General features: G+C 58.8%; 41 protein-coding genes, 1 tRNA gene and 1 rRNA gene (2 of these 43 cut by a window edge). 33 read left to right on the top strand and 10 right to left on the bottom strand.

Annotation, left to right across the window (positions count from 1 at the left end; genetic code table 11):
- From guaB to VMT30_01035, 6 genes are all read left to right on the top strand, one after another.
- Positions 1–1,000, top strand: partial view of an IMP dehydrogenase gene (gene guaB, locus VMT30_01060; GenBank protein ID HVQ43539.1) — the 3' portion only. Its footprint begins 461 nt before the window's first position; only the last 1,000 of its 1,461 coding nucleotides appear in the window; its start codon lies off the left edge, out of view; the stop codon is at positions 998–1,000.
- A 25-nt stretch (positions 1,001–1,025) separates the two neighbouring features.
- Positions 1,026–2,087 (top strand): LCP family protein, encoded by a 1,062-nt coding sequence (locus VMT30_01055; protein HVQ43538.1) that lies wholly within the window; start codon positions 1,026–1,028, stop codon positions 2,085–2,087.
- Between the two features lie 129 nt (positions 2,088–2,216).
- Complete coding sequence (locus VMT30_01050) at positions 2,217–3,569, top strand: trehalase family glycosidase (GenBank protein HVQ43537.1); 1,353 nt, start codon at positions 2,217–2,219, stop codon at positions 3,567–3,569.
- A 53-nt stretch (positions 3,570–3,622) separates the two neighbouring features.
- Positions 3,623–5,260 (top strand): alpha-amylase family glycosyl hydrolase, encoded by a 1,638-nt coding sequence (locus tag VMT30_01045; protein ID HVQ43536.1) that lies wholly within the window; start codon positions 3,623–3,625, stop codon positions 5,258–5,260.
- Positions 5,260–6,069, top strand: coding sequence for an ROK family protein (locus VMT30_01040; protein HVQ43535.1), 810 nt, complete (start codon positions 5,260–5,262; stop codon positions 6,067–6,069). Before VMT30_01045 ends, VMT30_01040 begins: the two co-directional genes overlap by 1 nt.
- A gap of 61 nt (positions 6,070–6,130) precedes the next feature.
- Positions 6,131–7,798, top strand: a complete 1,668-nt coding sequence (locus tag VMT30_01035; GenBank protein ID HVQ43534.1) for a DUF3152 domain-containing protein — start codon at positions 6,131–6,133, stop codon at positions 7,796–7,798.
- A 15-nt stretch (positions 7,799–7,813) separates the two neighbouring features.
- Here VMT30_01035 and VMT30_01030 read toward each other — a convergent pair whose 3' ends face one another.
- Positions 7,814–9,388 (bottom strand): GspE/PulE family protein, encoded by a 1,575-nt coding sequence (locus VMT30_01030; GenBank protein ID HVQ43533.1) that lies wholly within the window; start codon positions 9,386–9,388, stop codon positions 7,814–7,816.
- Positions 9,389–9,421: 33 nt separating this feature from the next.
- A complete protein-coding gene (locus VMT30_01025; protein ID HVQ43532.1) occupies positions 9,422–11,290 on the bottom strand; it encodes a hypothetical protein in 1,869 nt (622 codons plus the stop codon).
- Positions 11,291–11,350: 60 nt separating this feature from the next.
- Here VMT30_01025 and VMT30_01020 point away from each other — a divergent pair, with 60 nt between their 5' ends.
- On the top strand, positions 11,351–12,082 hold the full coding sequence (locus VMT30_01020) for a glycosyltransferase family 2 protein (GenBank protein ID HVQ43531.1): 732 nt from the start codon (positions 11,351–11,353) through the stop codon (positions 12,080–12,082).
- Here the strand turns inward: VMT30_01020 and VMT30_01015 are convergent.
- Positions 12,066–13,463 (bottom strand): phospholipid carrier-dependent glycosyltransferase, encoded by a 1,398-nt coding sequence (locus VMT30_01015; protein HVQ43530.1) that lies wholly within the window; start codon positions 13,461–13,463, stop codon positions 12,066–12,068. The genes VMT30_01020 and VMT30_01015 overlap by 17 nt on opposite strands.
- Before the next feature lie 20 nt (positions 13,464–13,483).
- Positions 13,484–14,179, bottom strand: a complete 696-nt coding sequence (locus VMT30_01010; GenBank protein HVQ43529.1) for a CHAP domain-containing protein — start codon at positions 14,177–14,179, stop codon at positions 13,484–13,486.
- Between the two features lie 144 nt (positions 14,180–14,323).
- Between VMT30_01010 and VMT30_01005 the strand changes: the two genes are divergently transcribed.
- Positions 14,324–15,223, top strand: coding sequence for a hypothetical protein (locus tag VMT30_01005; GenBank protein HVQ43528.1), 900 nt, complete (start codon positions 14,324–14,326; stop codon positions 15,221–15,223).
- Positions 15,224–15,420: 197 nt separating this feature from the next.
- On the opposite strand, the gene smpB is transcribed toward VMT30_01005, so the two are convergent.
- Positions 15,421–15,861: an SsrA-binding protein SmpB gene (smpB, locus tag VMT30_01000; protein ID HVQ43527.1), complete on the bottom strand. Its 441-nt coding sequence runs from the start codon at positions 15,859–15,861 to the stop codon at positions 15,421–15,423.
- A 58-nt stretch (positions 15,862–15,919) separates the two neighbouring features.
- On the opposite strand from smpB, the gene argS reads away from it, so the two are divergent.
- Positions 15,920–17,614, top strand: coding sequence for an arginine--tRNA ligase (argS, locus tag VMT30_00995; GenBank protein ID HVQ43526.1), 1,695 nt, complete (start codon positions 15,920–15,922; stop codon positions 17,612–17,614).
- Between the two features lie 3 nt (positions 17,615–17,617).
- On the opposite strand, the gene VMT30_00990 is transcribed toward argS, so the two are convergent.
- Positions 17,618–19,663, bottom strand: coding sequence for a hypothetical protein (locus VMT30_00990; GenBank protein HVQ43525.1), 2,046 nt, complete (start codon positions 19,661–19,663; stop codon positions 17,618–17,620).
- 76 nt (positions 19,664–19,739) lie between these two features.
- On the opposite strand from VMT30_00990, the gene VMT30_00985 reads away from it, so the two are divergent.
- The 12 genes from VMT30_00985 to VMT30_00930 all read left to right on the top strand — a co-directional run bounded on the left by VMT30_00985 (position 19,740) and on the right by VMT30_00930 (position 33,351).
- Positions 19,740–22,634 (top strand): ATP-dependent DNA helicase, encoded by a 2,895-nt coding sequence (locus VMT30_00985; GenBank protein ID HVQ43524.1) that lies wholly within the window; start codon positions 19,740–19,742, stop codon positions 22,632–22,634.
- Entirely contained in the window at positions 22,634–23,128 is a 495-nt protein-coding gene (locus tag VMT30_00980; protein ID HVQ43523.1) for a hypothetical protein, read from the top strand. The genes VMT30_00985 and VMT30_00980 overlap by 1 nt, the downstream gene beginning before the upstream one ends.
- 66 nt (positions 23,129–23,194) lie before the next feature.
- Positions 23,195–23,270 (top strand) — tRNA-Pro (locus tag VMT30_00975).
- A gap of 358 nt (positions 23,271–23,628) precedes the next feature.
- A complete protein-coding gene (locus tag VMT30_00970) occupies positions 23,629–23,790 on the top strand; it encodes a hypothetical protein (GenBank protein HVQ43522.1) in 162 nt (53 codons plus the stop codon).
- Positions 23,784–24,218, top strand: coding sequence for a hypothetical protein (locus VMT30_00965; GenBank protein HVQ43521.1), 435 nt, complete (start codon positions 23,784–23,786; stop codon positions 24,216–24,218). Before VMT30_00970 ends, VMT30_00965 begins: the two co-directional genes overlap by 7 nt.
- A gap of 232 nt (positions 24,219–24,450) precedes the next feature.
- Positions 24,451–24,888, top strand: coding sequence for a MarR family winged helix-turn-helix transcriptional regulator (locus VMT30_00960; GenBank protein HVQ43520.1), 438 nt, complete (start codon positions 24,451–24,453; stop codon positions 24,886–24,888).
- Positions 24,889–24,937: 49 nt separating this feature from the next.
- Entirely contained in the window at positions 24,938–26,218 is a 1,281-nt protein-coding gene (rmuC, locus tag VMT30_00955) for a DNA recombination protein RmuC (GenBank protein ID HVQ43519.1), read from the top strand.
- Between the two features lie 55 nt (positions 26,219–26,273).
- Positions 26,274–27,275 carry a tryptophan--tRNA ligase gene (gene trpS, locus VMT30_00950; GenBank protein ID HVQ43518.1) on the top strand — a complete coding sequence of 334 codons (1,002 nt, stop codon included), beginning with the start codon at positions 26,274–26,276 and terminating at the stop codon, positions 27,273–27,275.
- A gap of 884 nt (positions 27,276–28,159) precedes the next feature.
- Positions 28,160–28,534 carry a hypothetical protein gene (locus VMT30_00945; protein ID HVQ43517.1) on the top strand — a complete coding sequence of 125 codons (375 nt, stop codon included), beginning with the start codon at positions 28,160–28,162 and terminating at the stop codon, positions 28,532–28,534.
- Positions 28,535–28,548: 14 nt separating this feature from the next.
- Positions 28,549–29,556, top strand: coding sequence for a phenylalanine--tRNA ligase subunit alpha (pheS, locus tag VMT30_00940; protein HVQ43516.1), 1,008 nt, complete (start codon positions 28,549–28,551; stop codon positions 29,554–29,556).
- Complete coding sequence (gene pheT / locus VMT30_00935) at positions 29,553–31,865, top strand: phenylalanine--tRNA ligase subunit beta (protein HVQ43515.1); 2,313 nt, start codon at positions 29,553–29,555, stop codon at positions 31,863–31,865. Before pheS ends, pheT begins: the two co-directional genes overlap by 4 nt.
- A 52-nt stretch (positions 31,866–31,917) precedes the next feature.
- Positions 31,918–33,351 carry a peptidoglycan binding domain-containing protein gene (locus tag VMT30_00930; protein ID HVQ43514.1) on the top strand — a complete coding sequence of 478 codons (1,434 nt, stop codon included), beginning with the start codon at positions 31,918–31,920 and terminating at the stop codon, positions 33,349–33,351.
- A gap of 24 nt (positions 33,352–33,375) precedes the next feature.
- Here the strand turns inward: VMT30_00930 and VMT30_00925 are convergent, their stop codons facing one another.
- Positions 33,376–33,987, bottom strand: a complete 612-nt coding sequence (locus VMT30_00925) for a hypothetical protein (protein HVQ43513.1) — start codon at positions 33,985–33,987, stop codon at positions 33,376–33,378.
- A 90-nt stretch (positions 33,988–34,077) separates the two neighbouring features.
- Here VMT30_00925 and VMT30_00920 point away from each other — a divergent pair, with 90 nt between their 5' ends.
- Positions 34,078–34,512: a hypothetical protein gene (locus VMT30_00920; GenBank protein HVQ43512.1), complete on the top strand. Its 435-nt coding sequence runs from the start codon at positions 34,078–34,080 to the stop codon at positions 34,510–34,512.
- Between the two features lie 24 nt (positions 34,513–34,536).
- On the top strand, positions 34,537–40,155 hold the full coding sequence (locus tag VMT30_00915; GenBank protein ID HVQ43511.1) for a hypothetical protein: 5,619 nt from the start codon (positions 34,537–34,539) through the stop codon (positions 40,153–40,155).
- A gap of 32 nt (positions 40,156–40,187) precedes the next feature.
- On the opposite strand, the gene VMT30_00910 is transcribed toward VMT30_00915, so the two are convergent.
- Positions 40,188–40,760: a hypothetical protein gene (locus VMT30_00910; protein HVQ43510.1), complete on the bottom strand. Its 573-nt coding sequence runs from the start codon at positions 40,758–40,760 to the stop codon at positions 40,188–40,190.
- Positions 40,760–42,268, bottom strand: a complete 1,509-nt coding sequence (locus tag VMT30_00905) for a PKD domain-containing protein (protein ID HVQ43509.1) — start codon at positions 42,266–42,268, stop codon at positions 40,760–40,762. The genes VMT30_00910 and VMT30_00905 overlap by 1 nt, the downstream gene beginning before the upstream one ends.
- 143 nt (positions 42,269–42,411) lie before the next feature.
- On the opposite strand from VMT30_00905, the gene gyrB reads away from it, so the two are divergent.
- From gyrB to VMT30_00855, 10 genes are all read left to right on the top strand, one after another.
- Positions 42,412–44,526 (top strand): DNA topoisomerase (ATP-hydrolyzing) subunit B, encoded by a 2,115-nt coding sequence (gene gyrB / locus VMT30_00900; protein HVQ43508.1) that lies wholly within the window; start codon positions 42,412–42,414, stop codon positions 44,524–44,526.
- Between the two features lie 10 nt (positions 44,527–44,536).
- Positions 44,537–47,071, top strand: a complete 2,535-nt coding sequence (gene gyrA / locus VMT30_00895) for a DNA gyrase subunit A (protein HVQ43507.1) — start codon at positions 44,537–44,539, stop codon at positions 47,069–47,071.
- Positions 47,072–47,419: 348 nt separating this feature from the next.
- Positions 47,420–48,319: a hypothetical protein gene (locus VMT30_00890; protein HVQ43506.1), complete on the top strand. Its 900-nt coding sequence runs from the start codon at positions 47,420–47,422 to the stop codon at positions 48,317–48,319.
- Positions 48,316–48,984 carry a hypothetical protein gene (locus VMT30_00885; GenBank protein HVQ43505.1) on the top strand — a complete coding sequence of 223 codons (669 nt, stop codon included), beginning with the start codon at positions 48,316–48,318 and terminating at the stop codon, positions 48,982–48,984. The genes VMT30_00890 and VMT30_00885 overlap by 4 nt, the downstream gene beginning before the upstream one ends.
- A 4-nt stretch (positions 48,985–48,988) precedes the next feature.
- Positions 48,989–49,501, top strand: a complete 513-nt coding sequence (locus VMT30_00880; protein HVQ43504.1) for a hypothetical protein — start codon at positions 48,989–48,991, stop codon at positions 49,499–49,501.
- 64 nt (positions 49,502–49,565) lie between these two features.
- Entirely contained in the window at positions 49,566–50,156 is a 591-nt protein-coding gene (locus VMT30_00875) for a hypothetical protein (protein HVQ43503.1), read from the top strand.
- Positions 50,157–50,318: 162 nt separating this feature from the next.
- Positions 50,319–52,511, top strand: coding sequence for a hypothetical protein (locus VMT30_00870; protein HVQ43502.1), 2,193 nt, complete (start codon positions 50,319–50,321; stop codon positions 52,509–52,511).
- Between the two features lie 66 nt (positions 52,512–52,577).
- Positions 52,578–53,414, top strand: a complete 837-nt coding sequence (locus VMT30_00865) for a divergent PAP2 family protein (protein ID HVQ43501.1) — start codon at positions 52,578–52,580, stop codon at positions 53,412–53,414.
- A gap of 69 nt (positions 53,415–53,483) precedes the next feature.
- Positions 53,484–54,980, top strand: coding sequence for a fibronectin type III domain-containing protein (locus tag VMT30_00860; protein HVQ43500.1), 1,497 nt, complete (start codon positions 53,484–53,486; stop codon positions 54,978–54,980).
- 341 nt (positions 54,981–55,321) lie between these two features.
- Positions 55,322–56,783 (top strand): 16S ribosomal RNA (locus VMT30_00855).
- 225 nt (positions 56,784–57,008) lie between these two features.
- Here VMT30_00855 and VMT30_00850 read toward each other — a convergent pair.
- Positions 57,009–57,671, bottom strand: partial view of an ABC transporter permease gene (locus VMT30_00850; GenBank protein ID HVQ43499.1) — the 3' portion only. Its footprint extends 1,230 nt past the window's final position; only the last 663 of its 1,893 coding nucleotides appear in the window; its start codon lies off the right edge, out of view; its stop codon occupies positions 57,009–57,011.

The raw sequence follows: 57,671 nt of genomic DNA, 5'->3' as shown, positions 1-57,671 counted from the left end.
GACCAAGGAGCATTTGGTGACAGCGGCTCCGGGGACCACGCTAGAGGAGGCTAAGCGGATTTTGGCGCAGTACAAAATCGAGAAGGTGCCGTTGGTGGATGGCGAGGGCCTGCTTAAGGGGCTGATTACGCTCAAGGATATCGAAAAGGCGGTGAAATACCCGAACTCGGCCAAGGATGCTGAGGGTCGGCTGGTAGTGGGGGCGGCGGTGGGCGTGGCGCCTGGGTTTGAGGAGCGCATTGAGCTGCTCGTGGCGGCGAACGTGGATGTGGTAGTGATAGACAGCGCCCATGGACACGCGAAGGCGGTGCTGGAGGCCGTGAGGACGGTGAAGAAGCGCTGGCCCGATCTGCAGCTCATTGCGGGCAACGTAGCGACCTACGAAGGCGCCGAGGCGTTGTGTGAGGCCGGCGTGGACGGTGTACGCGTAGGCGTGGGACCGGGGTCAATTTGTACCACGCGCGTGGTGGCCGGCGTGGGTGTGCCGCAGTTCTCGGCGGTGTACGAGGCCAGCCGGGCGGCCGCCAAGCACGGCGTGCCGGTGATTGCTGACGGCGGGATTCGCTACAGTGGCGACATCGTGAAGGCGCTGGCGGCTGGTGCGAGCACGGTGATGTTGGGATCGGTGATTGCTGGTACTGACGAGTCGCCGGGTGAGTTTGAGGTCTATCAGGGGCGTACGTTTAAGGCCTATCGTGGCATGGGTTCGCTCGGGGCGATGCGCGATGGTTCGCCCGACCGCTACTTCCAAGAGAAGGGCGGCAAGCTGGTGCCGGAGGGCATTGAGGGCCGCGTGCCGGCACGCGGGCCGTTGTCGGAGAATTTATTTCAGCTGATCGGCGGGTTGCGGTCGGGCATGGGCTACGTGGGTGCCGAGACGCTCGAGCAGTTGGTGCAGAAGGCGACATTCCGCCGCGTGACGAGCTCGGGTGTTGCTGAGGGCCATCCCCACGATGTTACAATTACGCGTGAAGCACCGAATTATATGGGCCGATCCTAGCCGATTGGCCAAGCAAGGAGCGTGAATGGACACTGATCCCGAACGCGATTTAGCACAATTTAAGCCTGCGGACGGGCAGCCTTCGCCGGCTGCTCCTACGACTGCGCCGGCGCGGCCGATGGCTCGTCCTCGGCCGCCGCGCCGGGCGCGAGCGGTGCTGTGGCGGATGTTTTGGTTCATCGTGTTGGCCGTGCTGGCGGGTGTGGTGGTGTACGCCGTGTATATCGTCAATATTGTTGCAAAAATTTCAACGAACTCTTGGCAATTGGGACCGCTGGCCGCCGACGCGAGCGGTCGTACTAATATTTTGGTGATGGGGGTGGGTGATCCGGGGCATGCGGGTCAGAATTTGTCGGATACGATGATGGTCCTGAGCCTTGATGGGACGGCGCATCGGCTGGCAGAGATCAGTATTCCGCGCGATTTGCGCGTAAACATCGAGGGCTACGGGTATGGCAAGATTAACACCGCCAATGCCTACGGGGGCGTTAGTTTGGCAGAGGATACGGTAAGCCAAACATTTGATGTTCCGATTGATTACTACGTAAAGACCAATTTCTCCGGCCTCAAGGAAGTGGTGGACGCTGTGGGCGGCTTGGATGTGGATGTGAAGGATCGGCTGCGTGATACGGAGTACCCCTGTGATGACGACCAGTACAAAGTTTGTGGCTTGGATATTGAGCCGGGGTCGCAGCATATGGACGGTACCACGGTGTTGCAGTACGTGCGCTGCCGCAAGGGCACCTGCGGCAATGATTTTGGCCGGGCGGCGCGGCAGCAAGAAGTGCTGGGGTTGCTGCGGCCCAAGGTGACGGATTGGCATTTGATATTGCAGCCCGCGAAGCTCAAGCAGCTCGTGACGGCGGTGCAGCATGGTGTGGAGACCAACATGGGCATAGCGCAGCTGCTGCAGCTGGGCAATGGTGTACGCGAGGCGGGGGCCAACGAGCCGGTGAATCTGGTACTCTCGACGGCCAATGGCGGGTATCTGCGCGGAGATCCGACGGGCGGGAGCGACTTGTTGCCGATCGGCGGGGATTTTTCGGCGATTTCGGAGCGGGTGAAGAATATTTTTGGCGCGCCGTAAAGCCTATCTTGACACTCTATCCCGGCAAGGGTAGTTTGGAGTTAAAGAGATGCGCCCCGTGGGTCCGTTCGCAGAAGTACCCCCGGGCCTTTTTGAATCTTAGACAATTACGCCTGGAAGCCTTGCCTCATGAGCAGCACGCACGAAAAACTGGGTCCGCGATTCTCCAAAGACCGGTTGCAGCCGGCGCTGGAGTATATTGACCGGTATTGGAAAAAGTTGGAGCGTTATAATCCACGGGATGACGGGACGCTTATTGGTTTGCCAGAGCCTTATTTTATTCCCAGTGCGCGCAACGATACTGGGTTTGCGTACGAGGAAATGTACTACTGGGACAGTTATTTCATAGCTCAGGGTCTGATGGGGACGCCGCGGGAATACCGGGTGCGGGGGATGGTTGATAACCTGTTGTCGTTGATGCAGCGATTTCAGGTGATTCCGAACTCGGGGCGGTTTTATATGACCGGCCGGTCGCAGCCACCGTTTTTGACGAGCTTCATCATGGAGGCGTATCACATCGAGAAGGACAAGCGCTGGCTGGAGCAGGCGATGTCGGTGGCCAAGCACGAGTACCGGACGGTGTGGATGGGTACGACGCAGCCGAACTGGCGGCAGGTGTTCCACGGATTGTCGCGCTTTTATGACATCAATGTCCTCGACGACCTGGCGGAGGCGGAGAGCGGCTGGGATATGACGACGCGGTTTGAGCGGCGGGCGTTGTCGTATTTGCCAGTGGATCTGAATGCGCTGTTGTACAAATACGAGAGTGATTTTGCCGAAGCGGCCAGAATTTTGGGATACGAGGAGGAGTCGCATGAGTGGATGAAGCGGCAGTTGTCGCGGGTGGCGATGATGCGGCGATATTTGTGGGACGACGACAAGGGTTTTTACTTTGACTACAATTACATGACCTCGCGACATAGCCCGGTGTACTCGCTGGCGGCGTTTTATCCGATGTGGGCGGGTATGGACAGCGACGAGACGGCGCGGCGGATTATGGACCAGCTCGAGCGGTTTGAATGTGACGGTGGCCTGGCGACGAGCGCGGAACGGCCGCATGTGCGCTCGGATATTCCGACGCAATGGGCCTATCCGAACGGCTGGGCGCCGCTGCAGATGATCGCAGTGCAGGCGATGGAGCGTTATGGGTATCACGTGGCGGCCGAGCGGGTAGCGCGCAAGTGGATTAATGCCAACTTGGTGCAGTTTGAGGCCAACAGTGAGTTTTTCGAGAAGTATAACGTGGTGCATATTGAGCGTGAGCCGGTGGAGGGGGTGTACCCATCGCAAACTGGTTTTGGCTGGACCAATGCGGTCTTTGCGTATTTTTGCCAGCGCTATTTGGCGCCCGATGAGCTGCCGCACATTCAGAGTACCGGGCAGTCGCCGTCGGCGCTGCGACAGCTGGTGAAGGATCCTCGGCGAACACTTCGCAAGGTGGGAATGAAGATTGATACAGCGCTGCCAAAGCGCCAACTGTAGTAATATTACCAACGATTTTAGTCAAAATGCTTGCGGTTTGTTAGAATACGCACATGGAACCTACGCCGACTGACCCCTGGTATCGCCGAGCTACCCTCTATCATATTTATCCGTTGAGTTTTGCGGATTCTAATGGTGATGGATATGGTGATTTGCGGGGGATTATTGATCATTTGGATTATCTCAACAACGGCGAGTCGGATTCGCTGGGGGTGACGGCGGTGTGGTTGTCGCCGGTGTACCTGTCGCCAATGGCTGATTGGGGCTACGACGTGGCTGATCACCAGGCGATTGATCCACGTTTTGGGACGATGGCTGATTTTGAAGAGTTGTTGAAAAAACTGCACCATCGGGGCATAAAGCTGCTGATGGATTACGTGCCGAACCATACTTCGGTGCTGCATAGATGGTTTATTCAGTCGCGTTCTAGCCGCGATAATCCTAAGCGCGACTGGTATGTGTGGTCCAAGCCGGGAGAAGATGGGGGTGCGCCCAACAACTGGTTGAGTTACTTCGGGGGTTCGGCCTGGACGCTCGATGAAGCGACCGGACAGTATTACCTGCACACGTTTTTGCAGGAACAGCCGGATTTGAATTGGCACAATCCAAAGGTGCGCAAGGCGATGCTCGCTGTATTGAGATTTTGGCTCGATAAAGGGGTAGACGGGTTTCGGACGGATGCGGCTTTGGGTCTGATCAAAGATGTGCGGCTGCGGGATGATCTCCCGAACCCCACGTATAAGCCGGGGGTATCGGATCCGGCGGATGAGTTTTTGCGGGTGAATAGCGCGGCTCAGCCGGAGCTGGGCGGTGTGATTGGGTCGTTTTGTGACGTGCTGGCCGAGAAGGAATCGAAGTTTTTGCTCAGTGAGGCGTACCTCAATATTCCGGGGCTCCACAAGATGTATGAGGCGTGTCAGCGGCATCCGGTGCACGCGCCGTTTAACTTTAACCTGATGGCGTTGGATTGGAGCGCGAAGGTATTTCGGGAATTTATTGATGAATACGAGGGTTCGTTGGGGCCGGATGATTGGCCGAATTATGTGCTGGGGAATCACGATCGGCATAGACTGGTGTCGCGGATGGGGGCGGGGCGCGCACGGTTGCTCGCGATGCTGCAACTGACACTGCGAGGATTGCCGGTGGTGTATTACGGCGAGGAACTGGGCTTGCCCGATACGCCGGTTACGCCCGAAGACGTACGCGATCCGTGGGAGCGCAATGTGCCGGGCCGGGGACTTGGGCGTGATCCCGAGCGCACCCCTCTGCCGTGGAATAATGAAACTGGTGGTGGATTTACAACGGGTACGCCATGGTTGCCTCTGGGGCCGGCCTCATCCAAGCTCAATGTGGCTACAGAGGAGCGGGATCCGGATTCATCGTTGAATTTATATCGACATTTAATTCATTTGCGGGCGCAATCACCGGCTCTGGTAGAGGGTGATTATCGTTCGATTGAGACGGGCAACGAGCGGGTTTATGCCTTTGTGCGTGAGACGGAGCAACAGCGGTTTTTGGTGATGCTTAACTTTGACGCGCAGCCGGCGACGGCGATGTTGCATGGGCGCGTGGGAGCGTGGGTGGCGGGGACGGTGGTGGTGGAGGGCGATGGACAGCCGGGACATGCGGGGGAGTTGGCTTTGGAGCCGTACGAGGGTAGGGTATATGAACTGATACGGGGAGGCGTGTAATGGTGTTGGTATTTGATATTGGTGGTACGAACACGCGGCTGGCGTTGGCCGAGGGCGGCGTGCTGGGTGAGGTGGTTCGGTTGCCTACAGAGCGGGGTGAGCAAGGGCTCACGCGGTTTTTGGCGGCGGCGGCGAAGCTAGCGGGTAGCCAGGGGCTGACCGCGGTGGCCGGCGGATTTCCGGGGCAGTTGGACGACGCCGGGGTGGTGATGGCGGCGCCAAATCTTCCGAAATGGATTGGCAAGCGGCTGGGAGCGGAGATTCGGGATCGATTTGAGTGCCCGGTGTACTGGGAGAACGACGTCGTGTTGTGCGGCCGGGGTGAGGCTGCACACGGGGCCGGGAGCCGCCAGGGCGTAATGGCGTATTACACGGTGAGTACGGGTGTGAATGCTGTGCGGTTGGTGGACGGTGCGGTGGACCGTGGCGTGGCTCGGTATGAGCTGGGCAAGCAGCTTCTGCTGCGCGACGGCGCTGGTTGGAAGTCGCTGGAGGCGATGATTGGTGGGGGTGCGCTGGAAGAGCGATGGGGTAAGCCCCCGCGCGAGGTGCGGGATCCGGCGGTGTGGCAGGAGATTGAACGGTGTTTGGCGGCGGGATTGTACAACACCGTGTTGTATTGGAATCCTGCGGTAGTGGTGCTGGGGGGTAGCATGATGCGCGATATTGATCTGAAGGTAGTGGCCCGGGAGCTGGCGAAATTCCCGTTGGTGTTTGAACGGTGGCCGCGGCTGGAGCGGGCGAGTTTGGGCGATGAGGCTGGTTTGTATGGTGGGCTGGCGTGGCTGCAGGAACTGGGGCGAAATTAACTCGGTTCGAGTGAGTTTCGTGCTACGATAGAGCGTAAGCAATTAGCCAAAACCAAAATAAATGAAATGCCCTTCTTGCCAAGCTAAATTATTGCCCGTCGACGGGGGTCTGTTTTGTTTGCAGTGCGGTGAGGCGGTGCTCGGCGGGGTTTTGGGGGATGATCCTCCGGCCAGGCCGGAGGAGGCCACTGATCCGCTGCTGCGGCGGGCATTGCGGGATGCTACGGGTGGGCAGCAGGTGTTTTTGGGGCCTGAGTCACTGGCGGAGGCGAGAGCGGCTCCGGCCGGAATGACCGCTGCGGTGTTGGCTGTGCCGCCGGTGGCGGTGGCGGCGCGGCCGGCTCGGCGGCGCTGGAGGATGGTGGGCTGGGCGGTGGCTTTGTTGTTGGTGGGTTTACCGGCAGCAGCCAGTAGTGTGCTGGCGAGTTACTACTCGGATCGAGTGTATCCGGGTGTGCGAGTGGGCGGCGTAGCGGTTGGTGGCTGGACGTTTGATGAGCTGCGTAGTCGATTGCCGGCTGTGGTGGCTAAGCCTGGTCTGGTGGCGGTGATCGACGGCCGGCGGCAGTCGGTGGCGGTGAGCGGCCCGGTAGTGGATGTGGCGGCTACGGTGCGGCAGGTTCACGATGTGGGTCGTGATGTCCCGTTGCCGGCGGTTGGTATGCTGCGGACATGGCTGGCGGGAGCTGTGACGCCGACGTACGTGCTGAGTGACAGCGCAGTGAATACGGCGGTGCAACACTTGGCGGCAGCGGTGGATCGCGTGCCGAGCGATGCGGTGCCGATGATGATTGGGGGTAGGGTGATAGTATTGGCCGATAAGCCGGGTGTGCGGCTCGATAGGACGACGGCGGCTGCGGCTATTCGGGCGGCGTATGGCCGTTCGCCGACGGTGAGCCTGAGCCTGGTGCGATTGAATGCGACCGTGACGGCGAGTGATTATGCGGGCGAGCTAGCGGCTGCCCAGGCTATAGTGAGCGGTGGGGCGCAGGTGGTGGTTAAGGCAGTTCACTACGCGGCGACGCCGGAGCAGGTGGGGAGTTGGGTGGTGTTTGCTGGTGCGGGCAAGGGCGTGACGGTGGATCCGGCGGGGGTGGCGGCGTTTGTGGCGGGAATTAAGCCGGCTTTTGATCGTGTGGCGGCGGTGAACGCCATGGTGGCGGCATTGAACGCGCGGCAGGCGGCATTGGTGACAGCGTCTACCCGGCGGATTACGGCGGCGCCGAAGCTAGCTAGCGGGCTGGGGGCGGGTCCGGTGGCGACGTATTCGTACTGCGTGGATGCGGTGGCTTCCGGGGCGGAGCTGGCCTCGTCGGCGGCTGCGGTGCTGGGCACAGAGGGCTGGACGTTGGGCGGGCGGGTGCGGTTTGTGGCGGCGGCATCGGGCTGCAATGTGGCGCTTGAGTTGGCACCGGCGGCAGATCTGACGGCGCTGGATCCGGCTTGTGAGCATCAGACGACGTGTCGGATTCATAATGAGCTGGCGATTGCCCAAACGGCTTGGGCGAAGCCACCGGCGGCATGGAGCGGGAGCGCGGCGTCGTACCGCGTTGAGCTGATCAACCAGGTGGTGGGTCAGTGGTTGGGATTTGATCATCCGAGTTGTGGGCAGGCGGGTAGCCAGGTGCCGGTGTTGTCGGCGCCAAGTGTGGTGGTGGCGGGCTGTTCGCCGGTGTGGTACGCGGTGCCGGCTGAGCTCCAGGATAGTAAGGTGCTGCCGGGTTTTTAGTGCTGGGCGTGAGTGTTACTCACCGACTTGCACGAACACCTCTTCGAGGGTGGTTTGGCCTTGCAGAGCTTTAATAATGCCGTCTTGGAGTATGGTTATCATGCCTTCTTTGACGGCGGCTTGCTCGATGGCTTCGGTGGTGGCAGCGGTGCCTTTGGCAATGAGCTCCTCCATTTTGGGGGTGATTTCGAGCTGTTCGAGGATGTTGATGCGGCCCTGGTAGCCGAAATGATGGCAGACTTTGCAGCCGACAGCCTGATAAAGTTTGAGGCCTTCGAGGGTGGGATGGCTGTCCTCGGGGAGGCCGTCGATGGCGGCTTTGATTTGGGCCAACTCTTCTTTGGTGGGATCAATGGATTGTTTGCAGGCGTCGCAGAGGCGGCGGACCAGGCGCTGGGCCATGATGAGTTTGACCGACGATGCGAGCAGCGGGTTTTCGCCGATCATATCCATGAGGCGAGACACGGCGGCTGAGGCGTTGGTGGCGTGGAAGGTGGAGAGCACGAGGTGGCCGGTGAGCGCGGCTTGGAGGGCGGTTTTGGCGGTGTCGGCGTCGCGGATTTCGCCGATCATGATGATGTTGGGGTCTTCGCGCAGGACGGCGCGGAGCTTTTCCATAAAGAGCTGCTGGTTGTCGGAGCGTACAGGAACCTGAGAGATGCCGTTGAGTTCGTATTCGATGGGATCTTCGAGGGTAACGATCTTGGTTTCGGGGTTATTGAGCTCGTTCATGATGGAGTAGAGCGTGGAGGTTTTGCCTGATCCGGTTGGCCCTACCGCCATTACCATGCCCCGCGGATGGGCGACGCAGCGCATGAGGACTTCGAGATGATGGGGAGAAAGTTGTAAATTTTTCAACGTTAGATACTTGATCGAGAGGTTGAAGAGGCGAATAACGACGTCTTCGCCGTGGAGTGAGGGAATGGTTTCGAGGCGCATGTTGAGCTGGGTGGAATCGCCGTCGTTGTTGATGACGTTGAGGCTGACGCGGCCGCCCTGGGGTTCGTCGCCGCCCCATTTGACGCCGGCGCGCATTTGGAGATCGGAGGCGAAGAGGTCGTAGCGGTCGCGCGGGAGCGTGGTGATGGGATGGAGCGTGCCGTCGATGCGGAAGCGAATGCGTGCGTCGTGTTCGGCGGGCTCGACGTGAATGTCGGAGGCGCCGAGCTGGTAGGCGAGCTGAGCGAGGGGCTCGAACATGAATTTTGGCTCGGTGTTGAGGAGTTCCTGCGTGATACCCGAAAAATCGCCGCTGTCGAGTATGGTGTCGTTTTCGGCGATGGAGTAGCGGTTGAAGAGACGGTTCCAGCCAAATTGTGAAATGAACACAAATTCAACGCTGTAGCCGGCCATGCGATGCCGCAGGGATTCGAGCTGGGCGCGGTCGGTTTCTTCGCTGGTGCCGATGGTGATTTTGTTGCCTTCGAGGGCGAGCGGCACGATGCCATAGGCTTGCATACCCACGAGCGTGAGCTTGCCGATGAGTGGTTTGATGTCGATGGGTCGGCGGGTATCGAAGTAGGGCATGCCAAGCTGGGCGGCAAAGCCCTCGGTAGCGGTTTCGATTTGATCGCGCTGGGTTGGATCCATTGCTCTTATGGTATCGGTTGGTAGAGATTTAGTCTACCTGTCTGGGAGTTGGTAGATGGTCCAGTTGGGATTTGCATAGACGATTGTGTAGCGGGCGGCGAGGTTGGGGGCGACGGTCCAATCGCGCGATTCGTAGGCGGCGACGGCGACGTAGCGGGCGTGATAAGGGTTGGCGGCGGTGAGGCGGCCGCTGAGGGCTTGCTGGATGGTGTCGAGTCGGGGCTGGTACTCGAGGTGATAGCTGTATAGCCAGCCCCGGTAGCCGGCGACGAGGGGCCGGCCGGCGAGCGTGGATATCGGCTGGTTGGGCCGGTCGGTGGCGGCGAAGACGTCGGTGGGCGCGGTGTGGCCGCGAACCCAATTGGCGAGCTCGATGTCGTCGGGGCTCGCGAATTGGTCGTGGAGCTGGAATTCGCGCGCGACGGCCAGGGCTCCCGCGGCGCTCAGGAAGAGGCCCAGTGCGAGCAAGGGGATAATCGTGAGGCGATAGCGTTGTGCTAGCCAAACGCAGCCATAACCGACCAAGAGATAGGTCGTGAGGAACGCGTAGTAAATGAGCTTGAGGTTGTCGTAGGCAAACGGCTGAAAGGCGTAGACGTTGGCGAGGATGAATAGTCCTATGAATGGGGCGTACCACGCCAGGTATGGCCGCAGGGAGCGGCGGGCGATGAGCACTGCGGCGGTGCCGACTATGAGCAGGCCCGTGAGGCCGTAATTGTGGCTCCAGAAGGCCACAAGTGGCTCCCCTGGGTTGATGGTCCAACCGAGCGCGAGGTGTCCGCCGGTACCGCCGTGGTTGGCGAGGATCTGCCAGGCGACCTGGGGCGCGGCGAGGGCGATCGCCGTGAGGCCAACTAGGAGCCAAAGGTTGCGGGGGCGGTGAGTGCGAATGACGGCCTCGATCCAGAAGCTGAGGCTGACGCAAGCGAGCACGATGAAGGTATGACTGTGCGCCAAGGGGGTGAGGCCGATGACGGCACCGGCGAAGATGGCTAGCCGCCGGTTGGGCCGGCGCCTTAGCTCGGCGAACAGTACCATGACGGTGGCAAAGGTGCTGAGGCCCAGAAGGAGTGAGCGTTGGGGCAGGAGGGCGTCGGCTACGAAGTTGGTGAGTTGGGCGTTGGGTTCGGTGAGGGCGGTGTAGTCTTTGGGCAGTTGGGCGAGAAATTGGGTAAGCGGGAGGCCGCTGGCGGCTTGATCGTGAGCGGCTACGAAGAGGCCGACGGCCGAGCCGCACAGCAGCATGAGCGTGAGGCCGATGACGGCGCCGCTGAGGCGGCCAAACAGCCGCAGGCCGAAGCTGAGCACGAGTTGCACAAACGCCATGACGAGGAGCAAGGAGGGGACGAATATGGCGGCATGGAGCGACCAGCCGCCGGCTACCAGCCAGCTCGAGAGGAGGTCGGTGAGGAGGGGGTAGGTGAGGTGGGCGCCGGCGGCGACGGGGAAATCAAACGAGAGGCGGGGCAGGGCGGCAAAATGGCTGATGAGGCTGGCGTGGAGGCCAAAATCGGCCCAGGTGGCGCCCCCGGAGTAGATGCCGCCGTCGCCTGGTAGCAGATCGTGAGTCCACATCAGCCAGCCGATGACGCCGGTGGTGGCGGCGCTGAAGGCGGCCCACAGCGGCCAGGTGCGGCGGGGGTGGGGCAGTGTGCGCCATTGCCAGGTGGCGGCGCCGCGCCAGAGCCACCAGCCGACGAGGCTAGCGATTCCGGCGGTGAGGGGTAGGCTGAGACGGGTGGGGAGCAGCAGGCTCGTGAGCAGTGACAACCAAGTCCATAGGAGCACGCCGAGTGTGACCGCTAGGGCCGGCGCTTCAAAGCCAAATGAGCGCAGGCCCAGCCGCCGGACTACGGCTGCGCCCAAGCCGAGGGCGGTGCAGAGATAGAGAAGGCTAAGCATTACTGTGATTTTAACATCCTGGTTTTTGGTTTTGGGACGCCTTGCGGTATGCTTACGGTCATGGAGACTTCCTGGTCGAGTCTGAGTGTATTTTTCCCGGTGTTTAACGAGGCGGCAGCGCTGCCCGGGGTGATTGAGAACGCCGAGGCGGTGTTGGGTTCGCTGGGCCTTGATGCGTATGAGATTATCGTGGTGGATGATGGCAGTACCGACGGGACGGCTCAGATTGCTGATCGCTTTGCTGCGCGCAATAAGCGCGTACGGGTTGTGCATCATGCGCATAATTTGGGCTACGGGGCGGCATTAATCAGTGGGTTTGGGGCGGCGCGGTACGAATGGGTGGCGTATACCGATGGTGACGGCCAGTTTGAACTCGGTGATATTCGTCGGTTTGTTGAGCCATCGAAGCGGGTAGACGTGGTGCTAGGTGAACGCCGGCGGCGAAACGATCATCTGGGCCGGCGCGTGAACGCCTGGCTGTGGGGTTGGCTGGTGCGGTGGATTTTGGGGTTGGACGTGCGCGATATTGATTGCGGTTTTAAGTTGTTTCGAACTGAGCGGGTGCGCGATTTGGGCCGGCTTGAAGCGCAGGGGGCGGTGATTTCGGCTGAGCTGCTGGTGAAGTTGCGGGCGCGGGGCTGCCGGTGGGAGCAGGTGATGGTGGAGCATTACCCCCGTCGCGGCGGTGAGCCTTCGGGTGCGCGCTTGGGGGTGATTGTGCGAGCAGGAAGCGAATTGTGGCGGCTGCGAGGGCGGAGCGGCCGCTCGTCGTCTTCTAGCGCCAAGTCGTAAGCCACATGTGCTGGGCGATTTCGGCGGGCGTGAGCGGGATGCCGTAGCTGAGTGGGGCGAAGTAGATGAATCCGATGACGGCGAGGATGAGTACGCCGATGTAGAGGTACTTTGAGGTGGGGGTCGAAAATTGCCAGGGGTGGGGGCGGTCGTGCATCCAATCGGCCAGCGCGCCGAGCAGAATGACGGCGAAGGCCAGGCTATAGATGAGGGCAAAAAAGTAGTGGTACAAGAACATTACGCGGACGATGCGGCTAAAGGGTAGGAAGTTCATGAGGTAGCCAAGCGCCAGGAAGCCGAGCGCGAAACGGTAGGGCCGCAAGCGGGCGAGGGCGCCGGCTGAGGCTAGCATTCCGGCGACAATGACGATGAGCAGGCCGTACCAAACGGCGGGATTGCCGAGGAGATAGATGTTGCCTTGGGTGCCGTCGGGTTGGGTTTGGCCCTGCCAGTAGTAGACTGGACGGATCATGAGCGGCCAGCTGGTCCACTTGGAGCCGTACGGGTGGGTAGCGGTTTTGAGGCCTTCCTCGGATTGGCTCATGGCATTGTTGAGATCGATAAATTTCTCGACGAAGCTGAGGTGAACCGTGGGGTTGTAGTTGGGATTGCCAATGAGCGTGGATTGGAAGCGTTGCGGCATGAACGCATCGCCCTGGCCGGTTTTGGGTAGCAGGCTAAAGTGGATGGCAAAGACACTGAGGTAAACGATTGCTGGCACGATTGCCAGTATGAGGGCCTCGATGAGACGTTTGGTCCACGAGAAATACTGATGGTGCCGGAGGTGGTCGGTGAGCCAAATGACGCCAATGAGGCCCAGGGCGGCGAGGCCGGTCCATTTGGTGCTGGCGGCGAGGCCGCCACAGGCAGCGGCGGCGCTGAGTAGGAGCAACCGCCGGCGGCCGGAGCGGTGGCGGGCGGCCAGGAAGCAGGTGACGGCGGTGAGGCCAAAGAGAATGAGCAGGCTGTCGATGAGGATGAAGCGTGATTCCACGAGCAGAGCGTTGTCGAGGAGCAAGAGCGCCGCGCCGAGGGCGGCGACTCGTCGGGAGGCACGTAATTGCCGGAGAAAGAGATAGAACACGGGGATGATGAGCGCGCCCGCGATGGCGGGCAGTACGCGCAAGGCCACGGCCGGGTCGTTGCCGGTGAGCATGGTGGGGTTGAGGTGCGCGAGCCAGGCCCAGCCGCCTAGCAGCAATTTGCCCAGTGGGGGATGGGGGTCGAAGTAATATGAGCCAGTGAGGTAATCGCCGGCATAGACTTTAAAGTAAACTTCGTCGAAGACTACGGCGGCGGGAGCAAAAACATCCCAGAGTCTGGTAATGAGCGCTGCTGTGGCGAGGATGATGATTTCTGGATAGCGGCGCAAGAGCTTCATGGGGCTATTTTAGCAGACGGTTAATAGATGTACTTAAACTCCCTGGCGGCGGCCCAGCGGAAGCTCTTGACCCCTACGCCGCGATAGTTCATCTCGGAAATGTAGACAGACTTGGCATCGGCCGAAACTTGCTCTACGAGTGCGACGTGGCCGTATCGGCCTTGGGACGTCCAGGCGATGGCGGCTACGGCCGGTACCGTGCCTACGCTCCATTTGCTGGATATGGCGTGGTAGTACCATGAGACGGCATTGCCCCAATTCGGCGGGATTTGGCGGCGGCCGGCGACGTACGAAGTACACTGGCCTCTGGCGTAGTTGTTGGGGTAGGTGCGGTCGGACGCCATGGTGCCGGGCGGGAGGAGCTGGCCGCTGGGTCCGCTGGCGAGCAGCGAGGCGTGTTCGGCCTTGGCGAGGCTGGCGCCGGCTACCTCGGTGGTGGGCGAGGTGTTGCTCGCTAGTCCGCCGCGTTGGCTGGGGTTTTGGGCATGTTGCCATTGGGTGTGGGAATCCGAGAGTGATATTCCCATGGTGGTTTGCCAGAGGCCCACGACTACGCACCAAACGGCAAGCGCGATGAGGCTGCGGCCGAACAGACGAGGGTTGTCGCGCAAGATTTGAGCTGCCACGGTACGCAGGGCCTGCCAGTCGGGTTGGCGACGGGTCTTGTGATTACTGGGGACTAGATATGCGGAAACGGGTGAACGAAAACCTAGCATGTGGGCAGCCTCGACCGAGTTCGTAAACGGCCTTATCAAACACAATCAGTTATCTTATAGGGTGGGAGTGATATTGCAAGCATAGGCATGATGCTGGGTCATGAACTTGGCGTGGGTGAGGCGAGAGCGTAAAGTGGGGCAATAATGGCACCGCAAAGACAGTATAAGCGAGTGGGCCGAGTGATCTTGGTGGGATTGTTCGCGCTCGTAGCGATCGCCGGGCTCAATTATGAGCCTCTGATGAATGAGTATGCCTTGGCAACGTATCATCCGGGCGCGCAGCTCCGCGCGTATGAAGGCCGCGTGAGCCTCACGGCTGTGGCTCGGGCCACGCTATACCGGGCTGATCCAAAATTTGACACTAAGACGGCTTTTAACGCCGATTGCAATACGCAGCCTCACGAGCTGGAGTTGGGCTGTTATTTTCGCGGTCGAATTTTTATTTTACAGATAGATAATGCTAGTTTGGCGTCGGAAATGGATGTGGTGACGGCGCATGAGCTGCTCCACGGGGTTTGGGCAAAAATGAGCGCATCGGAGCGGAAGAGCTTGGGGGCTGAGCTTGAGCGGGTATATAGCGGGTTGAGTGACAGGGATTTGCGTGATCGGATGGCTAGCTACGCCAAGAGCGAGCCGGGCGAAGAGGATAATGAGCTTCACTCGATCCTGGGAACCGAGTACGCTCACTTGTCGCCATTGCTCGAGGCGCATTATGCCAAGTATTTTGAGAGTCGAGATCAGGTCGTGGCGGCGCACGCTTCGTACCAGGCGGTGTTTGATTCGCGGCGCAGCGAGCTGGAGACCGAGCTTGTGACGATCCGGGCCGAAAAGGGTCGCTTGAGTGTGATGAACCGGCAGCTTGATTCTTATAAGTCGGCCGGTCAGATTCAGGCCTACAACGCCCTAGTGCCGCAGCAGAATCAATTGGTGGATGATATTAATGACCGCATTGCGCGCTACCGCACTGGTGTGGATGAGTACAATGCGCTGTCGAAGAGTCTTGATTCGCAAGAAATTACGGATACCGAAGCGCCGGCTCAATAATTGGGCAGTGGTGTGGGCGGTGTTGCTCGGGCGCAGTTGGGCTGAGGGTCAAAATAAGAAACGGCCCTTGGTAGAGCCGTTTCTGGACGAGAGTTTGTTCTTTTTTGTTTTGAGTACTTTTTTTGTGCAGGTACCTATAGGTAGATTACTGCTTACACTTAAGCCCGTCAAGCTACTTTTGCTCAGTATTTCAAGCATTAGCGTTTTAGCTGGCGAGCGATGTCGCGATCGGTGTCGCGGCGTTTGATTGACTCGCGCTTGTCGTAGCGCTTCTTGCCCCGGCCGATGCCGATTTCAATTTTGATGAGAGCCCCCGCGAGCAGCAGGGCAGTGGGTACGACACTGAGCCCGGTTTGTTTGGCGGCGATCAGGGTTTGGATTTGGCGGCGGTGGAGCAGGAGCTTGCGCGCGCGCGTGGGGTCGATGGCGGTTTTGTCGTTGGCGTGGGAGTAGGGGGTGACGTGGGCGGCTGTCAGGTAGGCTTCGTTGTCGCGCAGGGCTATGAATGAGCCCTTGAGGCTGCCAAAGCCGGATTTGAGGCTCTTGACCTCGTCGCCAGTGAGCACGAGCCCGGCCACGAGAAGTTCGGTGATCTCATAGTCGAAGCTGGCCCGGCGGTTTTTGGCGAGGACTTTCATGGGGCTCATTATAGCTGGTTATGAGTTGGAGCGCGCGGCTGGTATAATTCGGCTCGTAATGACGCGCAAACAGCTCGAAAACCAGATCAAGAAGACCGTGGCGGCGCAGCTGGGTACCGAGCTGGATTTGAGCCGGCTGGATGTGACGGTACCGGGCGACAGCCGGTTTGGTGATTATGCGACGAATGCGGCGATGGTGTTTGCGGCCCAGCTCGGCCGGCCGCCGCGTGAGGTGGCGGCCGAGCTGGCCGAGGCGCTGCAGGCGGCTATCGATGACATTGAGACGGCGGAGGTGGCGGGTCCGGGGTTCATTAATGTGACGTTGAGCGGGCGCGCGATGACGCAGGCGGCGCAGGCGGCGTTGGGCTACCGGCCGGAGCTGTACCGGGGCCAGAAAGTGGTGGCGGAATACTCTGACCCTAACCCGTTTAAGCCGCTGCATGCGGGGCATCTCTATACGACGCTCGTGGGTGATACGGTGGCGCGGTTGCTGGAGTTGGCCGGCGCCGATGTGGTCCGGGTGACCTACGGGGGCGATGTAGGCCTGCATGTGGCGAGGGCCATGTGGGCGATCATCCGCTTTTTGAACGGCGAGAACCCCGAGGCAATGGCCAAGGTGCCGGCGGGCGAGCGGCCGCAGTGGCTGGGCCAGCGTTATGTCGAAGGTACTTCGGCCTATGAAGATGACGAGGCGGCGCGGGCGGAGATCATTCTCATGAATAAGCGGGTGTACGAATTACACGCGAGCGGGGATCGTGATTCGCCGTTTGCGCAGCTGTATTGGATGGGCCGTACCTGGAGCTATGATTATTTTCCGGAATTTTATGCTCAGCTGGGAGTGCGGGCCTTTGACCGCACGATTCCGGAGAGCGAGGTGACGCCGCTGGGGATCCAAACGGTACGGGAGCAGCTGAAGGCTGGGGTGTATGAAGAGAGCGATGGGGCAGTGGTGTTTCGGGGTGAACAGTATGGGCTCCATACGCGGGTGTTTATTAACTCCCAGGGGTTGCCGACGTATGAGGCCAAGGATGTGGGGTTGTTGCTCACGAAGTGGCAAGACTATGCCTTCGATAGATCGATCGTAATTACGGCAAATGAACAAGAGCAATATATGGCGGTGATGCTCAAGAGTGTGGAGCAGTTTGCGCCCGAACCGGCTCGGCGCAGTCGGCATCTGACCCACGGAACGGTAAAATTGGCTGGGGGGGTGAAAATGAGCTCTCGCAAAGGCAATATCGTAGGCGCCTTTGATATCTTGGAGGCAGCGACCGCGGCGGCCCGGAGTATTGTACCGGCTTCGACCCACGAGACGGTGCTAGCGGCGGTGAAGTACGCGTTTCTCAAGCAACGCATTGGCGGCGATATTATTTACGATCCGAAAGAGTCGGTGAGTCTGGAGGGCAGTAGCGGACCATACTTGCAGTACGCCCATGCGCGGGCGCGGAGCATTTTGGCCAAATCGCCGGCGGTTGACGCGCGGCAGCTGGTGGATCTGGATGCGGCCGAGCGCCCGGTGGCGGCTAAAATCGCGGAGTATGCGGATGTCGTACAACGTGCGGCTGAAGAATTGATGCCCCATCACGTCGCGGGCTATTTGTATGAGTTGGCGCAGGTGTTTAATCGGTTTTATGAATCAAGCCGGGTGATTGGTGATGCTCGTCAGCCACAACGGTTGGTGTTGGTGGGGCTGTATGCCGATGTTTTGGCAGCTGGTTTGGGCTTGCTGGGGATTGCGGCGTCGGAGCGGCTATAGCTGCTAGGGTTTGAACGGGAAGCTGACGAGACGGTTGTCGAGCGTAGCAAAGATACGGCCGGTCTTGCTGTCGTAGGTGGCATCGGTGAGCGATTTTCCGCCCTGTACGGTGATTTGTTTGCTGAAGGCTAATTGATCGTTTTTGCCTGTCCAGAGGGCGATGCGGGTGGTTTTGGTGCTCGTTCCGATGATGAGGTCGCCTCCGGCAACCGAGCGTAGGTTGGTGATGGTGCCCAGGCTGGCGGGGAAGTTGGCGGATTGTTTGAGGCTGGAGCCGAGGTACCTTTGGAGCGTGGTGCCGCTGAGGAGGTAAATCCACCCATCGACGGCTAAACTATCAAACTTGGTGCCGGTTGCTGTTGTAGAAATGTAGTCGGTTTTGGGCGAATAGCCGGTGGCATTGCGAACATGTTTGTAGACGGTTGAGTCTCCAAGCAGATAGAGGTTGGGCCCATATGAGGCTATGGAGCGGGATTTTGGCCAGTCTCCATAGGCCAGAGTTTGTTCGGCCAGGGTGTCGGTGGCAAACCGGTAGAACCAGACTGATGGTTTGCTGGTGAGGATGAATATCCCATCATTGTTTGCGGAAACCGTTGTTGCCAAAACATCATTTAGCTTTGAGGCGTCGGCTTTTGAGTCTTTTTGATCGCCGGTTAGGAGGTTGATGATAGCGATAGCGTTGTGGTCGCCGGTGTCGATGGTGTAGGCATGAGCGCCGTCCGTTTCGAGATGCTCCGGGCGGCCGGATTTTCCGCCGATTTCGGCGACGGTCATGGGGCTGACCTTGGTGAGGCCGTCGAGCTCGTCGAGGGCAGTGGCGACGAGTTTTTTGAAGTCGATCACCGTAGCCGGCTCGCCTTGGTAGCGCGGCTGATTTTGGAGCTGATGATTGATATTGGATTCTTGGCCGGCTAGCTTGGTGAGTGCGGTTTGGACGGACGACAGGGTGTCGTGAGCTGTGGCTTTGTCGCCGGTCGCTAAGGTGTCTTTGGCCTTCTCGTAGCGCTGAAACAGGTCTTGGTAGGCGGCAAATTGTTTGGTATTGGCAGACTCTGTACTCGAGTGCCAAAGGCTAAAGCCGATGGCTGCGATGCCAATAAGCACGATGAGGCCGGCCGCGCGGCGTCCGCCGCTGGTCGCGAGTAATCGGCGGACGCCGGCAGCTGCGGCCAAGCTAGCGCGGCGCAGTCGGGGCTGGAGGCGGCTCCAGCCGGTGCGAGCGGCTTGCGCCGCGCGTTTTGAGCCTTCGGCCGAGGATCGCGCGAGGGGAGCGGCGACACTAAGGGCGGCTTCGGCGAAGTTTTCGCGATTGCCGAGTTCGATTTCATTGGGTTCGTCGGAGCGGACTTTGAGCGCTGCTAGCTCGGGCGTGGTGATATCGACGACGACGGCTGCGATGCGCAAGGTGCTCGTGCCTTCGAGCAGTTGGCCCAGCTCGGCGATGGCGGCGTTGGGACTGGCAGAGCCGATGACCGTCTGGAGTTTGGCGAGCGGCACCTGATGAATGAGTGCGGGGGTAGCCAGAAGGAATTTGTCGCCGACCTCGAGCTGGCCGGTAGCGATTGAGCTGAAGGTTTTGGAGGGCGTCGTGGGCTTGCCGGACTCTGGCTGGCTGATGCGCGACACGGCCTTGCCGCGGTACAAAAACGCCTCGGCGGAGCCGGTGTGGGAGACGTGTAGCTCGTCGCCTACTTGGACGGCGATAATGGCGCTGAGTTTGCCGATCCATGAGGCATTGCCGCGACCAACGTATTCGGAGAGTTCGTGATTGGTCTGCTTGATGGCAGCTTCGAATCGGGCCAGGGGATCGAGTTCGTCGGTGGGGTCATTGAAGTATTTGTCGCCGGCGGCTTGGATGACGAGATCAACGACCTCTTCGCTGGCGCGTCCCGAGGTGAGAACCTCGATGACTACGTAGAGGTTGCCGAGTCGAGCTCCGGCTTCGTCAGCTTCGGGCTCATATACATAGGCCGTCACGAAGCTGGCGCTGTGTTTGGGTCGCTTGGTATAGGGCACGAGCCTGGCTGTACGCGAGATTAGGTCAGACACTCTTAAATCACCTCTTATGGTTATTATACCATCGCCGTACCGGGCAGCGTCTAGGGGTGGCTGGTAGAATAGGGGTATGGCCATTCTCGATAATCTTAATCCGGAGCAGCGAGCGGCGGTGGAGCACGACGCCGGCCCGCTTTTGGTGGTGGCCGGCGCTGGGACGGGTAAAACGCAGGTTATTACGCGTCGCATTGCTCATTTGATAGAGCAAGCGCGCGTCAAGCCCGGTCAGATTCTGGCTTTGACCTTTACCGAGAAGGCGGCGCGCGAGATGGAAGAGCGGCTGTACGAGCTCATTGGCTGGGAATCGTTTCAGGTTCCGGTGCTGACGTTTCATGCTTTTGGGGCGGAACTTTTGGGGCGCTTTGCGACCCATATTGGCCGGTCGATTCGTGGGGGGTTGATCAACGATACGCAAAAAACGTTGCTTTTACAGCAACATTTTCCAGAGATATCATTACGGTATTATGGGCCGCAGGCGAATTTGTACGAGTTTTTGGAGGGTGTTGTGGGGTATATTGGCTTGCTCCAAAATGCTGGGGTATCGTCGAAGGATTACGGGGATTATGTTGACGGGCTGAGGGCAGAGCCGGGTGATCTCCACCCGTTGGAGGTGGCGGAGCAAGGTGATTTGGCGGCTTTGTATGGCCTGTATGAAGCGGTAAAAGCTCAAACGGGGGTATATGACTACCATGATCAGCTTGAGCTGCCGTTGCAAATCTTGCGTGAGCGTCCGAATCTGGCGCAGCGACTGGCAGCGGAATATCGCTATGTGTTGGTGGATGAATACCAAGATACGAATAGTGTTCAGGACGAGCTGTTGCGGATGTTTGTGGGGGCCGAGGGCAATATGTTTGCGGTGGGTGATGATGATCAGGCAATTTATGGATTTCGGGGAGCCGACATCTCCAATATCTTGGGGTTTGCGGATCACTACAAGATTGCCGATCCGGCGGTCTTGGTGCAGAACTACCGGTCGGGTCAGGCGGTGTTGGATGCGGCCTACCGTTTGATTCAGCACAACAATCCCGAGCGATTGGAGTCGAAGCTGGGTATTAGCAAGCGGTTGCTGGGGCAACACGACGAGAGTCGGGTGGAGTTTACGCCCTACGCGAGTCCGGCTGACGAGCAAGAGGCGGTGGCGGATGATATCGCGCGGCGGCTAGCACGGGGAGAGCCGGCGGCCTCGATGGCGGTGCTAGCGCCTACGCATGCGCCGCTCAAGGCGTTAGCCCGGGCGATGGCGCGGCGATCTATTCCGTATGCGATTGCGAGCTCGGTGAGTATTTTTGAGCAGCCGGAATTGCTCGCGCTGTGGTATGTGCTGAAGTGGATTGGCTGGCAGGCAGATGATAACATGATTGCGCACATCGTGTTGGGTCCGTTTGGAGGCTGGACGGCGGCGGAGTATGCGGAGCTGCTCGAAGTGAGCCGCCGGGACCTAGTGGGCATCGAAGAGGTGATATATCGGCGGGAGACGCAGCGCACGACGGCATTGGCCGATAAGCTGGATGAATGGCGGGCGTGGGCCAAGGAAGTGCCGGTGAGCCAGCTGGGATTTCGCCTGGTGTTTGATACGGGACTGGCGGAACGCTGGCAGCGGGCGGGCGAGGACAGCCCGCGGATGACGCGTGTGTTTGAGGATTTGCGGCGCCTGCTGGAGCAGATGCAGGATTTTGAAACCGTGGCGATGGTGGGCGATTTGGGCTCGTATCTGCGGGCGTTTCCGCAGCCGCCGGCGCTGGAGGTGACGGAGCCGTTGGGTGATGCCGAGGGCGTGCAGCTGCTGACGGTACACGCAGCCAAGGGGCTGGAGTTTGATACGGTGTACTTGGTGCAGTGCACGCAGCGGAGTTGGTCGGGCAGCCGCAGGCTAGGGCGGGTGGTGCCGACGGGTTTGGTGCGCGAGCAAGTGCTGCCGCCGGATCATGAATTTCGGCGGCTGATGTATGTGGCGGTAACCCGAGCCAAGCGTACGTTGCTGATGAGCGCGGCCGTATCGACCGCTGGTGGCAGCAAGCAAATGGTGACGCCGTTTATCGCGGAAATGCTCGGTGGTGGGTATCGCCTGCCGGAGGTGACACCGAGTGTGGCTGGTCCCGGTGAGTCAGAATTGATGAGTAAATTACAACGCTTTTATCCTATTGAGCATCATTTTGATCGCGAGCGCCTGCCGTTTGAGACGGTTGATGGTTGGCTGGAGCTGAGCGTGACGGCTCTGGGGGGATACGATTTTTGTCCATTTGAATTTTATTTGCAGGATGTGTTGAAAATAACGCAACCAATGGGACCGCAGTTGGGTTTTGGGAGTGCCCTGCACAAGGTGTTTGAAATTTATTATAAGGGTACGATGGCGGGGACAGTTCCGGAGGCGGCGGATTTGAGTAACGTGCTTAATAGCGCGTGGAGTAGTCGGGGTTATGCGACGGCGACTGAGGCTGAGCAGGATCGGTTGTTGGCCCAGGAGACACTCAAGCGTTTTTATGCGCGCGAACGGGGTCTCAATCGCACGGTTGTGGGCAGCGAGGTGCCAGTACGATTTGAGCTTCCGGAAGCCAAATTGCGTCTGCGCGGAAAGATCGATGCGCTATTTGGGCACGGTGATGGCTATGAGATTCGTGATTTTAAAACCGGCCGCACCAAAACCTCGGCGGAAAAGCTCACGAAGCAAGCCAAGGAAAACTTTCAGCTCCGGTCGTACGCGCTGGCTGGGAGCCAGCTGCGGGGTGCGCCGCCGGCGGCGGTGGTGCTGGATTATGTGGTGACGGGGGTGGAAGGCGAGGCGGTGCTGTCGGAGACGATCCTGCGTAATCATCATGATAAGCTTTGTGCTATGGCGGAGCGTATTCGACGGCGAGATTTTGCACCCAATCCATCGGCGTTGCACCAGTGCGCCGCGATTCGGTATTACGGCACTGGTGAACTCGACGAATTGACGCTCCAGCTTCAAGCGGGAGGCGGCTCGTGATGCCTAAGCGTGATGAGGCTTGGTTGCAGGCTATGCTGGACAAGATCTGGGATAATTATTTTCCGGAAGTGCCGCAGGTAAATGATGTGCGGATTGGGTTTGGGCGCCGCACCAAGCGCCGGCTGGGTTCGATCAGCCTTGATCCGCACGACCGGAAGACGAGTATTATCACTATGAACGGTTTGTTTCGGCGGGAGGATATTCCGGAATTTGTGGTGGAGGCCACCTTGTTTCACGAGCTCACGCACTATGCTCATGGGTTTAACTCGCCGCTCGATCGGGCTCAGCGCCATCCGCATGCCGGGGGCGTAATGCGGCGGGAGTTTGCGGAGCGCGGTCTGCTGGAGCTGTATTTGCAGCAAAAGCGCTGGCTCAAAGAACACTGGCTAGCGGTGTTGACGGCGGAGTTTGGGGTGCCGGCGGTGCGACCCCGCAGTGGTGGGCGGGTGCGGCGGGTAGTGGCGCCGAAACCGTTTTGGTTTATCGGTGAATAGCGTAGGTACTGGCAAATTTGCCAGGTTTGAGCTAAGATAACGTGGTTCAATCAAATGCGGAGCCATCGGGGTGTGGCGCAGCTGGTAGCGCGCAGCGTTCGGGACGCTGAGGCCGGAGGTTCGAGTCCTCTCACCCCGACCATTCAAGGAAGCTCACGGGTTTGTGGGCTTTTTTGATGTTTCATGGGATTGAATTGTGCTAGATAAATGATAATTTTATTCCGATATTGAACTTGATTTTTGCTATAAATATTACATTTGCGTAATTAATCCGGCGTAGATGCCGGTGTGTTCTTGACCCTGCCATTCTGGGGCTTTTTCTCGGCGTACGCATCCTGGTACTATTCCATTTTTTGGAATGGTTGCCCAATGGTGAAAAATTATAGCTCTGCCAAGGTAAACTTACAGGTGATTTTCTAACTATTCCAAAAAGTGGAATAGTACCGTTGCAGATGGGTGGCGAGTCGAAGGTATATGGTGTTGGATGGTAAGATTATTGTATGCAGGGGCAAATCGAAGCTTTTAAGAATGAAGTGCGCCGGGCGGCGGCCGAGCCGGGATTTGTGCACCACGCCTGGTTTGCGCAATATCACCTGGAGTTGGTGGACGCATTGCGGTTGAGCTGCTCGATATCTATCCGAAGGCGGACCGAGATTTGGTAGTAGTGATGGTGTGGCTCCATGACTACGGCAAGCTACTGGATTTTGAGCATCAGTATGAGAAGACGCTGACGGAGGGGTCTAAGACCTTGGCGCGGCTGGGGTTTGCGCCTGATTTTGCGAGGCGAGCGGTGGATTACATTGGGATCCTTGATCGGAAATTGGAGCTTGATCTGCATGAGGCGCCTTTAGAGGTGCAGATAGTGAGCTCGGCGGATGCGGCATCGCACTTTGTGGGGCCGTTCATGGCGGTGCACTGGAAGGAAAACCCGGATTTGAGTGTGGAAGAGCTCATGGCCAAGCAGCGGCGGAAGGTGGCTAAGGATTGGGACCGGAAGATGGTCTTGCCGGAGGTGCGTCGGGCGTTTGCGGGGCGCCGGCGCGTGGTTTTGGAGCAGGCTGGGGAGTTGCCGGAGAAGTTCCTGGCGTAAACGGGGAGGTTTTGGCGTAAAAGCGAACGGACCGAACATGAGGATGTTCGGTTTTTTGGTGGGTGCCTGTGGAAAAGATGGGGATAAATTAGGGCTCAACGGTTTCACCTGGGAGCGACGGTGGTAATTTAATACGCTCGCAACAGATAGGGGAGCGGGACTTTTGGCCTCGACGTATAAAAACTGTTGACCCCTAAATCGTTTAGGGGTATATTGGTTATGGAGTTCAAAAGTGCAGGTAAGGAATTCTCAGTTCGAGAAATCTCTTCTCAATCAAATCGCCCGAGTCTCAAGCAGTCTCGAGCGAGAGGTGGAAAATGAGCTAAAGGTCAGTTTTAAACTGACCTTTTCTCAGTTCCGGGTCCTGAATGGCCTACTGGCGCTCGGCGAGGCGAGCGGGCGCGAGTTGGCAGGCAGCCTGGAGGTGACACCCGCGGTCGTAACGCGCCAAGCAGAGGCGTTGGGTTCGCGCGGCCTGGTGACAACGAAGCAAAACCCGCGTAGTAAGCGCGAAAAAGTGCTGGCGCTGACCCCGAAAGGGGAGCAGGCGGTGGTAGATGCGGCGGTGGTGATTGCGGACCGGCAGAAAGCGATTTTTGCGAATTTGAGTTTGAAAGATGAGACGGCGTTTGAGCGTGCGATTGAGGCGCTCGGTAAGGCGCTCGAATAATCTCGTTCGGTACTTGTTCGGAATTGGGGGAGCTGGTATAGTTTATTTTATGGTTATTTCGATACTTCTGGGAATCGTATTGGTGGTGGTCGCGGCCGGCTTTGGACTGGTGCTGTGGCGCCTTGGTGAGCTGCGGCGGGGGCTAAGCGATGCTCCTGAGGTGCGCAAAGATTTGGTGGAGGCCTTGGGGGGAGTGGAGCAGCGGCTCAAAAATGATCTGGGCATGAATCGGCGCGAGCAGGCCGAGGAGCTCAAGCGGGTGGGGGATTCGCTGGACCGGCGGCTGGCGAGCCTGGCGACTACGCAGCGGGTGAGTTTGGAGCAGATGACGCAAAGTAACGAGGCCAAGCTTGAACGAGTGCGCAGCGTGGTGGAGAATCGATTGCAGCTGATGCAAAAAGATAATAACGAGAAGCTCGAGGTGATGCGCGCAACCGTCGATGAGAAACTCCATGCCACGCTGGAGCGACGTTTGGGCGAGTCGTTTAAAATGGTGTCGGAGCGGTTGGAGTCGGTACATAAGGGGCTGGGTGAGATGCAGACGCTGGCCGCGGGGGTGGGGGACCTCAAGAAGGTGCTGACGAATGTGAAGACGCGGGGCACATGGGGGGAGGTGCAGCTGGGGAATCTGCTTGAGCAGATCATGACGCCGTCGCAATACGAGAAGAACGTGGCGGTGAAGAAGCGCAGCGCGGAGCGAGTGGAGTACGCGATCAAGCTGCCGAATGGGCCGGATGAACATACGCCGCTGTGGCTGCCGATTGACGCGAAGTTTCCGGTTGAGGATTATCAGCGACTGATCGCAGCGCGTGAGATGGCGGACCCAGTGCTCATGGAATCGATTAGCAAAGATTTGGTGGTGCGGATCAAGGGCGAGGCGAAGGATATTCGCGATAAATACATCGCCCCGCCGGAAACGACCGATTTTGGAATTTTGTATTTGCCGACCGAGGGTCTGTACGCCGAGATTACGCAGCGGCCGGGGTTGCAGGAGCTGCTGCAGCGCGATTATCGCGTGATGGTGGCGGGCCCCAACACGATTGCGGCGCTGCTCAATAGTTTGCAGATGGGCTTTCGCACCCTCACGATCGAAAAGCGTTCGAGCGAGGTGTGGCAGATACTTGGTAGCGTTAAGAGTGAGTTTGGAAAGTTTGGCGACATGCTGGAAAAGACACACAAGAAGCTCCAGGAGGCTAGTAATACGATCGAGACGGCCGCGACGAAGTCTCGAACGATTGAACGGAGGCTCGATAAGGTAGGGGATCTGCCTGAGTCTGTCTCGGTTTCGCCCCAAGCGCTCGTCCAGCCGGTTGGTGAACCAGAAGAGTAGGCGGATTGTAGCCGCGCCAGGCCAAACCCAGTATAGTTAAGCCCAAAGAAAGGTGATGACAGTGAAGCGAGTTGTTTCGGGTATTAAGCCCACCGGAGAATTGACACTTGGAAATTACATAGGCGCGATGCGGCGCTGGGGACAGATGAGCGCCGACCCAAACCGCGAGCATTTCTTTTTTGTGCCCAATTTGCATGCGCTGACGGCGCGGCCGGAGCCGGAGGTGCTCCAGCGGGATAGCCGGTCGGCGGTGGCATGGCTGCTGGCGTGCGGAGTTGATCATGACCATTCGTACATCTTTATGCAGTCGCAGGTGCCGGCTCACTCGGAGCTGACGTGGATTTTGAACAACTACACCACTATCGGTGAGCTCAACCGGATGACGCAGTTTAAAGACCGGTCGCTCAAGAGCGGCGGTGCAGAGGGGCAGTTGGTGGGTTTGTACGACTACCCAGTACTGATGGCCGCGGATATTTTGCTGTATGACGCCGATGAGGTGCCGGTGGGCGAGGACCAGAAGCAGCACATTGAGCTGACGCGCGATATTGCGACGCGGTTTAACAACGTTCACGGTGAGACCTTTAAGGTGCCGGCGCCGACGGTACAGACCGAGGGGGCGCGGATTATGAACCTTCAGGACCCCACCAAGAAAATGAGCAAGAGTGATCTTGATGATTCCGGCAACATTTTGCTCAAAGATGACGAGGGGCTCATTGAGAAAAAGATTTTGCGAGCGGTGACAGATTCGGGCAGCGTGGTGGCGGCCGGCGCCGATAAACCGGCGTTGACCAATTTACTCGTGATTATGTCCGTGCTGAGCGAGAAGTCGGTGGCGGAACTGGAAGAAAAGTACGCCGGTTCGGGATACGGCGTCTTTAAGCGGGATTTGGCCGAAGAGGTGGTACGTACGCTTCGCCCCCTGCAGCACTTGTATGGGCAGCTGACCCATGAGGGCAACGAGAAGATTGATAAGGCGCTGGAGCACGGTTGGTGGCGGGCATCGGAGCTTGCGAACGCTAAGCTGGCGCAGGTGAAAGAAGTTCTCGGCCTGTTGTAATACGCTCGTGTGCTCTATTTTCTGGGTGGACGCATGATCTAAGGTTTTTGAGTACCCGTGAATAATTTGCTTTATTAGGGTAATATTTTACAATCTTTTTTCTGCAATCGAGAACGGCCTAAACTTTTGTGCATAAATGTTGTTAATATCTCTACATAGACCCGATTTCAGGGGAACAAAAATAGGGGGTTTATGGCGTTATTTTCCCTATCCTAAGTCATTTATGGGAGCAGGGCGCTAAATAACATAAGAATATTGACAATCTAAACTGCTTGTGCTAAGTTATGTTCAGTTCGTTGATAGTTTAGTTCTCATTGCTTTCTTCCGCACCCAGACGGTAGAGCGAACCCCGGTTAGAGGTATCCCCCTTATTTCTAATCCGGGTTTGCTCTACTGTCTCGACCAGAATGGTCACGGCCAGAAGACTCTTACTTTGGGCCCAAACCAAGGTATCGCGCAGAGTCATCGGGTTGCCGGAAGCACGCGGTTATGACCCATGGTCGTAGCCGAATGCTTCCGGCCACCCCATACGGGTTGGTGGGAAGTAATATGGATTCAGCTCGAAGCAATAGCCACAATAATTTGCGGTCGACTAATCCAACCACACAAAAATCTTTACTCCAAAACAAAAACGCACCACGTTGTTCATCAATCCTCATAAAGGAAAAACGCTATGCGCTCCACACGGGTAGAGATCGTTGCGGGGCGACTGGCGTCAATTACACACATGGATGCTTCAGATTTCGCCCCGTAACTCTGCACTTATTTTGCTGAACCGCTCAGATGCGGCCGCCGCGAGGCGCCCGCATCTGAGCGGTTTTTGGTTTGCGGTGGATGGTGGCGGGGTGAGATAATAGGGGAGACGTAAGCGTGAGTGATATGCGGTGACGGTGTTGGCGTGGATAACGGTTTTGATTATTGGGTCGCTGGCGGGAGCGATCGGTTTGGTGCTGAGCTTGATTGTGACGAATCCGGAGGCGGTGGGACCGCTTGGGGTGACGGTGTGGTTTGTGCTGCTTCTGCTGGTGCTGGCGTGCGGGTTGACCCTGGGCCTGTATGGGGCCAAGACGTATTTGAGGCTACATGCGACGGCTGCGGCGCGGCTGCGTTATTCGTGGCGGCAGGGGATGCTGGTGAGTGGTTGGCTGGTGGGGATGCTGAGTTTGAGCTCGTTGCACCAGCTGGGCGTGCTTGATGCTATACTACTGGGAATATTACTTGTGATCGTGGAAGTTTACGTGAGGCTTAGGTGGCCCTAGACGCAGCCGAAATCATGGAAAAAATTGCGGATGCTTCGAGCTTGAGTGAGCTTGAGCTGGTGCGTGTGGCGTATCTGGGGCGCAAGGGCGGCCTCACCGATGAGCTCAAGGCGGTGGGGGCGCTGCCGGCGGGGGAGAGGGCAGAGGCCGGCAAGCGGGCCAACGCGTTGCGGGAGGCGGTGGAGGCGGCGATGGCGGCTCGCGAGACGGAACTGGCTGCCGCAGTGGAGGCAATGGCGTTGGCTGAGCCGCTGGATGTGACGGCGCCGGGAGTTTGGCCGGTGTTGGGGCATCACCATCCGGTGAGCATGGTGCTTGATGAGCTGGTGGACTTGTTTTGGCAGATGGGGTATCAGGTGGCGGATGGTCCGGAGGTGGAGACCGAGTGGCATAACTTTGAGGCGCTTTTAGTGGGCAAGGACCACCCCGCGCGCGACATGCAGGATACATTCTATCTGGAAGAGGGGAATTTGCCGCGGACGCATACCTCGGGGATTCAGATTCGCTATATGCTTGAGCATCATGACGACTTCCCTATCCGGATCATTGCTCCGGGGAAGGTTTATCGCAATGAGGATGAGGATGCCCGGCATTCGTGGAGCTTTTATCAGATTGAGGGATTGGTGGTGGATGAGGGCATTAGCTTGGGTGACCTCAAGGGTACGCTTGAGCAAATGATGCGTGGAGTGCTGGGCGACGAGACGAAGGTACGACTGCGGTCGAATTATTTTCCTTATACTGAGCCAAGTGTTGAGATGGATGCAACATGTGTGATTTGTGGCGGCACTGGTTTGCGGGATGGCAAAGGGTGTCATTTGTGTAGTGGCACTGGTTGGCTTGAGCTGGGGGGTGCTGGCATGGTGCATCCGCAGGTGTTGCGCAATGTGGGGATCGACCCGGAGGTGTATAGCGGCTTTGCCTTTGGCTTTGGGCCGGAGAGGTTGGCAGCTATAAAGTATGGAGTGGATGACGTGCGCGAGTTTTGGCGACCCAACTTCAAGTTTTTGGAGCAGTTTCGATGAAGGTGACATCAACTTGGATCAAAGAATGCCTACGTCGCACAATGTTGAGTGACCGTCAAGTGGTTGAGGCGCTGGAGCGGGCTGGCATGGAGATTGAACAATTTATTACTTCAACCGAAATAGACAAAAGGGTAGTGACGGCTCTGGTTAAAAAAGTTGTTCAGCACCCGGGAGCCGATAGGCTTAAATTGGTCGAGGTAGAGACGAATGAGGGTAAATATGGCGTAGTATGTGGTGCCCCCAATGTTCGCGAGGGCATGCGAGTAGCATTTGCTCAAGTGGGTGCCGTGTTACCAGATGGCGAGCGGATTGCGAAGGCGAAATTGCGAGGTGAATATAGCGAGGGAATGTTGTGTAGCGAGCAGGAATTGGGTCTCGGGCAGAATCACGACGGACTGCTTGAGCTGCCCCCTACTGCGGGGCTTGGTGAGCCGGTGAGCTCACTCTACCCTGCCGAGTCGGTCATTGACCTTAAGACCCCGGCCAACCGCTGGGACGTTCAAAGCGTGTACGGATTGGCGCGCGAAGTGGCGGCAATGACTGATTCGACGCTGCTGCCCTTGACTCCCCCGCTGGTGGAGTTTGCGGATGCGAGCGGGGTTTTGGCGGCGAAGCCTGAGGCGGCTCGGTATATGGTGGCAAAGGTACGCGTGCGGCAGACGGCTGGCTCTCCCCTCTCGGTGGCGGCCCGGTTGCGAGCGGCTGGTGTGCGGTCGATTGGGCCGGTGGTGGACGTGACGAATTATGTGCTGCTGGAGACTGGGCAACCGCTGCACGCTTTTGACGCCGCCAAGGTGAAGCTCCCTATCGTCGTGCGGCGGGCTCGGGCTGGCGAAGAGCTGGTGACGCTCGATGGTGTACGGCGCACGCTGTCTGAGGCTGATTTGGTGATTGCTGACGGTTCGGGGCCGATTGCGCTGGCTGGGTTGATGGGCGGGCAGTCGACGGAGGTGTCGGGTGAGACCGAAGAGATTTTGCTGGAGGCGGCGGTGTTTGACGGCGCTACGGTGCGCAAGATGGCTCAGCGCCATGGGTTGCGTACGGAGGCAAGCGCGCGGTTTGAGCGAGCGCTGCCGGTGGTACTCCCCCCTCTGGGCTTGGCCCGCGCGGTGGAATTGCTGGGCGAGGTGGCTGAGGGCCAGTTAGTGCATACTTACGAAGCACCATATGCACATCCTTCGACTTGGAATATTGCACTAGCGGTACCGAAATTGGTGCGCACGGTGGGTTTTGGAATTACGCACAAAGAGGCCGTGGCGGCGCTGGCGCGGCTGGGAATTGAGGCGAAGGTTAAGGGCGAGGTGATCGAAGTGGCTGAGGTGCCATGGTGGCGGCCGGATTTGCGCGAGCCGGCTGATCTCGTAGAGGAAATTGTGCGCGTGATGGGTTACGAGCGCGTGCCGTCCACTATTCCCTCGTGGCGGCCGCGTCGGATTGAATTTGATCGGCAGAGAACGTGGCGGCGAAGGATTCGCGATACGCTGTGGGCTGCCGGCGGCTTCGAGGTAATGACGTACTCGTTTGTGTCGGCGCATCAGCTGGAACGGCTGGGACTGGACCTTGGCGAGCATTTGAAGCTCAAGAATCCGCTCTCGAGTGAGCAGGCGTATTTGCGGAGCAGCTTGTTGCCGAGTCATTTGACGACGCTGGAGCGCAACCGAATGTATGCCAAGGCAGTGACATTTTACGAGATTTCGAAGGTGTTTTTGAAGCGAAGCGCGGGTGATCAGCCGGACGAACCGGAGCGTTTGGCGGTGACCGTGTTGGACCCGGAGCGGGCTTACGCGGTGGCTAAGGGGTTGCTCGATGCGCTGGGCGACGCGCTCAATGTGGATGTGGTGGTGCGGCCGGCGCAGCATGCGGCCTATGTGAATGGGCGGTTTGGTGAAGTGCTGGTGGGCGACAAGGTGGTGGGGGGTATTGGGCAATTGCTGCCGAGCCACCTGCGCGCGCTCAAACTGGACGGCGAAGTGGCGCACTTGGAGCTTGACCTCGGTCCCCTGGTGGCGGCCAGCGGCACGCGAGCATATGTAGCGCCGGGGGTGTTTCCGGCGACGACGCGCGATATTGCGCTCGTGGTGCCGCGCGAGGTGTCGTGGCAGGCTGTGCGGGAAGCGGCGGCGGGTTGGGAGCTGACGTTTGTGGGTGATTATTATGGCGAGGGGTTGCCGCCGGGTCATAAGGGTATGACGATTCGAGTGAGGCTGGCACTCCCCGACCGCACGCCGACCGAGTCTGATGCGACGCAGCTCGAGGAGGCTGTCTTGGCTCGATTGCGCCACAAGGTGGGTGCGCAGCGCCGCGGCTAGCGGAGCGCATTTTGCTCTGTTTCAAATAAAGCGTTAGCGGTATACTAGCTCTATGCTGAGGCGGAGATTAGATCCTGAGCGGCACGGAAGCGCCGGTTTTACGTCGGTGACCCGGGTGGCCGCTATGGGCCTGGTAGTGGGTTTTTTTGCTGTGGGTATGCATATGGCTACCCAGGCTTACTACGATGGGCGGATGCTTCCGGGGGTGCGGGTGGCCGGCCATAATTTGAGCGGGCTAACGCTGGCTCAGGCGCGGATGGTGATTGCGAAGAATGTGGCGGCTTACCGGTTGAAGCTCGATGTGGCGGGCGACAAATATAACGTGGCGGCGGCTGACTTGGGGGTGACCTTCGATGTGGAGGCGACGCTTTCGAGTGCTTACAATTCGGGTCGTGAGAGCTGGTTGCCGCCGTTGCACCACGAGCCCCTGGAGCTGTCATACCGGCTCAATCGTGTCCAGCTCAATGCGTTTGCGACGAGTGTGTCAAACAAAATTGGTACTCCCCCGGTCGACGCGGCGGTGGTGGTGGCAGCTGGAGCGGTGACGACGGTGCCGGAAAAAAGCGGCTGGTCGATTGATCGGATTGGATTGGAGCGGCTGATTGAGGATGATGTGCGCTCCCCCGCCGGGGCGACCCTGGCGCTGAAGCCTCGCGAACAGCTGGCCGATATTCGGGTGCAGGCCCTGGCGCCGACGATTGAGCAAACCAGGCATTTGATGGCGGTGCCGGTGGTTTTGAGCTACCAGGGCCAGACGTTTACCCCTACTCCGGCCGAGATTGGTACTTGGATTGGGTTTGTGAAGCAGCCGGATGGGCTGGCTCATAAGTTGGTACCGCAGGTGGATACGGCTCGGTTGAAAAATTATGTGCAGGGTTTGGCCAATCGGCTGGACGTGGCGCCGACAAACAAAAAAGTGAATGTGGAGAACGGTGTTGCCAAGGTGGCTCAGGAGGGCGTCGAGGGGACGGCTATCGATCAGGATTCGATCACGGCGGCGGTGGCCGAGGCGGTGGGCAAGCAGACTCCCCTGACATTTGCGATTACCTCGCATGCGGTGCCGTTTAAGACGACCTCTACTACGCTCGTGAGTTTGGATTTGGGCCGGTACATCGAAATAAATCTGAGCAAGCAGCATTTGTGGGTATGGCAGGATCACCAGGTGATTTACGAATCACCGCTAACGAGTGGGGCTACGGGCGCTGGTTTGGGCACTGTTACAGGACTGTTTAGCATTTATTACAAAACGACGAATACTCATCTGGTGGGGTATCAATATGGGTATAATTACGACGTGCCAGTGAAGTACTGGATGCCCTTCTACTCTGGTTATGGCTTGCATGATGCGGTATGGCGGAACGGTAAATTTGGTGGGCCGGATTACTACTACGGCGGGTCGCATGGGTGTGTGAACTTGCCGGATGCGACGGCGGAATTCCTATACAATTGGTCGACGATCGGGACGCCGGTGTGGGTGCATAATTAGATTCTGAGGCGTTTTGGGTGCCGGCTACCAGTCTATTGCTCGGCCGAAACCGGCGCCGTTTTGTTCGTCGCTGAATAGGTCGTAGGCGTTGAAGAGAGGCGGGGTGTAATGGCGGCGGTTTGGCGGTAGACCCTGAGCGTTGTCTTCATTGGTTTCGGCCTTGATGGACTGATCGAGGCTATCAAAGGTGGTGGTTAGATCGAGACCGTATAGAGTGGCGATGTCCTTCCAGAGGATGTCGGGGTCGCCAAAGAAGATGGGTTCCTTCTCGGCCCTGGCCACTATCCGTTGCCACAGTGGAGTTTGGCGGATTTCAGCTTTTCGTTCACCCCAATCCGGCGCCGCGTCGCCAACGAGGCGAAAGATGGCAAGTTGACTGGAGCTGAACTGATCAGAGAGCATACCCCTATCGTGGGCCGCGCGAGCAACTCGCCTGATGGTGCTGATTTCGGCATTGCCACCGGTGAGGCGCATGGCGAGCTCGTAGGGTGAATGATTTGGCGGACCCTGGTAGCCAAGCTCGGCGCCAATTTGGGCTACGGCGTCGAGGTACCTGGCTCTGTCGGCGTCTTGAGAGTGGTCTAACTCTTGGGCTGTGACTGGGGGATGCTCGGATGGAGCTTCGGGAGTTGGCATAGCTTTTCTGCGTTATTGGGTTTCATTGTAGCAAAATCGGGCGGCCGCGGCAGGTTAGCACAAGCGCAATATATGGTATAATTGCGGGTAATGGATAGTCAATCACCCTCACCGAATATGCCGGCTGGAGGCGAGCGGCCGATGGGCCCGAGCCCGGAGCGTGCGATGCCGGCTGTGACCCCGGAGATGGCTGCGGGTGGCGAGCGGCCGGCGGCGGCTCCGGCGGGCGGCCAACCGGCGGCGCCGAAGCTGTCGGCGGCGGATGTGGCGGCGGCGATAGCGGCGACTCCGGCCGTGGGGGCGGCGCCGACTTCGGCCTCGGCGAATCCGGCGACGGCAGCGGATGTGGACGTGATTGAGCCTGAATGGGTTGATAAGGCCGAGGTAGTGATTCGAGATCACGCGGGTGATCCGTATGGTGAGGAAGAGGCGATCGAAGATTTGCAGCAGGATTATTTGCAAAAGCGTTATGGGATCAATGTAGCGGATCCGAACCCCGACGATACTAAGTCCAAAGGAGCGTAACGTCTTGGGCTGGAGGGTGCGGCGGTGAGCGTGATCTTGGTGATTGTGCTGATATTTTTCACGCTGGCCGGGGGCTTGGGCGCGGTGGCGTACTTTACGTATCAGAAGAAATTGCGGCGCGCTAAAGCGATTGAACGGGGTCTCAAGATGGTGCCCGTGCTGATTCATCTGCCGCCGCCCAGCTCGGATACGCAGGGCGAAAATCGTGATTTGCGCGAGATAATGCGCGAAAAGACTTCCCAGGCAGAGGTGCTCTATAACCTGCTAGCGGGCACGGCCACCGAAGGGTTTAAGAGTAGCTTCTATGGCCAGCGGCATATTGCGTTGGAGCTGATCGTGGTGGATGGTTTGGTGCACTTCTACGCCGCCGTGCCCGTGGCGCTGGTGAGCGTGGTGAAAAAGGCGGTGCAAACGGCGTATCCGGGCTCGCGGCTGGAGGAGGTGGAGGACCACAACATCTTCAATCAGGACGGGCGGCTGGCGGCGACTTTGGGTGGCGAGATGGTGCTCAAAACCGAGAGCGCGTATCCGATTGCGACATATGAGCAGCTGGAGCGTGATCCGATGGAGGCGTTGTTGACGACGGTATCGGCGCTGGAGAAGCAAGATGGGGTGGCGATACAGATTATGCTGCGGCCGGCCGGTAGTGGTTGGGTGAAAAAGTCGGTGGCGCTGGCTGATCGGATGCGTAAGGGCAAGAACAATGATCTGAAATTCTCGGCCTTGGATTTGGCTAAAGCGGCCGTGAAGGCGCCGGCGGAGCGGCGCGAAGAGGAGCGGGCCCGAAATGGTGGGCAAGCGGATGTTTCGCAGTTGCAGCTGGGCCAGGTTGACCGGATCGAGGAGAAAACCAAGCATCCGGGATTTGAGGTGCTGGTGCGGGTGATCGTGTCGACGGGTTCGGTGGTGCGTAGCCAGCAGCTCTTGCGCGACATTGCGACAACGTTTGCGTTGTTTGATAGCCCAGGGCTCAATGGATTTAAGTTTTTGCCGGCGCTGGATGTGCAGGGGTTGGTGACGGCGTTTATTTTTCGGTTTTTCCCCAATGAGCTGGCGAGCAATGTGCTGTCGAGCGCGGAGCTCGCGACGCTGTTTCATTTGCCGGATTCGCAGTTTACGCCCAGCGCCAGCGTGCAGCGCCAGCAGACGAAGCAGGTGGATGGGCCGGTGCAGTTGCCGACAACGGGGCTTATGTTTGGCTACAACGAGTTTCGGGGGGTGCGCAAGGAGATTCGGCTAAGTGCTGAAGATCGGCGCCGCCATAGCTACATTTTGGGTCAAACGGGTACGGGTAAATCGACCATGCTCGAAAACTTGGCAGTGCAGGATATGCAGGCTGGTAATGGCTTTGCGTTTATTGATCCGCACGGGGATAGCGCCGAGAAATTATTGGCGTTGGTGCCCAAGAGCCGAGCCGAGGATGTGATTTACTTTAACCCGGCCGATACGCAGTATCCGCTGGGGCTGAACCTGTTTGAGTTTACGGATCCGACCCAGAAGGATTTTTTGGTGCAAGAGACGATCGGCATGCTCTACAAATTGTACGACCCGGGGCACACGGGGATCATTGGTCCGCGGTATGAGCATTGGTACCGGAATGCAGCGTTGACGCTCATGAGCGACCCGAACGGGGCGACGTTCATTGAGATTCCGAAGGTGTTTACGGATACGGACTACTTGAAGCGGAAGTTTAAGTACCTCAAGGACCCGACGGTGATCGACTTCTGGACGAAGGAGATGGGGCAAACGAGCGACTACCACAAGAGTGAGATGCTCGGGTGGTTTGTGAGTAAGTTTGGGGCGTTCCAAAACAACGAGATGATGCGCAATATCATTGGGCAGACGAAGAGCTCATTTAACATTCGCGAGGTGATGGATCAGAAAAAGATTTTGATCGTGAACTTGAGTAAGGGGCGGATAGGGGAACTCAACTCGCAGCTGCTGGGTATGATCTTTGTGATTAAGTTCCAGGCGGCGGCGATGAGCCGTGCGGATATGCCGGAGGCAGAGCGGAGTGATTTTGCGCTGTACGTGGATGAGTTTCAGAATTTTTCGACCGATAGTTTTGCGAGCATTTTGAGCGAGGCGCGCAAGTACCGGCTGAATTTGATCGTGGCGAACCAATTCATCGGGCAGCTGAGTGATCCGATTCGGGATGCGGTGTTTGGGAACATTGGCACGATCGTGGCTCACCGGATGGGGCCGGAGGATGCGGAGTTTATGGTGAGGCAGTTTGCACCGGTGTTTGATGCGAGTGACCTCGTGAACATTCCCAACTACCATGCGGCGATGCGGCTGATGATTGGTGGGTTGCCGAGCCAGCCGTTTAGTATTGCGGACAGCGCGCCGATTGGAAACGTGAATGTGGAGCTAGGGCTAGCTATAAAGCAGTTGAGTGCGGCAAAATATGGGCATGATAAAGCGGTGGTGGAGGCAGATTTGATCGATCGATTGAGTTCGAAGCCGCCAGCGGCTGCGCCGGTTCCGGTTCCGGCGCCGGCGGCCGTGGCCATGCCTCCGGTCGCGGCGGCGGCCATGCCTCCGGTCGCGGCGGCTCCTGTCGCGCCCGTGGCGGCGCCGGCGGATGTGGCCATCCCTGCGGTCGGGGCGGCGCCGGCGGTCGCGCCGATGCCGCAGCCTCAGCCGCCGGTGGCCCCCGTGGTGATGCCCGCTCCGGTGGCGACCCCTGCCCCCGTGGCATTTCCGGCGCCTCCGGTTTCGGCGGCGGCGCAACTTGATCCGTTGGCGGCGCTGGCTTTGACGTCTGACTCGGCGTCAGCTGCTGCTGCACCCCCCCCGCCGCCGCCTGCCCCAGCGCCGGCTCCCGTGGGCCTTTCGGTGACTCCGCCTCCGATTGGTGCGCCGCCGGTTGATCTGCCGGCGCCGGGTGCGGGTGTGCCGCCGTTGCCGGTGGTAACCCCGCGGCCCGCGGTTCAGCCGCTGGATTTGGGTGCGGTGGCGCCGGCTTTTCGGGAGGCCGTGGCGCCGCCGGTGCAACAGCCTGTGGCGCCAATACCGGCAGCTCCGGCAAACGCAGCCGATGAATTGGCGCAACAAATTGCGGCGGCGGGTGATCGAGCGCAGGCTGCAGCGGCGGTTGCGCCGGCGGCTCCGGCTGTGACCGGTGCCGCCACGACTCCGCCTCCGATTGGAGCGCCACCGGTGGATCTGCCTGGAGACCCGAGGCCGGTGGCTGGAGTTTCGGTGCCTCCGGCTGGCGGGGGGACGTTGTCCATTAATGATATTACGGGAGGTGGCGGCCAGTCGGCCAGCCAGTCCGAGTCGCCGTCGTTGGGTGAAATTCCGTTGTTGGGTGAGGCGAGTAATCAGGCCTTTGTGGGCGATGGACAGCCGCTTGAGAATGATCCGTATGCGAATATTGATGTGCTGGGTGCAGCGGCGCCCGAGACTGCGCCACGTGTCGCTGAGGCGCCGGAGCCTCTGGTAGAGCCGGGGTTGGTGGGCGAGGGTGGGGCTTTGCCGGATGATCCCTATGCGGGGGTTGACGTGCTGGGTGCGGCGCCGGTGGTTCCGGCGGCTGCGCCCCCTCCGGCTGTTCCGGTCGTTCCCATTGCTCCGTCGGCTCCAGTAGCGGTGGCGGTTGCCCCTCAACCGGTGGTGCGTCCGGAGCCAGAGCCGCAGCCGGTGGTAGCCAGTGGGCCTCTGCCGGTGGTGCCGGTTGAGCCGGCCGCATTGTCTGTGCAGGAGCCGTTGCGCGCGCCGGAACCCGCGCCGCCGGTTGAGCCGCCGATGGTGGAGGCGCCGCCGGTATTACCGGCTGTTCAGGATACGCCGCCAGCGCCTGAGCCGATGGTGCCGGTTGAGGTTGCTGCGGCGGTTCCGGAGGAAGTTCAGACCCCGGTGATGCCAGTGGCGCCCGCAGCTTCTTCGGTGGCAATGGCTGAGCCGGCTCCGCGAACCCCAGTGCCCGAGCCGGTATCCCCGGCGGAGCCACAGCCGCCCGAGCCGTTGATTCACTTTGTGGATCCGGCGGCGGAATCATTGCTCAATAGCCCGGAGGCGCCAAGTGAGGAATCGGCGGCCGATGGTAAGCCTTCACTAAATGGTCTTCCGGAGGGAATTGCTTTGGTCGAGCCGGCGCCGGCGGAACCCGTGCCTGTACCTGAACCCCTACCCGCGCCCGTTGTAGCATCGCCGCCGGCGCCCGCGCCGGTTCAAGTTCCGGTGGGTCAGGCTGAGCTGGCGGCGAGTATTGCGAATACGGGGTCGGCTCAGCCTCCGGCAGTTCCGGTTTCTGCCCCGGCCTTGGCAAATGCATCGCAGGGTCTGGATGATGTGGTGAGTGTAGCGGAAAGTTTGCCGGAATCGATGGCGCCTCCGGCGGAGTCTCAGCACGATAATGCGGAGTCCGCGCCGACCCCTCAGTCGGTCGTGGAGGCGCCGGAGCATTCGGCGCCGCCTAAGCCGGTGCCGGCGGAACCAGTGCCGGCCGTGACGTCGTCGACACTCATCGTATCGGAGCCGGAGGCGCCGAAAGCAGAGGCTTTGGTGCTTGAAGGGTCGTCGCCGGAGGTTGAAAAAGCGCCGGCGACGACTAATGAGTTGTCGCCATCAGCCCAGATCGAGAAAGCGGAGCACGAAATTGATACGGTGATGAGTGCAGCTCTTATTCACCCTGAGGCTACGGCGGAACATCGGCGTTTGCCCGAGCCGGTGGCGGGACCTCGAATGGAAGATCAACCGGGCGGTGATCTTGAGCTCAATACTGCTCCGGGTGTGTCAACAGGGGCATCGGCTGCGAACGCTAGGACGGCGGCGCAGCACCACGGGCTGAAGGTTATTCAGCCACTAGAGCCGATTGAGTCGTCGAAGGAGCGGTTTGCGCGTGAGATAGCGGAGCTTAATCGCGAGACGGCGGGTACGGCGGCGCAGATTGTGAAAGGCCCGGCCGCTGCGGTTTCAGCGCCGGAACCTCAGCCGGTCTCGGCCTCGCCGGCGGTGAATCAAACTCCGCCACCGACCCCAGCGCCGGCCGTGGCATCTCCCGCGAAGGCGCCGGCAGAGCCGAAGCGGCCGGTCCCGGCGGCTTCGGTGGAGCCACCGGTAGCACCAGCGGTACCGGCGGTGGAGGCTGATGCGCCGGCCATCATTAAGCATGCGGGGGCTATGGTTCTCTCGCCGGAGCCACCGCCGGCTTCAGCGGCTGCCGATGAGGACGAGGGATTGCCGCAAGCGCAGTCATTGGCGGCGGACGATGTGGCCAAGGCCCGCGCGGAGCGTCAAGCGACGGCGGTGATGGCTCGCAACCCCGAACCACCCGTGGGCGTAGCGCGCCCGGAGGAGACGGCCGAGCCTGTCGTGAATCGGAAGCCCGCGGCCGCTGAGAGCGCGGCCGCTCCGGCCGGCTCAGCTGACGGTGGTAGTCGCAATGCGCCGCGTCGGCGTCATCGGGGCGGGCGTGGTCGCGAGAAGCCGGCGGAGGTGATTGTCAGCAAGGCTGAGGCCGAGCACAACCAGCCGACGGCTGCGGCTAGGGAAGCGGGTTCGATGACCGGTAAGCTTATCCTGCCCACCGGTGAGAAGCCGGCGGCGGAACTTGATAAGCCAAAGGAAGAGAAGCCCAAAAAATTAGCCCCTGGTGAGGTGTACGTGGATGAGCAGGGTAATGTGGTGATCGGCTAAGAAAGCAGCAGGGAGAGTCGATCGGCGACGCGTTAGCGGCGGCGCAGGCCGCGCCACAGCCCCTCGAGGACGAGCCCGAGTACAGCGCCGACGATGAACGAGAAGATCAGTTCCGAGCCAGACAGCGCAAAGCCGTAATGCCGGGCAATGAGATAGAATGCGCTCCCGACAATGAGGGCCGTCCAGGTGGCGCCCAGGAGCACTGAGGGGCGGGCGACGGTCTTTTCGAGGGCTTCGCTGGCGGTTTCGATGGCGGGGGTGTGGATGACCTTGCTGAAACTGCGGCTGATGGGGCGCAGGTGACGTTGCATACTCGCGACAGTTTGGGCGTAATTGAGATGCTGATTGAGGAACGGCAGCTGGCGACCGGTGTGAGGGGTTTCGGTTTCTGAAGTGTTGTTCGGCTCGGGCTCGGCGGCGTGGATCTCGATGGCTTCGCGCGCTTTTTCGGCTGCTCGCTCGGCCCGTTTTTCGGCATGGGCGGCGGGGTCGTGTTCGGCGGCGGTTTCGCGGATTTCGGCGAGACGCTCGGCGCGAGCGGCTTCGAGCTCGGCTGCGGCTTGTTCGTTGCGTTCACCGCCAGATGAAATACGTTCACTCGACATTACTGGGTTCCTCCTTGGAATTCGCCGCGTAGTAATTTGATTTCGGTGAGGAGTTGGCGGTTGCGGAAGTAGAAGAAGAGACTGAGCCCGCTCACGAGGAGTACGACGAGGGTGCTGGTGGCGCCACCCGTGTCTGGGAGGGTAGCGGCGGCGATTTCAACTTGCTTGGCGGGTGGGGGAGTGAGGGTGATCTGGACGGTGGTGCCGTAGACGTTGTCGAGGCGGAGGTCGAAGGAATTTTTGTCGGAGATGCCGACGGGAGTGGTGGGGATGGGGTCTTTGATTTTGACCGTGAAGGTGGTCACGAGGGTGGCGTCGGGGGCAATGGACTGCGCCGGCCACGTGAGTACGCCGTCGGTGAGGGTGGCCCCGGTGAGGTCGGTAACGTCGGCGTATTCGAGCACATCGGTAATGTGTTCCACGACGGTGTAGTCGCCAGCGCTGCCGCCGATATTTTTGGTGCTGAGGTGGTATTTGACGAGGTCACCGGCACCTGCGGGCTTGGTGACGGCGTCGATGTTTTGGGTGAGGTTGAGGGCAGATTTGGCCTTGGTGAAGCTCGGCGGAATGGCAGCGGTAGTAATGGTGGCGCTGCAGGCGCTGGTGACGGCAGTGGTGGCGCCCAACGAGCCTTTGACGCGCATGGTGGCGACGAAACTGCCGGCTGTGGTGTAGGTATGACTAGCGGCGGGAGCGGCGCTCGTGGCGGTGGGGCTATTGTCGCCGAAATCGAAGCTGTAGGAGGCCACGGTTTGGCCGGTAGCGGTGCCGGAGCCGGTGTAATTTACCTTCAGCGGCACATCGCCCGAAGTGGTGCTGGGGGTGAGTTTGACACAGGCTAGCGTGGGCGTGTTGGGTTTGGGTGTTGGCGTGGGCTTTGGGGTGGGGGTCGGTGTAGGTTTGGGAGTTGGCTTGGGTGTCGGTTTGGGGGTGGGGGTTGGGGTTGGTGGGTAAGTTTTGCTGATAATATTGCCGCAGTGGAACATGACGGCAAAATAGCTGCCGTCGCGTGAGCGGGTGCCTTGGAGTACGTCGTAGTTTGAGCCGTTGTAAACATTGGAGCCGGTATCCCATTGGTACAGGGGCTGCATCCAATAGGTGTGGGTCCCGATGGTGACTTCGTAGTCGCTGGCGGAGTGCTGGCTGCGGCCGATAGATTTGAGGGTGCGATCCTTGGTGTTGACCGTGGCTTTTTTGGTGTTTTGGAGGTCGGCACGGCTGATGCCGAGGCGGTTGTAGATAGCCTGGAGCTCAGCGCTCTCGTCGTAGCGGTTGAGAAGGTCGGCCTGGGAGACGATGCCGCCGTGGATGATGTCGCTCGGGGAGGCGGCGTTGGAGGGGGTGGGCGGGCCGAGTACGACGGCACTTTGGAGGCCCACCAGCAGCACGCCGGCGATCACGGTGAACGTGCGTGTGACACGTTCCTTGCCCAGGCGACGCGCGTAGAACGTCAGCTGGCTGACGGCACTCGGTGATAGCGAGAGCTGAGAAACGATCTTTCTAAACATTAGCGCAATTGTACGGCTTCGAGGCTGATCTGGCAAACGAGGGTGGTTATTTGCTCCAGATAGTCACGGGCGGTATAATGGGGGTAAAGCCGAGCCAAAAGCTCCCTTTTTGTTGAGATAATTGTAGGTGGTTGCACTCCGAGATGGCAGATAAAACACAATACGGTGCCGATCAGATTCAGGTGCTCGAAGGGCTCGATCCGGTTCGCAAGCGTCCGGGTATGTATATTGGTGGGACGGGGGTCGAGGGGCTCCATCACTTGGTGTGGGAAATCGTCAACAACTCGATTGACGAGGTGATGGCGAGCCGCGCTACGAGCGTGGATGTGACATTGCTGGCCGACGGTGGGGTGCGCGTAGTGGATGACGGCGCCGGCATTCCCGTTGACAAGCACAAAACTGGCTCACAGGCTGGCAAAAGCGCGCTCGAGACGGTGCTGACGGTGCTGCACGCCGGCGGCAAATTTGGCGGCGGTGGGTACAAGGTGAGTGGTGGTTTGCACGGTGTGGGCATTAGCGTGGTCAACGCGCTGAGTACCCGACTCGTGGCTGAGGTGCGCCGTGATGGCAAATTGTACCGGCAAGAATACGAGGGTGGAGTGCCGCAGAGCGACGTGAAGGTGGTAGGTAAATACGAGACGGGCGGGACGGGTACGACGATTACGTTTTGGCCGGATGCGGCAATTTTTGAAACCGTTGAGCTCAATTATGATGATATTTTGGAGTACTTGCGTCGGCAGGCGTATCTCACGAAGGGCGCGCGGGCCAAAATTAGCGACGAGAAAACTGGCAGGCAATACGGGTTTTACTTTGAGGGTGGGATTCGCAGCTATGTGCAGCATATGAATCGCGGCAAGGCCCCTATCAATGAGCCGCCGTTTTACGCCCAGAAGACAGTGGGCGACACTGAGGTGGAGATTGCACTGCAGTATAACGATTCGTACACCGAGACGGCGAAGTACTTTGCCAATAACATTCCCAACCCCGAAGGCGGCACGCACTCCGAGGGCTTTCGCCGGGCGCTGACGCGGAGCGTGAATGATTATGCGCGCAAGAACGGGTTGCTTAAAGACAACGAAGAGAACTTGACGGGCGAGGACGTCCGCGAGGGCATTACCGTGGTGATTTCGGTGCGATTGCCCGATCCGCAGTTTGAAGGCCAAACGAAGGCCAAGCTGGGGAACCCGGAAATTCGCGGGTATGTAGAGCAGGTGTTTTCGGAGATGTTTAATTACTATCTGGAAGAAAACCCCTCGGAGGCCAAAAAAATCGTGGGCAAGGCGGCGCTGAGCGCGCGGGCGCGCATGGCGGCCCGGGCGGCGCGCGATACGGTGATTCGCAAGGGCGCGCTCGATGGCATGACCCTGCCGGGCAAGCTGGCTGACTGCCGTACGCGGGATTCGACGCGTTCGGAGCTGTACATCGTGGAGGGTGATTCGGCCGGTGGTAGTGCCAAGGGTGGTCGCGATAGCGAATTCCAGGCGATTTTGCCGCTGCGGGGCAAAATTCTGAATGTGGAGCGCGCCCGGCTTGACCGCATGCTGGCCAATAATGAGATCAAGAACATCATCATCGCGCTGGGAACGGGGATTGCGGAGCAATTTGAGCTGGGTAAGCTGCGTTACGGCCGCATTATTATTATGACCGACGCTGATGTGGACGGGGCGCATATTCGCACGCTGCTGCTGACGTTTTTCTACCGTCATATGCCCGATATTATTGAGGGTGGGCATCTTTATATCGCGCAACCGCCACTGTATGGACTGCAGGCTGGCCGCAAGAAAATCTACGCCTACGATGAGCTGGAGCGCGACGCCATCATCGACCGGTTGATCGAGGCCAAAACGGGCAAAAAGGCCGAGGGTGAAGAGATGGCGGCCGAAGCGGTCGCGGCCGAGGACGACGTGGTGTCGACCGAGGGCGAGACCGCTACCGAGGAGGCGCCCGAGGTGGCGGCTGGGGCTGTGGTGGTGGAAGAAGAGGATGAGACGAGCGCTTCGGACGAAGAGAAGCAGCGCCTGAAGGCAGCCGGCGTGAGCGGCGTGCAGCGCTACAAGGGTTTGGGTGAGATGAATGCCGACCAACTGTGGGAGACCACCATGGATCCGGGTAACCGCGTGTTGCTGAAGGTGAATGTGGAAGACGCCGAGCGGGCTGATGCCATCTTCAACAAGCTCATGGGCGAGGAAGTATTGCTGCGCAAGAACTTTATTTCATCGCGGGCGACGACATTATCAGCTGACGATCTAGACGTATAAGGGAACTGGCATGGACGAAGAGCAAATCGAAAACCTAGAAAATCCGGAAGAAGAGCCCGAAGTCATCAAGACCGACATCGGCACGGTGCGGATGCAAAAACTCGAGACCGAGATGGAAACGAGCTATTTGGCGTATGCGATGTCGGTGATTGTGTCGCGGGCGCTGCCAGATGTGCGCGATGGATTAAAGCCCGTGCATAGGCGAATTCTCTATGTGATGAATAATTTGGGCCTGCGGCATACGGCCAAATATCGCAAGAGCGCGTCGGTAGTGGGTGATGTGATGGGTAATTACCACCCGCACGGCGACAGTGCTATTTACGACGCCATGGTGCGTATGGCGCAGGATTTTTCGATGCGCTACCCGCTGGTGGATGGCCAGGGTAACTTTGGCTCAATGGACGGCGACTCGCCGGCCGCCATGCGCTATACCGAGGCGCGGATGGCGGGGATTGCCGAGGAGATGCTCTTCGATATCGAAAAAGACACGGTGGACTTCGTGCCCAACTATGACGGCTCAAAGAAGCAGCCGTCGGTGTTGCCGGCCAAGCTGCCAAACCTTTTGCTCAACGGCCAGATGGGTATCGCCGTGGGCATGGCTACCAACATTCCGCCGCACAATTTGAGCGAGCTGGTAGACGCGATCGTGATGATCATCGACAAAGAAGATGTGACGCTCGACGACCTACTGACCTGCGTGAAAGGTCCGGATTTTCCGACCGGCGGCATTATTTTTGGCAATGATTCGATTCGGCAGGCGTATGGTACAGGCAAGGGCAGTGTGGTGGTGCGGGCCAAGGCGGAGATCAAGGAAGACAAAAAGGGTCACGAGTCGATTGTGATCACCGAGATTCCCTACGCCGTGAACCGCGCTACGATGGTGGAGAAAATTGCCGAGCTGGTGAAAGACAAGCGCGTGGTGGGCATTAGCGACTTGCGCGACGAAAGCAACCGCCATGGTACGAAGGTGGTGATTGACCTCAAGAAAGACAGCTACCCGAAGAAAGTGCTCAACCAGCTCTATAAGCTGACGCCGATGCAGACGGCTTTCCACCTGAACATGCTGGCGTTGGTGGACAACGGCCGTCAGCCGCGGGTGCTGAGCCTGGAAATGATGCTGCGCGAATACCTGAAGCACCGGCAGATTGTGGTGCGGCGGCGTACGGAGTTTGAGCTTCGCAAAGCCAAGGATCGGGCGCACATCCTGGAAGGGTTCAAGCTGGCGCTGGATCACATCGATGAGGTCATCAAAGTGATTCGGGCTTCGCAGACGACCGATGAGGCGCGTACGAATTTGATGGAGCGGTTTAAGCTCAGCGAGATTCAGGCCAAGGCGATCTTGGGTATGCAGCTGCGGTCGCTGGCGGGCCTGGAGCGCCAACGCATCGAAGACGAGCTGGCAGAGCTGCGCAAGCTGATTGCTGAGCTGGAGAAGATTTTGGCTAGCGAAAGCGAGATTTTGCGAGTGATTCGAGAGGAGCTGGAAGAGATCAAGGCCAAATATGGCGACGACCGGCGCACACAGATTGTGGGAAGTGAATTGGGCAAGTTCTCGGAAGAGGAGCTGGTGCCAAACGAACAAGTCATTGTCACGCTTACAACGGGCAATTATATCAAGCGCATTCCGGCGAACACTTACAAGAGTCAGGGCCGTGGCGGTAAGGGCATTATGGGTATGACCACCAAAGAAGAAGATGTGGTGGAGCACCTACTCCTGACGCAAAACCACGACTACATGCTGTTCTTTACCAATAAAGGCCGGGTATTCCGCCTGAAGGTTTACGAAATTCCGGCAGCTTCGCGAACGGCCAAAGGCCAGCCGGTGGTGAATCTGCTGCAGCTGGGACAAGGCGAAAAGGTGACGTCGCTTGTGACATTTGATAGCAAAGTGGACCATTTGTATTTGTTTATGGCGACCAAGCTGGGAACCGTGAAGAAGACGCCCTTGGCGGATTACGCGAATGTGCGGGCGAATGGTTTGATTGCGATCAAGCTGGACGACGGCGATGAGCTGAAATGGGTGAAGCTGACGAGTGGCAAAGACGAGATTATTATTTCGACGGCGTTGGCGCAGGCGATTCGGTTTAAGGAGAGTGAAGTGCGGCCGATGGGCCGGGCAACGCGCGGCGTGCGGGGTATTCGACTGCGTAGCGGTGATACTGCGGTGGGCATGGATGTGGTACGCGCCGGTATGGAGATGCTGGTGGTGATGGAAAACGGCTACGGCAAGCGCACCAAGGTGGATCAATTTGCGACGCATGCGCGTGGCGGCGTAGGCATTAAGGCGGGCGTGGTGACGGCCAAGACCGGTAAGACGGTGGACGTGCGGGGGATTAGTGATCCGCGCAATGAGGTGGTGGTGGTGAGTACCCAGGGTCAGGTGATCCGGATGGCGCTGGCCAACATTTCGCTCATCGGCCGGGCGACTCAGGGCGTGCGGGTGATGCGGATGGCTGAGGACGATAAGGTGGCGTCGGTGGCGCTGGTGGGCGAGACTGAGCTTGAGGATGCTGTGGCGGTGACTGAGCCTGAGTCGGCTGAGTAGCTTTTACTTTCGGGGCTAGTAATTGTTCCAGCGCGACCATCCGCCGGCTACGTATCTGTTGTTGAGATACGAGCCTGAGGGCGAAGAGTCGTACGTATTTATAGTTAAACTCACAATAAATAAGTTAATTTTTATTTAATCTTTTGTTAATACATCCAATGTTGGGCATCAGACATAGGGCTAATGTTGGGTATGTGTCAGTTGCACTGATGGTTCTACGTTCACTATTGATCGAGGGGTTGCATGAGGTTAGCAAAGTCAGTAGAGGTCCTTCTTAGCCTTGCCGCTAGTGGCGGTTTGGCGGTAGTTTTGAGTGGTAGCGCGTACGCCGCCGATGGTGGCGCAGGCGTGATTTCTCAAACTCCTACCCAAGCCGAGGCGAGTGCGGCTGAGGTGCCCTTGGTGAAGCTGGCCGTGGATGATTCTCCCCGGGCGAGCGCAGAGCCGCGTGCTGGGTCAACGCCTGGTGTTTCTGGTCCGACGGGTGGGTCTGATAATGCGCCGGGATTAGGCAACGGAGCTGTCGTTGGGCAACCAGAGTCTGATGCATCGGGTGGTGGTTTGGGGGCGGCGACCGTGCCCGATCCGGTCCAGCCCACTCAGCCGTCCGACGGCGATGCTGGCGTGGCGGCGCCGAGCCATGAGGGTCCGGCTACGATTACCGTGAACGTGCCGACGAGTAGTGGCGCTGCGTCCGGCGGGGGTGGGATGGCTTCGGGTGCTGACGGGCAGGCGGCCGCGGCTCGTTATCATGCTGCCGTATTGACGATTCAGCCTCGTATTACTACCGGCCGGCCGGCTGTGGTGGAAGATTTGGCGACGGCGCTTCCTTCGGCGCCGGCAGTAGCCCAAAAGCCCAGCAATGTTCCGGCGCCGCAGCAGCCTACGGGAGTGTTTGGACGGCTTACGTTGACGCTGGCTGGTAGCGTGGTTCCGTACTTTTTGATTGCTCTGGATGCGGCTCCTGTGGGGCTGGTGGTTAGTTTGATGGTATTGGCCCTGATGGTCTCGCTCGCACTCCGGCGGGTAGTATCGGTATTCGGAACCTGGATGCGGCAGGGCGGCTATGCTCATGCTGCTCGGAGCGATGTGGCCAGTGCCATGGTAAAGACTTTTTTCGCTACACCATTCCCCTTGGGTTATGTAACGGCCATTCGGTCAACGCATAGCCCAATTTTTATGGTGTCAGAGACGAAAAGCTTAACTTCTGTGCTCCCAACGCTTTTAGAAAGGAGGAGATACATATGATAGTACGACGATATTTGGGTGCGGCCTCGGTGGTGTGTGGTTTGGCCTTTGGCGTCTCCGGTTCGGCTTTGGCCGCGGATAATGTTTCGATCGGTACTACCGGTCCGGGTTCGAACCAACAGGTAGTTATCGACAATTCGTCGAACGTAAGTGTGAGCAATACGAACATTGTGCAGGTGACGAATGAAAATGTTCAGCAAGCGACGTCCGGTGGGGCTTCGGCCAACAGTAATACCAGCGTTGGCGGTCTGGTTCAGTCGGGTAATGCCTCGAACAACAACGACACCACTACCACGATTGGGGTTTCGAACACGCCCGGCGTGCCGCCCGTGGTTGGGCCTGGTACTGGCACCAACCCTGGTAGCGGTAGCACTGGCGGAGTGAGCAACGGCTCGACGACCGGCGGCGGTAGTGTCCTCGGCGCTTCGACCGTTGGCGGCCTTGGTGCCGGCGCTGCGACATTGCCCGCAGTGGGCGCGTCCGTGCCTATGGACGTGTCGGCTTTGCGGGCTGCTTGGCATCCGCAAGGTGCGGCCCCGACAGCGGCATTAGCCAAAGGTTCACGTCTTTTCACCGGCGCCATGCTGCTAACAGCCACGCTTTTGAGCTTGCTCGGAGCATTGGGCAGCGCCTGGTACGCCCGGCGAAGAGAAGAGAGGGTATAGAGAGATGAAAAAGGTGAGTTTCACGGACATTAAAAAAGCCAAATGGGTACTGCCGGCGGGAGTTGTGACGTTGGGGCTGGCTTTGATGGTCAGCGGTCAGACCGGCGGCCGGGGCTCAAAGGCGGCCGTGACTGGGGCTAACTCAGCTACGGTCCAGGCCCAAACTGCCGAGTCGCCCGCACCGACCGCCGCCTCGACGGTCACGGTTAACGGCACACAGGTTCCAACCGATAGGGATGGAAGCGCCGATGTGCCGGCAGGTAACGGTAAGGCCCATGTTGAGGTGTCTGGTGGACACACTCGGATTACCACGAATGACAGTGGCACCAGCGGGGATACCTCGAACAACCAGAGCGGCAATGTTGAAATCAACATGAGCTCGCAAACCAGCGGAGGCACAAATTCAGGGGTTACCCAGGTTTATGGCTCCAGCTACAGCTCGAACAATGGTTCCTCGAGCTACAACAATACTTCGATCTTTAGTACTGGTGCCGATCACGTGAGCGTTTCGCAGTAGTGACCGGCGGGCCCTCGGGCCCGGTACTAAAGACCTACATAAACTAAACGAAAGGATCTTAACAATGATTAAGACTTCTATCCTCCGCTACGCAGCCATTGGTATGGCTACCGTAAGCATGGCCGGCTTCGCCGCCGCCAGCACCGTAACGTTCGACCACACCGGCCCCGACTCGAACCAGGAAGTTGTCCTGCACAACAGCAGCAACTTCGACAGCACCAACCTGAACGTGGCTGCCGTAGGCAACTTCACCGGCCAGGGTGCCGCTTCGGGTGATGCTTCGGCTCACCAGAACACCACCGTTGGCGGTGTAGGTTCGGGCAACGCTGCGAACGTCAGCACCACCTCGACGGTCGTCGGTGTGAACAACGGCATGGGCGCCGGCCTGTCGGCTCTCGCTGGCTGGGGTGCTGCCGACCCGACCGTGGTTACCATGAGCACCACTGGTCCTGACTCGAACAACCAAGTGCACGTCAACAACGAGCACAACGTGACAGTCACCAACGTGAACGAGGCTCAGGTGAGCAACGTTACCGTCCAGGGTGCCCAGAGCGGTAACGCTAGCGCTTCTCACAACACCACCGCCGGTGGCGTTTCTACGGGTAGTGCTGCGAACACCAGCACCACCAGCACGGTCGTCAACTTCACCAACTAGTTTGGTGATTTGACCCTGCAGGGGGTTTTGGTTCCCGCAGGGAGCGCTTAGCGCTCCCTGCCCAGCAATTATCTGACCAGCACGTTAGTAAGATCGTAAAAGGGGGAGAGGCAGTTACCCATGAGATACCGTAAATTTTTTTCAGCAACGTTAGCAGCGCTTATGATCGTGGCTCAATTGGGCTGGACGACCGCGGCTGCGGCCGAAGACGACGCGACACCGTCGCCGAGCCCGTCGGTGTCGCCAAGTCCGTCGGCCAATCCTTCGCCGTCGCCTGAGGCCTCGCCGAGCCCCAGCGCCTCGCCTGAGCCTTCGGCCTCGCCCGAGCCGAGCTCGACTCCCACGCCCACTCCGACGCCCAAGAAAAAATCTACCGACATTGGTCCGGATGGGTGCGGCGGCGTGATCCCGAGCTGGGTGTTTGATACGGTGAGCCGTGTCTGGGTGGCGGCCGATAAGAGTACCTTTAGCTGCGATAAGGCTACGGGGTATTACCTCTCGCCGCTGTATTACTTTGATAAGCACACCAGCTGGTACGAGATCGTTCCGGCGTCGGTGGCAGCCGGCAACCCAACCTATTTGACGGCCCCCAACGTGGTTCATACCGTGCTGGGTGATCTGGTTGTGGGTTCGCAGGACTACCAGACGGCCAAGGCGCTTGGGTTGCTCACGACCGGTGGCGGTGGCATTTTGCTGCCTGCGGGCGCTAGTGCTGCGGGGGCTGGTGCGGCTACCCAGGCCAGCGCGGCGGGCGGCGGCCAGAGTTGGTTTGATTTCACAAGCCTGGTGAACGTGATTAACACGCTGCAGAGCAATGCGGCTTCCGGTGACGCGTCGGCTACGAGCAATACGCAGGTGGGTAATACCTCAACCGGTGCGGCCACGGTGGTGGCCAACCTCATCAACCTGTTGGCTTCGGCTTGGTCGTGGTCGAACGGCAATTTGAGCTTCTTTATGCAGACGTTCTTTGCGCCTCACACCGGCGATATTACGCTCAACCCCACGCAGACGGTTCAGGGCGGGGGTGGCCAACTGGGCGGCACGAACGTCAATATTGACGGTACGGGTTCGGGTTCGAATAATACGGTGGACGTGAACAACCCGGGTGGGCTTAATGTTAACGCCCAGAGCTCGGGTAATATTACCAACAATGTCGATCTGAACGCGCAAAGTGGTAACGCGAATGTGTCTGGCAATACCTTGGCTGGCAATGTGGGTACGGGGAATGCGGCGGCTGAAGTGAATATTATTAACCTCATCAACTCGTTTATTAGCTCTGGGAGCTCGTTTTTCGGAGTGCTTAACATTCTTGGCAACCTCAACGGTGACATCCTGTTTCCGGATGGGTTCCTGAATGGGCTGCTGACGTCTTCAACGGTGGGCATCGGGGGTACGGGGCCAGATTCGAACAACCAGGTGAACATCAATAATGGTGGCTCGACGACCATCAATAGCACAAGCACCAATGGAGTAAACAACAATATCTCGACCACAGCCGGTACGGGTGCGGCGAACGTGGATGCCAACACGGGCGTGGGCGATGTGCAGACCGGCGCCGCTTCCACGACCCAGAGCTTGTTTAACCTGGCCAATAACACTATTTTTGGCGACAATGCAGTGCTGGTGATGGTGAACGTGTTGGGCCACTGGGTGGGCAAAATTATGACCCTGCCCGGTACGGGTAGCACCCAGACTGCGCTGCTTACCGGCAACGCCAACGTGGGGATCAACGACACCGGTGCTGGTTCGAACAACGCCGTGAACGTAAACAACGGCTCGGACGTCACGATCAACCAAAATGCTACCGGCAGCATTACCAACAACGTTAACGTGAACGCACAGAGCGGCGATGCCAATGTGGATCACAACACGGGTGTGGGCAATGTGACGACCGGTGATGCCTCGGCTAATTCGAGTGTGGCCAACTTCTTTAACGCGGTTCTCAACGTGAAGCACTGGTTTGGGGTGCTCGTGATCAACGTCTTTGGCGACTGGACCGGTGACGTCAACAACGACACGGCGGCAGGCGGATTCTCGACCGAGGCCGGCAAGGCGTCTATGAATGCAACCGCGTCGTCGTCGGCGCCCAGTACCGCTGTGCCGGCGGTGGGCCTGCTGGCGTTTGTGAAGCCACTGGTGGCGGGTAGTAGCGGCGGTGCGGTGGCTGGTGCGGCGACCCAGGTGACAGCAGGCGGCAACGGCACGGTGCTAACGGCGGCGGCGCAAACTTCGCCCAAGGCAGTGTTGGCTGAAACCAAGGCCAAAAACATGAGCTTCATGTTTATCATCTCGGCGCTCGTGATGCTGGTGGCGGGGGCGCTTGCCACCATTGATCGCAAACTTAAGCGGCGATAATTTAACCTATCTGTTGTTGAGGCCGAAAAACCGCTACAATAGGCGTACTGTATCAGGAGAAGCCAGGTGGTTTACAATCCCTATATCGCTGTTCCGCTCGCTACATGGGCGGTAGCACAGGTCGCTAAGTTTGCGATCGAGGCCATGAAGGGCCGTATCGACTTCCGGTATCTCTATGCCTCGGGCGGTATGCCGAGCGTTCATTCGGCGGTTGTGACTTCGCTTGCTACCACGTCATTTTTGGTGGATGGTGCGGGTAGTCACCTGTTTGGATTGACGGCGATTTTGGCCGTGATCGTGATGTACGATTCGTTTGGGGTACGGCGCTCCTCGGGTGAGCAGGCCATGGCGCTCAATATGCTGCTGCAAAATCTCGACCGAAACCGTTTTAAGCTCGACGAGCCGCCGCCGCGTATCCGGGAGATTTTGGGTCATCAGCCGCGCGAGGTGACGGTGGGTGCGGCCGTGGGTGTGGCATTGGCGATGTTGTTTAATTATGACCATTTGGGCAAGTTCGGGACGTTTGTGCGGGTTTTGCCGGTGCGGTACGAATTATGGGCCTATCTGGTGGTGTTTGGTGCCTTGGTGGTTGGAGGGTTGATTTTGCGCGTGGTGCTGGCACGTAAGTATCGCAAATCGACGGTTATGAAGCGTTTTCGGGCGCGGGTGTTTGTGGCGGCGCAGACGGTGGGTTGGATAGGGCTGGCGACGTGCTTGTTTGCCTATGAGCGTGCGAGCTATCTGTCGTGGCGGCTCTGGCCCCTCTTGATGATGGTGGTTGGGGTGGTGTGGGGGATTTGGTTGCTGACGGGATCGGCCAAGGAAGTGCCGGCTGGTTTGGCGGCCGAGGCCAATCACGCTCGCAAGCAGAAGTGGCTTAATTTTGGCCGTAAATCGCGCTAGTACAGCGGCTGCCGTTTTTGGGAGCGCCTCGTCCGAACATAAGCGGCGTGGGTTATACTGGTAGATACCATGGCCCATCAGTATCATTTTGAGCACCATCTGTTAGAGGCGAGGCGCAATGGCGCGCGGGTTCGGATTGCGCTCGGGGCAATTTTTGTGGCCGCCGTTGGGTTTGCCACGCCGGCTTTCTTGTCGTATGCGGCTAGTACGACGACGGCGGATTTGGACGGCGTCAAGATTTTGAACTCGGGTGGGGGGACGTATGGTGGTACTACCACGGGACCATTTAGTACTGCCACCGTGACGGTGAAGCGGGTTTCAAGTGGCGCCGCCGCCGCGAGTGCGGCTAATCCGTTTTATTTTTTGGGACGGGCGGCGATCTCGGGGGGTGAGGATTATGTGGTAAGCGTAGCGCCGGTGACGGTGGGGGGCTACACGGTGAAGGGTTCGACGGTGTGCCAGGATACGTGCGCCGGTTTTAATCCGCAGACTTCGAATCTTTTGGGTGGTTCGTCGCGCACCTTTAAGTTTTTCCCCAATCATACGTATCATATGCGGTGGATCTATCAGCCGGTGCCGCCCACGCCGACGCCCGTACCGACCGCCGCGCCGACACCAGCACCGACTGCGGCGCCGACCCCCAAGCCGGCTCCGACGCCGGTGCGCGCGACGCCCAAGCCGTCCGCGGTGCCCACGTCGGTGCCCGTGACGGGCGGGCCGGCGCCCACGCCGGCTCCGGCGACGCCGCAAGGGGCTCCGGGCAATTTCCAGGCGCTGGCCGTGGCGAGTAACGCGGTGGTCATGCTGAGCTGGGCGGCGCCAGCCGATACGGCAGCGGGGGTGTCGTATAAACTGGAGCGGTCGATTGATCGGAACACTTGGACGTCGCTGGGTGATGCGCTGGCGGGGTTGGAATATCGTGATGACAAGGTGAGCTTTGGGGTGCACTACTACTATCGTTTGAGTGCGGTGAGTGCGGCAGGGACTTCTGGTGTTGTGGCGGCTGACGTTACTACTAGTGGATTTGCGGCCAACTCGGCCAACTCGGCTGGTGGGACCTTTATGAGCGATGATCAGATCGTGGGCGTGGAGGTACCAGCGGGGGCGCTGCCGGTGGAGAATGCGGTGTGTACGGTGGTGGCGGCGACCAATAAGCTCGGGACGGCTGATCGGCCGGTGGTGGCGGGGCCATACTCGTTGGTGTGCAAAAACGCGGGGGGTGACCTGATCGTCGATTTGAGCAAGCCGGTGACGTGGAATTTTGCGCTCAAGTCTAAGCTCAAGGGATACGATCGGCCCAGCGCGGTGAGCGTGGATAGCTCCGGCGGCGAGAGTGAGGTGAAGGGCGCGGTGTACGATGCCAAGACCACGACCATGCATTTTAGCCAGACGTCTGCGACTACGATTGCGGTGCTGGCCTCGGTGCACCACGGCTTGTCGCCCAGCTTTATTGCCATCGTGGTGTTCATATTGCTGCTCATCGCTGGGGTATTCGTGCTGATTTTGCGCAAATCGCAGCGCCAGAATTACAATGATTATCTCCGCTCTAAATACTATAATTTGTAGGCGGTCTGTAATCGTTGACACTGCTCGCTTGATCTAGTAAGATGAATTGGTCTTGAAATGGTCTTGTGGATAGCAGGCTCGTAATGAGCTAGCTATTTGTTTTGACTCAGGGCCCGGTTTTTCCGGGCCGTATTTTCGGGGCAACGCAACTTGAAATCATTAATCGTGCAGTGCAATGATGTGGCCAACTTTTCCGTCAGCGGGAAGTTGGTTACCGTGCCACGGTGAAAGCCGTGAGCACATCAGTTTTCGGTAGCGCAAGCTACCAAAGAACCGAAAAATTTTTTTGAATGAGCGCCAAGCTCAAACGAACCCAAGTCTGTCGGAGCAATCCGGTAGCATATTTGGAGAGTTTGATCCTGGCTCAGGATGAACGCTGGCGGCGTGCCTAATACATGCAAGTCGAACGAAGCCTTCGGGCTTAGTGGCGGACGGGTGAGTAACACGTTGGTACCTACCCCTAAGTGGGGAATAACTGCCCGAAAGGGTGGCTAATACCGCATAATCCCGCAAGGGTAAAGCAGTAATGCGCTTAGGGAGGGGCCTGCGTCCCATTAGCTTGTTGGTAGTGTAATGGACTACCAAGGCGACGATGGGTAGCTGGATCGAGAGGTTGACCAGCCACACTGGGACTGAGATACGGCCCAGACTCCTACGGGAGGCAGCAGTAAGGAATCTTCCACAATGGACGAAAGTCTGATGGAGCAACGCCGCGTGCAGGATGACGGCCTTCGGGTTGTAAACTGCTTTTATATGGGAAGATTATGACGGTACCATATGAATAAGGACCGGCTAACTACGTGCCAGCAGCCGCGGTAATACGTAGGGTCCAAGCGTTATCCGGAATCACTGGGCGTAAAGCGTGCGTAGGTGGCGTGTTAAGTGTGATGTTAAATCGTGGGGCTCAACCCTATCGATGCATCGCATACTGGCATGCTAGAGGGAAGCAGAGGCAAGTGGAATTTGTAGTGTAGCAGTGAAATGCGTAGATATTACAAGGAACACCAATGGCGAAGGCAGCTTGCTGGGCTTCTTCTGACACTGAGGTACGAAAGCGTGGGGAGCGAACAGGATTAGATACCCTGGTAGTCCACGCCGTAAACGATGCATACTAGTCTTATGGGGTATCGACCCCCTGTGAGACGCAGCTAACGCGATAAGTATGCCGCCTGGGAAGTACGGCCGCAAGGCTAAAACTCAAAGGAATTGACGGGGACCCGCACAAGCAGAGGATGATGTGGTTTAATATGACGCTACGCGTAGAACCTTACCCAGGCTTGACATCCTAGGAATCCGCCGGAAACGGTGGAGTGCCTTCGGGAGCCTAGTGACAGGTGCTGCATGGCCGTCGTCAGCTCGTGTCGTGAGATGTTGGGTTAAGTCCCGCAACGAGCGCAACCCTTATCGTATGTTGTATTTTTCATGCGAGACTGCCCGGGCCAACCGGGAGGAAGGTGGGGATGACGTCAGGTCGGCATGGCCCTTACGCCTGGGGCTACTCACGTCATACAATGGCCAGTACAACGCGCAGCGAAACCGCGAGGTGGAGCAAATCGCATCAAAACTGGTCTCAGTTCGGATTGGAGGCTGCAACTCGCCTCCATGAAGTCGGATTTGCTAGTAAACGTGGGTCAGCACACCACGTTGAATACGTTCCCGGGTCTTGTACACACCGCCCGTCACGTCACGGAAGTCGCCAACGCCCGAAGTGCCTATTTTCTAGGCCCTAAGGCGGGGGTGGTAACTGGGATGAAGTCGTAACAAGGTATCCGTACCGGAAGGTGCGGATGGATCACCTCCTTTCTAGGGAGAAACGGCTCAGCAATGAGCCCCAGAGGCTCGACCTCTGGCCAGACTAACTGCCTCGTTTGATCTGCCTTCAGCAATGGAGGATGTGATTGCGAATTGTTAGCTGCGGTACTTCTAGGTCGGTCATTGTACTGCACGATTAAGGTTTCAAGTTGAAACAAACAGCCAGCTCGTTTTGAGCTGGCTGTTTGCGTTGACTGTATGGCTGCGGAGGCAATATTATTCTTCGCGCATGTCCTTGATGGGGTTGCGGCGGAGGTTGGCGAGGATGGGCACGATGGCGCTTGCCAGGGCGATTGTGATGATGAAGGCACAAATGATAGCCATATCGCCGAGGTTGAAGCCAATGACATGGAAGGTTTTGGTGAGGTCGCGCGTATTGAAGCTTAGGACGGCTTCGGCACTGAGGCCGGGGCTGTAGTGGGATTCGAGGTACCAGCCTACGAGGAGGCCCAAGATGAGGGCTACGCCGAATGCCAAGGAGGCTAACATGCCGGCGTACAGGAGGTAGATTTGGGCAATATCGAGGCGCTTGGCTCCGACGGCGCGGAAGACGCTCGTTTCTTTGCGGCTGTCGGCGATAACTTTGCCGATGGTGCCGACGAGAATGATGGCCGATACGAGGGCGACGATACCGATTGCGATTTGGAAAAATGTATTCAACTTTTGGCCGATTTCGTAGAGCGATGCGAGCGGATTGCCAAACGGGGTGATGAGGAACTTGTTGTCTTTGGTGCAGCTGGCGGGATTGCCGTTTTCGGGGTTGCAGTTTTTGTCGTCGATGAAGTGTTTTTGGTCGGTGCGGTTGGCGAATTCAAGATACAGATTGCGAATGCCTGCCAGCTTGTTGACGCGGTCGCTGACGATGGGCCCGAGGACGGG

Source organism: Candidatus Saccharimonadia bacterium, from assembly GCA_035544015.1.
Taxonomy (GTDB): Bacteria; Patescibacteriota; Saccharimonadia; order UBA4664; family UBA4664; genus UBA5169.
The sequence above is the reverse complement of the archived record's forward strand: the minus strand, read 5'-3'. Positions and strand labels throughout refer to the sequence as shown.

Bases quoted from the DNA above. Each gene is read 5' to 3' on its own strand.
- VMT30_01055 (HVQ43538.1), top strand. From the start codon at position 1,026: ATGGACACTGATCCCGAACGCGATTTAGCACAATTTAAGCCTGCGGAC.
- VMT30_01050 (HVQ43537.1), top strand. From the start codon at position 2,217: ATGAGCAGCACGCACGAAAAACTGGGTCCGCGATTCTCCAAAGACCGG.
- VMT30_01045 (HVQ43536.1), top strand. From the start codon at position 3,623: ATGGAACCTACGCCGACTGACCCCTGGTATCGCCGAGCTACCCTCTAT.
- VMT30_01040 (HVQ43535.1), top strand. From the start codon at position 5,260: ATGGTGTTGGTATTTGATATTGGTGGTACGAACACGCGGCTGGCGTTG.
- VMT30_01035 (HVQ43534.1), top strand. From the start codon at position 6,131: ATGAAATGCCCTTCTTGCCAAGCTAAATTATTGCCCGTCGACGGGGGT.
- VMT30_01030 (HVQ43533.1), bottom strand. From the start codon at position 9,388: ATGGATCCAACCCAGCGCGATCAAATCGAAACCGCTACCGAGGGCTTT.
- VMT30_01025 (HVQ43532.1), bottom strand. From the start codon at position 11,290: ATGCTTAGCCTTCTCTATCTCTGCACCGCCCTCGGCTTGGGCGCAGCC.
- VMT30_01020 (HVQ43531.1), top strand. From the start codon at position 11,351: ATGGAGACTTCCTGGTCGAGTCTGAGTGTATTTTTCCCGGTGTTTAAC.
- VMT30_01015 (HVQ43530.1), bottom strand. From the start codon at position 13,463: ATGAAGCTCTTGCGCCGCTATCCAGAAATCATCATCCTCGCCACAGCA.
- VMT30_01010 (HVQ43529.1), bottom strand. From the start codon at position 14,179: ATGCTAGGTTTTCGTTCACCCGTTTCCGCATATCTAGTCCCCAGTAAT.
- VMT30_01005 (HVQ43528.1), top strand. From the start codon at position 14,324: ATGGCACCGCAAAGACAGTATAAGCGAGTGGGCCGAGTGATCTTGGTG.
- smpB (HVQ43527.1), bottom strand. From the start codon at position 15,861: ATGAAAGTCCTCGCCAAAAACCGCCGGGCCAGCTTCGACTATGAGATC.
- argS (HVQ43526.1), top strand. From the start codon at position 15,920: ATGACGCGCAAACAGCTCGAAAACCAGATCAAGAAGACCGTGGCGGCG.
- VMT30_00985 (HVQ43524.1), top strand. From the start codon at position 19,740: ATGGCCATTCTCGATAATCTTAATCCGGAGCAGCGAGCGGCGGTGGAG.
- VMT30_00980 (HVQ43523.1), top strand. From the start codon at position 22,634: ATGCCTAAGCGTGATGAGGCTTGGTTGCAGGCTATGCTGGACAAGATC.
- VMT30_00970 (HVQ43522.1), top strand. From the start codon at position 23,629: ATGCAGGGGCAAATCGAAGCTTTTAAGAATGAAGTGCGCCGGGCGGCG.
- rmuC (HVQ43519.1), top strand. From the start codon at position 24,938: ATGGTTATTTCGATACTTCTGGGAATCGTATTGGTGGTGGTCGCGGCC.
- trpS (HVQ43518.1), top strand. From the start codon at position 26,274: ATGACAGTGAAGCGAGTTGTTTCGGGTATTAAGCCCACCGGAGAATTG.
- pheS (HVQ43516.1), top strand. From the start codon at position 28,549: ATGGAAAAAATTGCGGATGCTTCGAGCTTGAGTGAGCTTGAGCTGGTG.
- pheT (HVQ43515.1), top strand. From the start codon at position 29,553: ATGAAGGTGACATCAACTTGGATCAAAGAATGCCTACGTCGCACAATG.
- VMT30_00930 (HVQ43514.1), top strand. From the start codon at position 31,918: ATGCTGAGGCGGAGATTAGATCCTGAGCGGCACGGAAGCGCCGGTTTT.
- VMT30_00925 (HVQ43513.1), bottom strand. From the start codon at position 33,987: ATGCCAACTCCCGAAGCTCCATCCGAGCATCCCCCAGTCACAGCCCAA.
- VMT30_00920 (HVQ43512.1), top strand. From the start codon at position 34,078: ATGGATAGTCAATCACCCTCACCGAATATGCCGGCTGGAGGCGAGCGG.
- VMT30_00910 (HVQ43510.1), bottom strand. From the start codon at position 40,760: ATGTCGAGTGAACGTATTTCATCTGGCGGTGAACGCAACGAACAAGCC.
- VMT30_00905 (HVQ43509.1), bottom strand. From the start codon at position 42,268: ATGTTTAGAAAGATCGTTTCTCAGCTCTCGCTATCACCGAGTGCCGTC.
- gyrB (HVQ43508.1), top strand. From the start codon at position 42,412: ATGGCAGATAAAACACAATACGGTGCCGATCAGATTCAGGTGCTCGAA.
- gyrA (HVQ43507.1), top strand. From the start codon at position 44,537: ATGGACGAAGAGCAAATCGAAAACCTAGAAAATCCGGAAGAAGAGCCC.
- VMT30_00885 (HVQ43505.1), top strand. From the start codon at position 48,316: ATGATAGTACGACGATATTTGGGTGCGGCCTCGGTGGTGTGTGGTTTG.
- VMT30_00880 (HVQ43504.1), top strand. From the start codon at position 48,989: ATGAAAAAGGTGAGTTTCACGGACATTAAAAAAGCCAAATGGGTACTG.
- VMT30_00875 (HVQ43503.1), top strand. From the start codon at position 49,566: ATGATTAAGACTTCTATCCTCCGCTACGCAGCCATTGGTATGGCTACC.
- VMT30_00870 (HVQ43502.1), top strand. From the start codon at position 50,319: ATGATCGTGGCTCAATTGGGCTGGACGACCGCGGCTGCGGCCGAAGAC.
- VMT30_00860 (HVQ43500.1), top strand. From the start codon at position 53,484: ATGGCCCATCAGTATCATTTTGAGCACCATCTGTTAGAGGCGAGGCGC.